We start from the raw sequence: 57,671 nt of genomic DNA, 5'->3' as shown, positions 1-57,671 counted from the left end.
GCTTATATATTTGCGTATAAAATATAATAGAAGTCCATACTACAATAAAAGCAATTCCTATTCGCTCCGAGATTTAAGAGAAAACGGCAAAAAGATATTACGGGTATCGATCCCAATCGCTATTGGAGCTTTATCAATGCCACTTTTAAATTTAGTAGACTCGCTTACAATACCGCATGTATTACAAGGATCATCAACAGAAATTCAAGAACAATTTGGAATATACAGTCGCGGTTTTGCATTCACGCAAATAATTGTTATTTTTGCAAGTGCAATTGTATTTCCGTTAATACCACTCTTAACTTCCGCATTGGCCAAAAGAGATATAAATTTGGCGAAAATAACAATTCAAAATACCAATCGACTAGCGCATGTTTTGACAGCACCGTTAACAATATGGTTGATGGCATTAACAGTACCGTTAAATGTCGGATTGTTCACAGATGTAAAAGGCAGTAGTATGTTAACAGTTATGATTGGCAGTTCGTATTTTACTGCGGTTATGGTATTATCAATAGGTGTTTTACAGGGCATTAACCGTTCTGCACAAGCTGCATGGATTGTTATTGGTGCGAGTTGTGTGAAAGTCGTGTTAAACATAATGTTCGTGCAGAAGTTTGGCATAGATGGAGCGGCGTATAGTACATTCATTACTTACGTATTGGTTTGTATTGTAAATCATTTGTATATTCGAAGCTATATTGCCTATTCTATTCATTTAAAAAGTTTTTTTGGTGTGCTAGCAATAGCATGTATTTTGGGACTAGGATTGTATGAACTATGTAATGTGATAAATATTACATCTTCAAGAATTATGACGTTATTATTCAGTGGTATAGCATTAAGTATTACAACCATTTTGTATGGTGTATGTGCTTTGAAATTAAAATGGATATCAATAAACAAAATACCATTTTTGAAAAGATAAATATAGAAATTTAATTTTTTATTATAATTTATATGAACTGATAAAGAGGAAACTATGTAGGGTATCAAGTGTTTAGGTAAGGAATGGGTACTAGTTTATGTTAGATGAAATAAACGGTTACCTAGTTTTGGAGGAGATTTAGGGTGCGTTTAGTCTTATCAGGATATTATGGTTTTTATAATGTTGGAGACGAGGCGATTCTACAATCAATTATTGAATCGTTAAGTAAAGAGAACCCGGATATAGAACTAGTAGTACTATCAAATGATTCTAAATATACAAAGGAAATGTATGGTGTAGAATCGGTAGATCGCTGGGATATAAAAGCTGTTTATCATGCAATCAAAAACAGTGATGGAGTTATTAGCGGTGGCGGGAGCCTTCTTCAAGATCAGACAAGTACGAAGAGTATTCTATATTATACGGGTATTATGGGACTCGCTCGATTATTAAAAAAGCCGTATTATATTTATTCACAAGGAATAGGTCCAATTACAAAAGGATATAATCGTCTATTAGTAAAATGGAACTTGTCAAAAGCTTCCTATGTATCAGTTCGAGATGAGGATTCGTTTTTATATTTAAAAGAACTTGGCATAAAAAACGATATTGAAATTGTTCCAGACCCTGTTTTAACATGGAAACGGACAAAACAATCGGATTGGTTGCAAAAGCATTCGATACATGGAAAAGTAATTGCGGTTAGTGTGCGTTATTGGAATGCAAAAGAAGATTATATAAAAAAATTAGCTGCGGCATTAAAAAAATTAAAGCAAGAAGGATACCAAATTCTATTTGTTCCAATGCATGAGCCATTTGATCAAAAAGCTTCGCGTGAAGTAGTAGACTTAATGGGAGAAGAGACGTATATGCTTCCATATAAAATGGATATCGACGAGAAAATATTCATTTTATCACAATGTTCATTACTAATTGGTATGCGTCTTCATGCACTAGTTTTTTCTGCTGTAGCCAAAACTCCAATGGTCGGGATTTCATACGATCCAAAAATTGATTCGTTTTTAAGTCAAGTGAATCAGCCAGTTATAGGAAGTGTGGATGGCGAATGGAGTGCTGAATATTTATATGAAATTGCGAAAAAGCAATTAATGCAACAAGGAACTGTGCAGCAAGAGTTACAATTGACAATAGATGAGCTTCGGTTGCAAGGCAAACAGGCAACAAAGAAACTCATTGATCATATGGAAAAAGGCACTTTATTAAAAAAGTAAAGTGTCTTTTGTTTTGTTTTGAATGTAATGAAAATTCAAATTAAAAAACGTTTTATTTTAATTCCTATTTATTATGCTAAAATGATTGTGATTATTATATAATCAAATTTGTGATAATAAATTCGTAGATTACGAGGAGGATAACCTTGAAGACTTTTTCAAAAGGTATAACAGCAGTGGCATTAACGGGATCATTACTTTTAACTCCTATTTCAAGTTATGCGGCAAATGATGATATTACAGGACATATGTTTGAGACGAATATGCGCTCACTTATTACTAAAGGAGTTTTAATGGGGTATGGAGACAATGTATATGCGCCTGATAAATTAGTAACAAGAGCAGAGTTTGCTACATTCATAGCGAGGGCTTTAAATTTACCGAAAGCTGATTCGAATTTCGAGGATGTGCCGAAGACTTACGGTTTATATGATGGTGTAAGTAGAGCATATGGAGCGAAAATTATTAATGGTCGTACGAACGAGACGTTCTCACCAAATGATGTGATTACACGTGAAGAAATGTCGATCATGGTAAAGCGAGCGTTAGACTATAAAAATATTAAAGTAGCTGTAAGTCCGCTTACCTTTACTGATAAAGATAGTATTAACTATAAAGAGCATGTGCAAGTTATGGTGGCTACTCAAATTATTAAAGGGTATCCAGAAGATAATACATTTAGACCACATTTATCAGCTACAAGAGGGATGGCTTCAGCTATGTTGGATCGCATGCTTCAGACGATTGAAAAAAACGGAAATACCAATCCTGTAGAAACTAAGAAATATGTTGTGACAAATGTAAGAGAAAACGGAACAGAGCAAGAAGTAGAGCGCTATAATACGTATAAAGAAGCGGTTACGGCTGCTCAAAATAAAGGTATGAATGCGGTAAAATATGAGAACGAATTTTTATGGATTAAAGATGGTTTTGCAAGTGCGAAAAGAATAACTGGGCAAAACATCATTAATATTTATGATGAGAATTTAGCAACAGTATATACGTATATTCAGTATGGAACAGAATTGAAAGTGTTAGAAGTTGGCGAAGATCGTGTGAAAGTTCAACTTTCTGGTTTGACAGGTTATGTGAAGAAGAATGAAATCACTTTAATTCCTACAAATGAAATGAAACAGTCGTCTTATTATGTGAAATCAGATGGATATTTATACCATAAATATTATACATATAATACAAGTTCACCTGGATATACAGAATTTAGATATGGTGTGGCACCTTCTTTCATGAAGCAAGGACAGCAAATGTATAGTGTAGATGGAAAGATATTCGGAGATGAAACTTTCTATCAATATTTCAATTATTTATCATTACGTTCGAAAACAGATTATACAGCTGAACAACTAGATAGTTATGTGAAATCGATTAAGCCAGACTCTCCATTAATTGGTTTAGGAAAGAAATTTAAAGAAGTAGAAAGCAAGTATAATGTAAATGCATTATTCTTATATTCATTAGCAATTCATGAAAGTTATTATGGAACAAGCGCTCTTGCAAAAGACAAAAATAATTTATTTGGTTTAAAAGCAACAGACGATAGCCCATATGGTAACGGGGAAGCATTTAATTCAAAAGAAGATTGTATTGAACATGCAGCAAAATTATACATGAATGAAGGATATTTAAATCCAGGACATTGGCGTTATACAGCAACATATACAGGTGATAAAGCTGCTGGTTTAAATGCGAAATATGCATCTGATGCGAACTGGGGTAAAAAAGTAGCGGGGCATATGAACCGTTTTGATTCTTATTTAGGTAAAAAAGAATACAACAAGTACAAACTTGCACGTGTGATGAATAACGTGGAAGTGAAAAAGAATCCTAGTATATCAAATGAGCGACTGTATCGTTTAAATACAAATGTAGTTGTCACAGTTACTGGTGAAGAAATAATAAATGGAAAAGCGTGGGTTAAAGTTATTTCAGATAATCCTACTGTAACAGAAGCGTATATTGCAAAAGAAAGCTTAGAGTACGTAAAACATTAATTAAATAAAAAAGAAGGTGCTACTAATATTTCGTAGCACCTTCTTTTTATTCAATTTCAAAATCAACAATGATATAAGCGAGTATAACAACGAAGAAAATGCTAACGGCTGGCGCTGTTAATACGTGGCCAGACATAAAGCCAATGCCAAGTGATAGAATGAGTGTGCTCGCTAATAGCATATACTTTACGGTCATGATTTTCTTAAAGTTTGTGATCATGCGGATGAATAATGTAATACCAAAGTATAAAAGTGGTATTAAGTAAATAAGGAAACCGACAATTCCAAATGCGAAAAATAGGTCATGGAAGTCCATTTCAATTAATTTAATTTTATCTGTGTAGTTACCAGCGTAACCCATTCCGAATAGTTTTTGTGAAAGCGGTGCGTCTTTATAGTACTGTTTGTATGTTTTTAAGAATTTGTCGCGATCGCTGTAAATTAAACTTTTTACTTCAGAATCTGTAAGTTCACCTTTTGCATGTTTTTTTGCATCTTCTGGATCTTCTTTAATTACTTTTCCTTCTTTTCGATCTTTCTCTTCTTGTACTGATTTTTTGTATTCGTATATTTGCATGTGAATGCCCATATTTTTTGCGATAGGAGTATGCGGTGTAAGAGCAATTAAACCTCCTAGTATAACTGCGGCAACAACGGTATTTACAATATGTGTGAATCCTTTTCCTTCTTTTTTACGATTTATCATATATTCAATGAATGAGAAGAAAAGTGCTACGCCTAATGTAATAACAATTGCGCCATATCCGACTTTCGTTCCGACCATAATACTTGCATACATCGCAAGTATTGTTGGAATCCAGTAATATATTTTCGAGAAAGAAGTTGTTTTATGAATCGAATATAAGACAATGATTGGGAACATAATGGCGAAAAGAGAACTTAAATCATTTCCAGCGAAGAACCAACCTCTTGAACCGATTTTTGAATGAGGATAGCTTGGGAAATCCGTTCCAGTTTGCATTGCGACAATCATTGTGATGCTTAAAATTAAAGTTGCATATAAGAAATATGTAATGATTTTATGAAATACATACTCTTTATTTTTTAGCTCTTTAAAGGCGATAATATATCCAAACAGTAGCACAATTGGATATGTGCTCTTTAAAATGAATTTAACTTCTTCTCCAAATGAAACTGGAGATTTAACCATCATATTATTTACAAGACCGATTGCGAGTGCGATTCCGAGTAAACATAAATAGAGGATGTACTTTTTCGCATCTTGTTGTTTGTGATGAAGAAGTAGGTATCCTAATGCAAGAAGCATAAAGGCGAAACGGACTACAACTCCAACTGTTGCGCTCATGTGTAATATATAGATTGAAAAAGATGTTAATAAATCTAAAATTGGTTGAAACACAATGAATAGCAATAGGAAATGTGGGAAGTAGTTATCCGTTTGTTTCAACTTATTAACCATATGTTCCTCCAGTTCTTCATTCCTTTATTACAACACCCAAAAGATGGGTATAAAGCCTTTTTTATATAGTAAGGCGAATGAATTTCAATATTTGTTTTTTTATCAAACTTAAGAATACACCATTTCATTGTAATGGTAAATAGATGAAAAGCATGGATAAACCGACTTTAATTTCTATATTTTTCAACGGAATTGTATGTTTTATACGGTATATGTACAAATTGTGAGATTATTAGACAGAAAATTGAGAAAAAAGAAGGATTTTTCAATGGTTCTCTATAATTATATAAGTATAATCTTTATGGAGAAAAGAGGGGTATATATAATGGAAATAACAAGTAAAACAGAATCTGTCGTTGTGAAATATGAAGGCCACGTTGCAACGGTTATGGTCAATCGCCCAGAGGTGTTAAATGCGTTAGATGAGCCGACCTTAAAAGAGTTATTACAAAAGTTGAAAGAAGTAGCGGAAAGTTCTGCGCATATCGTTGTGTTATGCGGGAACGGCCGTGGTTTTTCTGCGGGTGGGGATATTAAATCGATGCTTTCAAGTAATGATGAAAGTAAGTTTGATGGTATTATGAATACTATTTCTGAAGTTGTCGTGACGTTATATACGATGCCAAAGCTTGTTATTAGTGCAATTCATGGACCAACTGCAGGTCTTGGATTAAGTATTGCGTTAACAGCTGATTATGTAATGGCGGATATATCATCTGTTATTGCGATGAACTTTATTGGAATCGCTTTAATTCCAGATGGAGGCGGTCATTTCTTCCTTCAAAAGCGCGTCGGTGAAAATATGACGAAGCAAATTATTTGGGAAGGTAAGAAATTATCAGCGACAGAAGCGCTTGATATCGGCTTAATTGATGAAGTAATCGGCGAAGATTTCCAAACGGCTGTGAAGCAGAAGATTAATGAATGGTCACAAAAACCGATTAAAGCAATGATTCAAACGAAGCAAATTTTATGTGAAGTAAATCGCTCTAATTTAGAGCAAACATTGCAATTAGAAAAGCGTGGTCAATATGCAATGAGACAAACAGCGGATCATAAAGAAGGTATTGCTGCGTTTTTAGAGAAACGTTTACCAGCATTTAAAGGGGAATAAAGTTTGTCCATTCCTCACTGATTATTAGCTCGTTAATTCGGGATAAAGGGGAGAAAGTGCTAACACATTTTAGTATAATTGTGTTAGCACTTTTTTTTAGGAGTAATACATGAAGAGAATGATTGGTGTTATCACTATTATTTTGCTTACATATTCTGCTTTGCATAGTACACCATCTTTGGCAGTTCGGACTGCGTTATTTTTTGAGGGACATCCAAGTGTTGCATTTTCTGACGGGGTGACGAAAGAAAAAGATGTGAAAAAAGAAGCGATTCCAGATGAGTATCAAACTCTATATGGTAAGGACGAAGACTTAGAGCACTATTTCTTTCCACATGTAAGAGCACATGGATCAGGAATTGATATGTTAAGTGCGTGCGTGAAGAAAAAATGGTTTTTCTATAAAGCAGAGCTCGGATGTTATTAAATATAGGAGGATGAATGATGTCAGCATATAACAAGTTAGTAAGAGATCGTGTTCCAGAGAAAATTTTAATGTCTGGAAAAACGTATACAGCACAAAAATTAACAGGTCAAGCATACATACAAGCTTTAGCGAAAATTGGAACAGAAGAAATTCGTGAATTTGCTTCTATGAAAGAACGCGAACATGCGCTAGATTCTCTTGCGGATGCGCTAGAAGTTATCATTTCATTAGCACGTGCAGAAGGTGCATCGATTGAAGATGTGGAACGCCTTCGTAAGCAAAAAGAGATAGAACGCGGTGGATTTGAAAGAGGGATTTATTTATTAGATGTTTCAGAAGAATAGTTTTATAGGAAAAGCATAGCGTTACTGAGTAACGCTATGCTTTCTTGTTGCAATGAAGCTAATAATGAAGAAGATAGCTGTTAATATCCAGCCGATTGTAATAGAAGTTGTAGTATGAATGGCATAAGAGATTTGTAAACAAAATAATGATGCTAAAAACCAAATGAGTGCAATGTGTATATATTTTTTTGATATATTCATATTTCAGGACTCCTTTTGTATACTAAAAAGAATTTTACTACAATTTAGAAAATTAAGCTATATAAGTAGAGGTTTTCTGGCGAATTTTGTATACTGAATAGTAGAGAAAATGAGGAGGAAACGACAATGGCACATCATACGAAAGAAACGATGGAACTGATTAAGGAGCTTGTCTCTATTCCGAGTCCATCTGGAAATACAGCAAAAATTATTAATTTCATTGAAAACTATGTCAGTGAGTGGAACGTAGAAACGAAACGTAATAATAAGGGAGCTCTTATTTTAACGGTAAAAGGGAAGAATGATGCGCAGCACCGCTTATTAACGGCACACGTTGATACGTTAGGTGCGATGGTGAAAGAAATTAAGCCTGATGGTCGCCTGAGTCTTTCTATGATTGGTGGATTTCGCTGGAACTCTGTAGAAGGGGAATATTGCGAAATTGAAACATCAAGTGGCAAGACGTATACAGGAACGATTTTAATGCATCAAACATCTGTACATGTATATAAAGATGCAGGTGAAGCAAAACGCGATGAGAAAAATATTGAAGTTCGTATTGATGAGCGCGTATTTTCAGCTGATGAAGTACGCGAATTAGGAATTGAAGTAGGAGACTTCGTTTCATTTGATCCGCGCGTTCAAATTACAGAGAGTGGATACATAAAATCACGTCATTTAGATGACAAAGTAAGTGTTGCGATTTTATTAAAATTAATTAAAAGATTACAAGATGAAAACGTAACATTACCATATACAACGCATTTCTTAATTTCTAATAATGAAGAGATTGGATACGGTGGTAATTCTAATATTCCAGAAGAAACTGTTGAATACTTAGCAGTTGATATGGGAGCGTTAGGTGATGGACAAACATCTGATGAATATACAGTATCTATTTGTGCAAAAGACTCTAGCGGCCCGTATCATTACGCACTGCGTAAACATTTAGTAGAGCTTGCGAAAACGAATCATATTGAATATAAAGTAGATATCTATCCATATTATGGATCGGATGCATCAGCTGCGATTCGCGCTGGATTTGATGTGAAACATGCATTAATTGGAGCAGGTATTGATTCTTCTCATGCATTTGAGCGTACGCATGAAAGTTCGATTGCGCATACAGAAGCATTAGTGTATGCATATGTAATGTCTAATTTAATTGAAGAATAATTTCATAGATAATAGAGAGCTGATTAAAGATATTATTTTTAATCAGCTTTTTATTTGGCAAAGCGATTAGGAGACATGTCCTAATCGCTTTTTTATCCCGCTATTTGCCGGGCAGTAAGACTCCTACCTCAAAATTCAGCGAAAGCAAAAAAGTTAGATGGGGGCGGGCTGCCCGTAAAAGCCCGATTGGTGAGGGCTGATTAAAGTTTTTTATATACATTCATTATAAGTTATATATATGCGATTTTTGTTATACGGCCGGAAACGTATTTACTATAGATATATAATGTTATACACTATGAAAGGAATTAATTAATAGTTAATATTTTTTAGTTAGCTTGATTAAAAAAATGAATGAATATGAAGTTTTGAGAGGAGATTTATTTTTCATGAAGTACAAAGCAATAGCCGCAGGTTTATTAGCAGCAAATTTACTAGCACATCCAATTAGTAGTTTAGCAGAAACGAAGAAATTTCCTGATGTTTCAGATAGTGCGTGGTCGAAAGACGCAATTTATTATTTAGTAGAGAGAAATGTAATTAACGGTATGCCAGATGGTAACTTTATGCCATACGGAAATTTAACACGCGCTCAGGCAGCAAAGATTATCGCAACAGCAATTGGTGCTAAAGTAGATCCAAATGCAAAGCCGTCTTATAATGATGCAAAAAATAGTTGGGCAGCTTCATTTATTGCAGCCATGGAAAAAGAGAATATTATTAAAGGGCGAGAACCAGGAGTATTTGATCCTGAAGGAAAAGTAACTCGTGCTGAAATGGCAGCTATGCTTGTAAGAGCATATAATCTGAAAAGCAAAGTAACAGGACCAGTTCCTACAAAATTCGCTGATTTAGAGAATCATTGGGGTAAAGAAGAAGTTAATATTTTAGTAGAATTAAAACTTTCTTTAGGTACAGAGAATGGCTGGAAACCGAATGATTCTATTACGCGTGAACAAGCAGCTCAGCTTACTGCGCAAACAGATAAATTTAGCAAGAATAGTGATCGTCCAGTAGAAACAAAGAAAATGTACATAGATAGAAAATTCATTACATATCACGCACCATCATTAAGTTCTGGGATTAGTGCGAATCAGCATAATCCACAAACGGTAGAAATTAAAGAAGAACGAGATGGATGGATCAAAATTGCAACAAGTAACGGTGATAAATGGACACCTTTAGTAGAGAAAACAGAAGTTATTAATGAAGGATTCACTACTTATGCAGAAGCTTCTTCTTCGTCAAAAGTAATGGGAACACATAACGCACAGCAAGTAACTGTTATTGAAGAGAACGGCAGCTGGATTCGTATCCGCATGGGCGCTGGTTTCCAATGGGTTAATAAAAATCAATTAAATCCAGTGAAGCAAGGTAATTTCTTAGAAGGCAAAGCGATTATCATTGATCCAGGTCATGGTGGAGTTGATCCAGGGCATTCTGGTGTGAAAATGGATGAAAGTGCTATTGTATTAGATACATCTTTACGTGTACAAAAACTATTTGAACAAAAGACACCATTTACTGTTTTATTAACACGTAATGATGATACGCGTCCGGGAAATACCCCTGGTGAATCTTTGAAAAAACGTGTAGAATTTGCACAAGAAAATAAAGGTGATATTTTCGTAAGTATTCATGCAAACGGGTTTAATGAACAAGTAGAAGGAACAGAAACGTTCTACTACAGATCGGCAACAAATCCAAACTCAGAAGAAAGCCGTGTACTAGCAGAAAAAGTACAAAAACGTTTAGTACAAGCACTTCAATCAAATGATAGAGGTGTAAAGACAGAAAACTTCTATGTAGTGAAATACAATACAATGCCTGCTATTTTAGCTGAACTAGGTTTCATCGATGCTAAAGGTGAAGGTGAAAAACTAGCTACTGAAGAATGGAGACAACGTGCAGCGGAAGCGATTTATCAAGGCATTTTAGATTACTATGAAGAAATGGGTAACAACGTGTCTTCTTTCCGTTAATAAATAATAAGAGATTGCCATTGGCAGTCTCTTTTATTTATTAACGTTTCTCTTTATTTCCGGCATATGATATCATTTAATTTTATATACAAAAGTATTTGAGTAATTGTAATTAGAACAATTTTAAACGATAGAGGATGATAATAGATTGAATAATCATAGTAAAACACCTGCCTGTATATATACGTATGCATTTCGTGAGGAGGAGCGTGCTTTATGTTACTTGGAAATGCGCTCGTTCTTTGGAATGGAGTCCCACGTTAATATTTTAAAAAGTGATGTCAAAATTGACCCGAGTAGAAGTGCGTTTATGAAAGAGCGAATTGAAGTTATGTATGAAGGAGACGACTTAGAAAGCATTTTAAAACAAGTGGAACAAATTGATTTGGCGGGAGCGACATTTAAAGTTATCTTCGTTAAAATCAATGACCTCGTTGGGGAGAATAAAATTGAATATGGAGAAAGACGTCTTATTGAACGAGACCTTGGCATGCATATTGAAGGAGAAGCGGATGTTCGTAATCCAGAGCGTGTATTCGGGATTGTTCCTCTTGGAGGACGCTGGTACTTCGGGCACTATGTAGAAAGCGAACCAGTTTGGTATCATCACATAAAAAAACCGCATAGTTATTCGACATCTCTTAGCACACGTGTTGCGAGATCAGTTGCAAATATCGCTGTACCAAATCCAGAGGGAGTAAGAGCAATTGACCCGTGCTGCGGTATTGGAACAGTAGTAGTAGAAGCACTTTCTATGGGGATTAACATCGTTGGTAGAGATATAAATCCACTTGTAGTTCTTGGAACGAGAAAAAACATCGCACATTTCGGATTTGAAGGAACAGTAACAAAAGGTCCAATTGAGGAAATTACTGAGAACTATGACGTTGCCATTATCGATATGCCGTACGATTTATTTACGCATGCCACACCAGAAGACCAGCTCTCCATTCTTTCAAGTGCGCGCCGCATCGCTAAAAAGGTAGTCGTTGTAACGATGGAGACAATGGACGACATGATCCATGAAGCAGGATTTGAAATTACAGATCGCTGTATTACAAGAAAAGGGTCATTTACTAGACAAATTCTTGTTTGTGAATAGAAAAAGGTCACCCGTTTGGGTGACCTTTTTCTATTGTAGTTTGATGTGTGATTGGTTGGTGGTGTAGATAGATGAATTAGCGGAATTTGTCGGTAAGTCGATATTCCATGGCGAATCGCCGATATCGTTACATTAGAATGTTACTGTTCTTTTAATTTTTCTTGTTGTGCGATTAATAAATTGCGTAATATGTGTCCGCGGTAACTTTCTAGTTTTCTTCCTTCATGATAGCGCACACCTAATTTTTTTAGTTCAGCTACGTACCAGCCCTTTGTTCCGTAATACATGGGATCACTTCCTTTTTGCTTTTGAACAGTATATGTTGGGGGACGAAATAACTTTACATTGAAAATAATAAGACTGGTTGTATCAAGGGGGCCCCCATAACATAGCCTCTGGACAGTGTATAAAAAAATAGACAGTAGTGTATGTTTTTCTAAACAATGCATACAAATTTATACCCTATGCGTTGGCATGATATTTGCAATGAAAAGAGTATCAACGTATAGGGGAGAGATCGAAATGAAGGTTAGTAAAATATATACAACGATTGATGCACACGTAGCTGGGGAACCACTTCGAATTATTACGGGCGGCGTGCCAGAAATAAAAGGGGAAACGCAGCTGGAAAGACGCGCGTACTGTATGGAACATTTGGACCATCTTCGTGAAGTTCTGATGTATGAACCGAGAGGGCATCACGGAATGTACGGTTGTATCATTACACCGCCAGCAAGTGCTCACGCTGATTTTGGCGTATTATTTATGCACAATGAAGGCTGGAGTACGATGTGTGGTCACGGTATTATCGCTGTTATTACAGTCGGAATTGAAACAGGCATGTTTGAAGTAAAGGGGGAAAAACAAAAGTTCATTATTGATAGCCCGGCTGGGGAAGTCATTGCGTATGCAACATATAACGGGAGTGAAGTAGAATCTGTATCATTTGAAAATGTTCCTTCATTTGTATACAAAAAAGACGTTCCTATTAAAATAGATAACTATGAATTTCAAGTAGATATCGCGTTTGGCGGAGCTTTTTATGCGGTAGTAGACTGTAAAGAATTTGGTTTGAAAGTTGATTTTAAAGACTTGCCCGCTATTCAAGCGTGGGGCGGTAAAATTAAGCACTACATCGAGAGCAAAATGGAAGTGAAGCATCCACTTGAAGAAGGATTAAAAGGGATATACGGCGTTATTTTCTCAGATGAACCGAAAGGAGAAGACGCAACTTTACGAAATGTAACAATCTTTGCTGATGGGCAAGTAGATCGTTCTCCTTGCGGTACAGGAACTTCCGCAAGAATCGCAACTCTTTTTGGAAAAGATGCTTTACAAAAGGGAGAAATTTTCGTCCATGAATGCATTACTGACGGGAAATTCGAGGGGGAAGTATTGTCGGTAACCGCAGTAGATACATATGAAGCTGTCGTTCCAAAAGTAACGGGGAATGCCTTTATTACAGGATTTCATCAGTTCGTTGTAGACCCGAGAGATGATTTGAATCGAGGATTTTTGTTAGGATAAGAGGAGGGGGTGGAAAGATATGCTAGTCATAAGCGCGAACGAACAAAGAAACTTAGTAAATATGAATGAAGTTATTGAATACGCGGCGCTTGCTTTAAAAGAATTTTCCGCAGAAAGAACGATTACACCAATAAGAGGCTCATTACCATTTGCGAACGAGCAAAATACGGCATTAATTATGCCTTCAGTAGCGGAAGGACTTGAGGCACTTGGAGTAAAAATAGTAACGGTAGTCCCGCAAAATAAACAGATAGGAAAGAAAACGATCAATGGGATTGTGATGCTATCAGACTTTCAAACGGGAGAACCGCTCGCACTTCTAGAAGGATCGTACTTAACGATGATCCGAACGGGCGCCTTATCAGGAGTAGCGACAAAATATTTAGCTCGTCATAACGCAAAAACCTTATGCATTATCGGCACGGGTGAACAAGCGAAAGGAATTGCCGAAGCAATATTTGCGGTTAGAGATATCGAAAAAGTCATCTTATACAATCGCACAGAAGAAAAAGCGTATGCATTTGCACAACATATACAAGAGAAATTTGGTAAACCTGCTTACGTTTACAAGGATCCAAATGAAGCAATACGTGAAGCAGACATCATCGTCACAACTACGAACGCAACCACACCAGTCTTCTCAGAAATCTTGCAAAAAGGCGTCCACGTAAACGCCGTCGGCTCATTCAGACCGAGCATGCAAGAACTACCCTCACACGCCATCACAAGCGCAAACAAAGTAGTAGTCGAATCAAAAGAAGCAGCACTAGACGAAACAGGAGACCTTCAAGTTCCGATAAAAGAAGGTCTATTCAAAGTAAACGCCATTCACGCTGAACTTGGTCAAATTATAAGTGGAGAAAAAGCTGGACGCGAAAATGATGAAGAGATTACTGTTTTTAAATCGGTTGGTTTGGCAGTAGTAGATATTATTGTTGCAAAGTATTTGTATGAGAAAGCGGTGGAGCAAGGAGTAGGGAATAAGATTGAGTTTTGAGACTGCCTTTTGGTGGTCTTTTTTTCAATTCATCAAATGTCATGATAACCTCCTAAATGTGTTTTTTGTCTTTAATCCCATTCTACATTTTCGATCATATATAACAATCATTTCAGAGTTTTTTTTGGAAGCTACTAGTTTTTTAACTCATTTTATGAGGTAACCTATGCGTGGTCTTTTTATTTTATCTTCCGCATAAATATATTTTATCGCAAGAATGCATTAATAGATTACAAACTTTCTACCTTTGCGAAAAAGTTTGACAATACATACGGGTAGTGGTAATTTAAAACCTATAAGAAAACTCGGTATTAATTCCGAGTTTTCTTATAGGTGTAAATAGTCGAGAGGGGTCGAAATATGAAGAAGAAGTTGTTTGTATTACCATTTGTCCTACTATTATTTATCGCATTAGCTGCTTGTTCAGGGGAAAAAGATTCGAAGCAAGCAGGAACTAGTAAATCAGGGACTCCGAAAGACGGAGGGGCGTTAACGATTGGTGTTAGCGATAATCCAGATACGATGAATCCGCTTTATGCGAATGATCGTGTGTCATTAACTGTGCAGCAGGCTTTATATGCGCCGCTATATCATATGGAAAATGGTAAGAAAAAGTTTGTTCTTGCTGAGAGCTTTATGCCTTCAGAAGATCAATTAACTTGGACACTGAAGTTAAAAGATAATTTGAAATGGCATGATGGTAAGAAAATTACATCAGACGATATAGCATTTACATTCCAATCTATTTTGGATGAAAAGCAAAATAGCTCAAGTCGTGAAAACTTTATTTTTAAAGGAAAGCCGCTTGAGGTGAAAAAGGTAGATGAGTTAACAACTCAATTCGTTTTACCACAAGTAAGCGCATCTTTTGAAGGTGTGATGAATGATTTCTTCCCAATTCCGAAACATGTATTTGAAGGGGAAGCAGATTTAGCGAAGAGTAAGAAAAACTTACAGCCTGTAGGTTCAGGACCGTTTAAGTTTAAAGAGTATAAATCAGATGAGTACGTTGCATTAGATCGATTTGATGATTATGTAGGTGGGAAAGCTAAATTAGACTCTATCGTATACCGCGTTGTAAAAGACCGTAATACAGCAAATGTTTCACTGCAAAATGGTCAAATCAACATGAAGATGATTGAGCCGCAAGACTTTAAGAAATTGGATAGCACTGGGAACTTCTCAATGGTGACATTCCCTGAAGGTAGATTATTCTACTTATCTTATAACATGAATACAGATTTGATGAAGAAAAAAGAAGTGCGCCAAGCAATTGCGCATGCGTTAGATAAAAAAGAAATGATTAACTCAGCATTCGTTTCAGGTGAATTTGCAGAACCAGCAAATTCAATCTTAACGCCAGACGCTATGTATTATGCGAAAGATATTAAAGACTATAAGTATGATAAAAAAGAAGCGAAAGATTTATTAGCAAAAGCTGGCGTGAAAGATAACGAAAAAGTACGTGTGATGTATGTAACGAATAATAAAATCATGGAAAGCTTAGCGCTTTATACACAACAAAAATTAAAAGAAGTTGGCTTAGAAGTTGAACTAAATGCATTAGATGCTAGTGCAGCAAGTGAAAAAGGCTTAGATAAAGAAAATAAAGAATATGACATTACATTTGGTGGTTACATAATGGGACCTGAGCCAGATTCATATAAGAGCTTATTCTTAAGTAATGCTGAATACAATTATGCGCGATATAAAAACGCTGATTTCGATAAGTTATGGGAAGAAGCTGCAGTTGAAACAGATAAAACAAAACGCGCAGAGCTATACCATAGAATTCAAGAGACAGCGAGAGAAGACGTACCTTATCTACCAATCGCGTATCCGAAAGCAGTTATTGCAGTAGATAAAAAGTTTGATGGATTAAAAGAAGCAAAAGCAATTCCTGTCACAATGTTTGAAGATTTATCTAAGATTTATGAAGTGAAATAAGAAACAATAAAGAAGCTGGTGGAAATCAGCTTCTTTAGCTTGAGGGGGGAAGTTTGTGTATAAAGTAATTGCGAAGAGGCTTTTAAATGCAATTCCGCTTTTATTTGTTATTTCTATTATTTCTTTTCTATTAATAAAACTAGCACCGGGGGATCCGGTTCGAAACTTTGTAACGCCAAACATGAGTCCAATTGATGTGGAGCGTATTCGTAAAAGTTTAGGACTAGATCAACCAATTTACGTGCAGTATTTTTTATGGTTAAAAAATATTTTAACAGGAAACTTTGGTTACTCACTTCAAAATCATCGTCCTGTTTTGGAACTTATCACAGAAAGATTACCTGCAACAATTGGATTAATGGGATCATCTTTACTCGTCTCATTCGTAATCGCAATACCACTTGGACTATTTACAGGTGTGAAAAAGAATTCATTCTTTGACCGCATTGTAAACTTTATTTCATACGTTGGTATTTCTATGCCGGTTTTCTGGTTTGCACTACTATTAGTCTACTTATTCTCTTTAAAATTGAACCTACTTCCGAGTATGGGTATGCGCACCGTAGGTAAAGATTCTGTTTGGGATATTGTGCAACACGGCATTTTACCTTGTATGGTGCTAGCGTTCCAAAACGTATCTGTTTATATGAGATATATTCGTTCAAGTACGATTCAGCAATTAGAAGAAGAATATGTACAAATTCAATATGCGTACGGTGCTTCAAAGAAAACGGTTTTATTTAATCACGTACTTCGAAATGTATTAATACCAATCATTACAATTTTCGGCTTATCGATTCCAAGTTTAGTAGGCGGAGCGTTCATTACGGAAACAGTATTCTCATGGCCGGGTCTTGGTTCACTTGGGGTAAATGCTATTTTTAGATTTGATTATCCGATTATCATGGCAATTACATTACTATCATCATTCATGTTAATTCTCGGTAACTTAATTGCTGATATTTTATATGGCGTAGTAGATCCGCGCATTCGAATGAGGGGGTGATTTGGAATGAATAATAGGAGATTTCAAACGATAAAACATAGCTTTACGAAAAATAAGTTTGTTGCAATGGGAGTTATTATACTTGCGGTTTTAACGGTCGCATCAATTTTCGCATTCGTGTCGCCGTACGATCCTAGCAAAATGTCGATTCCAGATCGCTTACAAGAACCGAGTATGAGTCATCCTTTCGGAACGGATGATTACGGAAGGGATTACTTAACGAGAGCGTTATATGGCGGACGAGTTTCACTTGCGGTCGGTTTCCTTGCGATGGTTGTTTCTATTACAATCGGTACTGCAGTTGGAACAATTAGCGGGTATTTTGGCGGAAAGTTAGACAACTTTTTAATGCGAGTTGTTGAAGTGCTTATGTCAATTCCATCATTCTTTTTAATGCTACTATTAAATGCGTATTTAAAACCAGGAATTACGACGTTAGTTCTTATTATCGGATTACTAACATGGATGGACACCGCGCGCATTGTAAGGGCAGAAACGTTATCTGTAAAAGAGCGTGAGTACGTTTTATACGCAAAAGTATCAGGACAAAAATCACTTATGATTATTGTAAGACATATCATTCCTAACATTTTATCAACCATTATTATCGCCGCGACATTAACAATTGCGACATCGATTTTAATGGAATCATCACTTAGTTTCCTAGGTTTAGGGATTAGAGAACCAGATTCTTCTTGGGGCAGTATGCTAAACAATGCGCAAGGATATATTGGTGAAGCTTGGTATTTAACACTCTTCCCAGGATTCCTTATCCTTTTAACGGTACTTAGTTTTAACGTAATTGGTGAAGCATTGAAGAAAGCTTTCGCACCAAAAGGAGCCGGACATGAAAACTAAAGTGTTAAGTGAAAGGAGTGAGAAGCGTGTCTGAAAAACTACTAGAAGTGAAAAATTTAAAGACTTCTTTTTTCATAGAAAGTGGCGAAGTTGAAGCGGTTCGCGGCGTTACATTTCGCTTACATAAAGGAGAAGTAGTTGGTATCGTTGGGGAATCTGGAAGCGGGAAGAGTGTAATGGCGAAGTCTGTTATGTCTCTCGTTACGTCACCAGGAAAAGTGAAAGAAGGGGAAATCCTTTTTCATAATGAAAACATACTTTCTAAATCTGAAAAAGAATTACGTTCTATTAGAGGAAATCAAATTTCACTTATCTCTCAAGACCCAATGTCAGCGCTAAATCCGGTCGTGAAAATTGGGAAACAAATGATGGAAGTAATTATACGTCATCAAAAAGTGAAAAAGAAAGAAGCAGAGCAGATCGCGATTAACTTGTTAAAGCAAGTCGGCCTTTCGTCACCAGAAGAAAGGGTAAAACAATATCCGCATGAACTAAGCGGTGGTATGAAGCAGCGGGTTATGATCGCAATGGCGATGTCTTGTAACCCTGACCTTCTTATTGCTGACGAACCGACGACTGCACTTGATGTAACGATACAGGCGCAAATACTAGATTTAATGAAAAACTTAAAGAACGAAACGAATATGGCGTTACTTCTTATTACGCATGACTTAGGAATTGTCGCGCAAAACTGTACGCGCGTCATCGTTATGTACGGCGGGCTTATTATGGAAGAAGGACCTGTACTTGATATTTTCCAATCGCCGAATCATCCATATACGAAAGGGTTATTAAACTCTTTGCCAAAAATCGCAAACGGCGTAAAAGAAAGACTTGCTCCCATTCAAGGTGTAACGCCAAACTTATTAAACCCACCACAAGGTTGCCCGTTCGCAGAGCGTTGCCCGCATGCGATGGACATTTGTGAAAAAGAACGTCCACCATATTTTGAAATCGGAAACGAAAGACGTTCCATGTGCTGGCTAAACGATAGGGCGGTAGGTGATTTTCATGCATGAAGAAAACTTAATTGAAGTTCGGAACTTAAAAAAGTATTTTCCTATTAAAAAAAGACTATTCGGCAGAAAAACAGAGCAATTAAAAGCAGTCGATGACTTAAGCTTCACCATTAAAAAAGGTGAAACATTCGGGTTAGTAGGAGAATCTGGCTGCGGAAAATCAACGACAGGAAGAAGCATCATTCGTTTACACGACGTCACTTCAGGTAACGTTTTATTCGACGGAAAAGATATCGCAAGTTTAAAGGAAAGTGAACTAAAAGAATATCGAAAAAGAATGCAAATCATTTTCCAAGATCCATACGCATCATTAAACCCGGCAATGAACGTATTCCAAATTATTAGTGAGCCAATGAACATTCATGGATCTTATGAAAAAGAAGAACAAAAAGAAATCATATTAGACCTGCTTAAAAAGGTAGGCTTAAAAGAAGAACATTTATATCGCTACCCGCACGAATTTAGCGGGGGCCAGCGCCAGCGCATTAGCATCGCGCGCGCACTATCTGTAAAACCAGACTTTATCCTATGTGACGAACCAATCTCAGCACTAGATGTCTCAGTCCAAGCGCAAGTCGTAAACATGCTGCAAGACATTCAAGAAGAAACAGGCGTCACATATTTATTCATCGCACATGACCTATCGATGGTAAGACACATATCAGACCGAATCGGAGTCATGTACTTAGGAAACATAGTAGAAATTGCCGATAGTGAAGACCTATACGCAAAACCGGCACATCCATACACACAAGCACTACTCTCATCCATGCCAGAACCAGATCCAACAAACACCGGCAAAGAACGGATCATCCTAGAGGGGGAAGTTCCAAGCCCGCTCAACTCACCGTCCGGCTGCAAATTTAGAACGCGCTGCAAATTCGCCACTGAAAAATGCGCACAGGAAGTACCGAAGATGGTTGAGATTGCGAAAGGGCATGAGGTGGCTTGTCATTTGTTTTAGAGGGAGAGCACTAGGGGGACCTGGTGCTTTTTTTCTTTGTAGGTGAACGTGATGTGGGATTGGTTGGTGGTTTTGGTGATAGTTTTCACGAAATTTGTCGGTAAATCGATATGTTGTGTCGAAACGTTGATATATTCGGAGTTACGATCGATATAATTGAATAATCGTTGATATATTTTTGTAAAGAGTGGGATTAGTTGTAGATTAATGTAGAAATTTAATGTTTTCGAAAAAAAAGAATTGACTTCTATATTAGTTGTAACTAAAATAGTTACATAAAGATGTAATCAATTTAGTTACAACTAATATCTACTAAAAATATGATTTATATATTTAATTAAGGATGGTGGTCCATACGTTGCCACCCGGTGTAGAAAGTTACTAACACATTCAAATCGATGCATATTCTAAGCTTTAGTATTTTCTGTTACGGGGCAATAAGGTGAAACGTTATCTTTTGTTAAAAACCTTGGTGGATCTTTCTTTGGAAATATTAGTTTTGGGGAAATATAGTAAGGTATCTAAAAAAGAATAAGGTATAAAAAGATGTACTTATATAAACCAAAAATTTAGTTGAGCTGGATAATAAAAAAAAGGTAGGAGATTTAAATGGAGACGAAACAAGATAATCTTATTTACGTATGGGATGCATATTGTGGATGGTGCTATGGTTTTTCAGAAAGTATTAAAGGATTTTACAAAAACCACACTGAAGTGCCATTAACGGTTTTATGTGGAGGGTTATTTTTAGATGATTTACCAATGAAAAACTTCTCATATATAGAAGAAGGAAATAAAAGAATTAATCAACTTACAGGTGCTGAATTTGGTCCTTCCTATCAAAAATTGGTGGAGGAAGGGACTTTTAAAATGAATTCGAAAGATGCTGCAATTGGTTTTTCAGCTTTACGCTCATTAGCGCCAGACCGTTTATTAGAATTCACTTCGGCTATGCAAAAAGCGTTTTATTATGAGGGCCAAAGTCTGAGTGATCCAGAAACATATCGCAAAATTGCAATCGAGCATGGTTTGGACCCTGAACAAGTATTAGAACGTTTAAACGCTCAAGAAACAATAATAGATGTCCAAAATGATTTCAATAAAGTTCGACAGCTTGGTGTTAATAGCTATCCTTCCTTACTTTTACAAAAGGATAATCAAATTATTCCTATTGGTGGTGGCGTAATGACGCCGGATAAAATTGAAGCGCGTTTTAAAAATTTATATTAAGAAAATTTAGGATATAGTAGCAAACATGTTATCTTAAGCCACCTGACATTTATCTCCGGAATATTCGCCAGTACTATTACACTTTCAGATAAATGGGAGTGGGAGATTTTATCCCGCTTTAACGGGCAGTAAGACCCCCACCTCAAAATTCAGTGGAAGCAAAGAAGTTAGGTGGGGGATCAACTGTCCGTAAAAGTCCGATTGGTGTGGGCTAATAATCAGTGGGGGATGAACAAAACCCCCACTGATTAAAGTTTCACTTTATCGGAACAAGATAAAAATATGATAATTAGTTCATAACTTTAACAAAAGGAGAATAACATACTATGTTTAAAACAATCGATACAAATCAAAAAGATGTGAAATTAACGGTGTTTAGTTCGGACGAAAAAAGCTTTATGGTCACAGCAACATTAGTTGAGAAAGCAGGACATGCATTTTTAATAAACTCAAAATTTACTCAATCTGATTCGAAAGAAATTGTGGAGTATCTGAAAAAAAATAACTTATCTTTAGATAAAATCTTTATTATTCATGGGGATCCAGACTACTACTTTGGATTAGAGAGCATTAAAGCCGTTTACCCAGAAGCTATAGCGTATGCAACAGAGTCTACTGTTGAACATATCGTTCATTCTGTCTTAGGGAAATTAAAAGTTTGGAAAGACGCCCTTGGAGAAAATGCACCAAGTAACGTGGTATTACCTCAAGTGTTTAAAGAAAAAGTGATTGATTTTCAGGGGTTAACATTTGAACTAGTAGGCTTAGATCATTACAGAACTAGCCTATTTAATAAAGAACTAAAAGTATTAATTGGTGGTATTGATGTCTTTAACGAAATACATGTATTCTTAGCGGATACTAGCTCAAAAGCGACTATGGAGGCGTGGATTGAGAACTTGAAAGTATTACAAGCGTTACATGCTGACATAATTGTACCTAGCCATGGATCAATTGAAAAATCCCTAAATAATCAAGCACTTACTGCGACAATGGATTATCTAAGAACTGCGGTTCAAGCTTCTGAGGAAAGTGGAACTTCAAAAGATTTTGTGGCAAAACTTGAAGCAGCATATCCAGGCTATGCAAATAAAGGTGTATTAGAATTAAGTGCAAAAGTTGTAACAAAAGAAATGCCTTGGGGTTAATGATATGAATAAATATCAAAAACTATTACATGAAACGTATGTGTTAACTGGCGAAGGGAAATTGGATACGTTCAAAACGTATTTAAGTGAAAATGTATCTTGGACAGAAGCTGCTGGGTTTCCATATGCAGGTACTTATATAGGTCCAGATGAAGTAGTGAAAAACGTACATGAACGTCTTGGCACAGAATGGGATGACTATAGCGCTAAAGATGAAATTTATGCTTTTAATAACAATACTGTTATCGTGTATGGAAAATATAGTGGGACATATAAAACTACAGGGAAATCGTTCATAGCAGATTTTTGTCACCTTTATAAGTTTGATGAGAACGATAAGGTTAAGAAGTTTATTCAAATTGTGGACAGTGCAACTGTTAATGAGGTATTAAGTTAGAGTTAATCGTTTCTAATATGCCTTGTATAGGGGGAGGTTAGGATAAATGAAATTCCTAACATTACCCCTGACATTACATTTTTGGGAAGGTTTCTCCTTCTTCAAACTTTTTATAGAAGAAAACTTATTTAAGTAGAAGAGGTAGGTATATATGAAATTAGAGAAAAGTTTAATCATAACAATTATTTCTGTATTTATTTTAGGAGTAGTTTCGACTTTGGTATATCAAGCTTCCACCGGTAATAACAAAGGAAACTCAATAAAGAGCGAGAATGTTGCTTCTGTATCAAAAGAAGTGAAAGAAAATGAAAAGAATAAAAAGATGGTAGTTGATTTCTATAATGAAGTTTTTAACAAACATAATATCGATATTATCCCTAAATATGTTAGCGAAGATTATAAGCAACATAATCCTTTTGTTGCTGATGGACGAAAAGCCTTCATGGATTTCTTTAAGGATGATTTTGTTAAAAATCCTAATTCCTCTGCAGAGATTAAACGTGTAGTAGCTGAAGGGGATACAGTTGCTCTTCATGTACATTCTCGTACTAATTCTCAAGATAAGGGAGTTGCTATAGTGGATATATTTCGTATCAAGGATGGAAAGATTGTTGAACACTGGGATGTAATTCAAGAGATTCCAAGTGAAGCAGCTAATGATAATACGATGTTTTAGATAGAAGATATATTTAATAATTGTTTAATTGATAGTGCTTTGTAGAATTTAGATAAGTAAAGGAGATGTCCTAGTACCATGCCTGGGACATCTCCTTTTTGTTTTAACGATATTTAATTTATTGTTATTTGTATTTTTTATGTACTACTATTCAAGTACATATCATTTCAGGCGGTTTTCTTTTATCCCGCATTAACGGGCAGTAAGATCCCCACCTCAAAATTCAGCGAAAGCAAAGAAATTAGGTGGGGGCTGATTAAAGTTTCAATTTATGCTTCTATATCTTTTCCCTCTTCTACACCAGCAAAAGCAAATCAGATAAAAATGTAGGGCTTAAGTAACTAAAATAAAGAAAAAGCCATACAAGTAGTATGACTTTCTTTGCGGAACAATTAAGCTTGTGGTGCAGGCGGTCTTCCATGATCGTAAGTAGGTGCACCAGTATTACCATCAGCTATACCCCAAGGCTCCCCGTGTGTGTAAGATGAAGACCACCCTTCTCCATGTGTATATTCTGGAGAAGTACCGATATGCCCATCACTAAATGCTAAATCAGGTCTTTGTGGTGCAGGTGTGTCACCTTTGTTTAATGCCGAAAATTCTAAGTTGTTACTTATACCAAAAGTCATAATTCCAGCTAACGTTAAACCTGCTATTGTTAATCCAAACTTTTTCATTACTTTAACGCCCCTTTAGCTAATAGTTTTTTCTTTGCTTCATTACTCATATAAAAATATTTACTAGCCTTCACATGATGTTCCTCTGCATAAAATTTATTCGCTAATCGTTCTGCATATTCTTCAATGCAATCCCATAACTCTTCTTTTTTAAAGTATGAAACTCCTGCTAATACAACAGCTTCTAATTCTGTAGTGTTAGACGTGTTGTTCAATTTTTCTAAGATTTTAAAGCGATATTGATATTCTTTATTTGCTAATTCATTGCAAATGTTTAAGCCCTTTTCGATGAGTTGAGATGCTACTGTCGTTTCGCCTAATTTTAAATTTTCATCTGCTTGTAAATATAGGGCTTTAAAGTGATTTGGTATATTTTCTGTAACCTCTGATAAGTGACGAATTGCTAAAGAGGATAGATTTTGATTTGCATATAATAGTCCAATGTTATTTCTAACACGTAGTAACAATGTTCTTTCATTTTTACTTTTTAGAATATCTATGGCAGTGTTAAAACTTTCTTCGGCTTGTTCAAATTGCCTTAAATCTATACAAGCTAATCCAAAAACATTGTCACATAATGCTACATTAATTTTATAGCCTGTTTGTTTAGAGAAAATATCTTTAGCTATTCGTATGTAATCAATAGCTAAAAGCGGTTTATAGATTTGATAATAAAATGAAGCTAAACGGTAATTAAATTCAGCTTCTTCTACTTCATTCATTGCGTACATTAAAAGTTTTTTCGCCTTCTCAAAATATTCTTTTGCTTCATTATAGTCTGCAAGAATTGTGCTGTGAATAGCTTTGAAGAAGTGATAATAATAGGATAAAAAACTACTATCAGGTATATCAAAGGAGTTAATTTCATTAAAGCTATCTTTTGTAATGTTAAGTCCATCGGTTAGTACTTTATATCTAAAGTCTAATAATGAATAGTATAATAATAAATTTTTATCTTCTTTTATACTGGAAAGCTTATCTTCAACTTCTTGTTTTAAGTTTGTTGCTTGTACATTTTGATGTTGTAGTATAGCTTGATACCAGTCATTAAATAATTTTGAAATCTGTTCATTCCCCTTCACTGGAACACGCATATAATCCCTTCCTTTTCTGAATAGTCTTACATTAAATAATAGCAAGTATAGAATATAATGGAAATTGAAATTTGTTATTTCTCAACATTTGTTTAACAATTTTATTTTCAATTATATAACTAATCGTATTCATTCTAACTGTTTAGTAAATTCAAATATTTGGTACAGTGAAATAATTCTACACGGTACAATTTTTTTATAAATGCTATGAATGCCGTTAAAGAAAAAGCAAAGAAAGACTTCCAAGATGATTACATGACACAGAATTACGTAGCAGATGAACAATCTAAGGTATTTGATTATATAAATGGTATTGAACTCAAATCTCAGGAAGAACTAAACGTTATGAAGAAAGTGATCAACGACTTCCCTAATGACTTCATGACTACTGAATATGTTTATAACAGATAAAAGCTATGAACAAGCAGTAATAAGATATTATGCTTTTCATTTTTTCGCAAACAAAATATGGATAAATACGTTAAAACAATATTCGGATGGGAGTCCAATACATATTATTAAAATTAAAGTGGTTCAAGTCGGAGAAAGGCCCCTTTTGGTGTCTTTCTTTTGTATTTATAACTTTTTTTAGAAATTATTTGAAATATTATACAGTTAATTATATTATTATGTGTGTATGATTTCTGGTTTTAAAAATTACAAAAATTAATAGGGGGGAAACAATAATGAAGTTAGGAAAATTAGCATTAATTGGGGCGTTAACTTTTAGCGGTTTTACTGCAATAGAAATGAGTAAGCCTACCTCACAAGCAGCTGCAGCTTACTCAGATCCACTTAATGATGATTGGGGATTTAAAACCATTGTGGATTTACAAAATTCAGAGGAAAGTACATATCAACCAGATTGGAAGATTGGGAATTTAATAACTGGTGATACATTTTACTTAGCACAGCACTTTGGTAGAGAACATTTTGGTGCGCAAATGAAAATTTTTAAAATCCACACAAATGGTACCCTAGAACGATTCCAAACAATAGAACCAGAATTTATTCCTGGAACAGAAATTTGGCAAACCCCTATCACAGATAGCTATACAAGCGGTACTTATGTCGCTGCAATTAAATATCGTGGTGAATTCACGTATTCAAATCAATTTACAATCAATTAGGGATGTAATAAATTGAAAAAAGACTCACTTGGGTTTCTTTTCTTCTGTACATTATATCTATTACGTGCTCATTGATTTTTTATGTACGTTTGATATAATTACTGTAGTAGTATTACAGTAATAGCTTGTGTATATAATAAAAGAAGAGATGCGCTAACATCTCTTCTAATAACTGCTACCGTCAGGGTGGTGGTTATATCATTTATTTTTTACGGAACCCACCCTTTTGCTTCCGACGGCGACGAGGAGTGGGTTTTTTGTTATCTTTTTCTAAAATTTGTTTCCTAAAAACATACGCAGACACTTCACGTACAATGGCTTTCACAAATTCTTTTAGAAGCTCAAACAAAAACTCCATAGGTATATCACCCCCTTTCCTTCCAAATGGAAAGAAGGGATAACCAATCACCCTCACAATATACAGTTAATCCTATTCTATCATACTAGTACAATCTCACCAATATAAAAAAGGACCACCATTACTGGCAGTCCTTTTTTGGTAGTTTTAGAAATTAAATTATAACATATTAATATACAAATTTTAAATATACTTTTCCAAAAGATACTATAAGTTTTTTATAATTCTTGATTTCTCAATTTTCATTGCATAATGAATTTTTCTATGGGTATTAACAACTAACATTAAAATTATCAATCGATTAGATTATTAGAAAAATTGGTTATCCGTATAAACATTTGGTAAAATATAGATATAATTTAAAAGGGTAAAGTTAATATAGATCAACTAAGTAATGCAAAAAAATGTTTTATTGCATAAAAAAGGCTCCATTGCTGGAGCACTCAAAATAAACAAACGAATTAAAACAAGAAACAGACAATTTAACTATATAGATAAAACATAAATAAATCTATATATATGCAAAAATGCATATAAAAACTCTATTTATTGATGCTATAATAGGTTTACTCGATGATTGTTATATTTTTTTATGGTTTTTAAGCAATAAATACCTTCTTAACACCAATTGTACAAGTAAAAGAAGACATCTTAAGCGATGTCTTCTTTTCTTATATAATAACAACACAATAAAATTAAGATGGTTCAAGTGGGAGGAAGGCACCTTTGGGTGTTTTTTCTTTGTCGAATTTGCCTAATAGGGGCAGCACCACATTGCTATCAAGTTAAAAAATTTTTTCACCCAAAACAAAAAAACGAGCTGAATTCACATAAATAACTATGGAAGAAAACAAAAACTTGGGATTAAAGAACTTGTGATGTATGACTATATTGGCTGTTTTTATTCAAAAGGATATATTAATCCTGAGTATACATTTGTATTTAATCATGAGGATATCGAAGAAATTATATTTGTAGGTTTTATAGATGAGGAAGAAGAGGCATTTGTAGGATTGCTTAATTGAATATGATCTAGAAACAGGTAATCTTCAAATTCCGATAAAACTAGCAATCTCCACGCCGAACTTGGACAAATCCTAAGCGGGGGAAAAACGGACGCGAAAATGATGAAGAGATTACTATTTTCAAATCAGTTAGTTTGGCTGTAGTAGATATTATCATTGCGAATTATTTGTATGAGAAAGTAGTGGAGCGCGGGATGGGATTGAGCTTTGAGGGACTGCCTTTTGGTGGTCTTTTTTGCATAAAATCTTGTAAAGTTAGAAAAAGTAGGATATTTAATGATTAGAATTGAATATTCATATTCTAATATTCAATAGAAAGATAAAACGTTTAAAAGTTCAGAATAATAGATTATAATATGTTTAGTAAAATTAACCAATAAATATTTTGCTCATTATGTATTAAAGGGGAAATGAAAATGGCTGGACAAATTCGTATGTCACCAGAGGAGCTTAAATCGAAAGCGGCTCGATATGGACAAGGTGCAAATCAAATTGAGGACATTTTAAGTCAACTACAAAACTTACAAAATGAATTAAGAGGAGAATGGGAAGGTCGTGCTTTCGAAGGTTTTGATCAACAGTTCAATCAATTAAAGCCAAAAGTACAAAACTTCGCACAGCTATTACAAGAAATTAATATGCAGCTTAATAAAACTGCAGAAGCTGTTGCTTCTCATGATGAAGAATTATCACGTAATTTCGGTTTGAAATAAAAATTGTCATACTCTATATAACAGGCATTTCAAATGAGCCATACAGCTTATAGTGTATGGCTCATTTGATTGCATGCCCAACTTAGCTGGACACACGTTTAAAAAGAGTGATATCAATAGGGAATTTTCATATATTTATTGGGATTTTTTTGGCATCTTCTGAAAATTAGAGAAAGGATTTGAGTGATGGGACAATTTCAAAGTAATTTTCAAACGGCACAACAAATTGCTACGCAGATGAGAACAGCTTCGAATATAATCCAAAGTGCAACAAATCGTTCTATAACAAAGGCGACGCGTACAACACTATCTGTTAATTCCAAAGCACAAGAAGCGAATCAACAAATGTTAGATTTTACGAAACAATTTTCCACTGCCTTTCAACAAGCGGTCGATAATATTCATTCAGTAGCCCAAGAGTTTGAGAGAATGGATAACGAACTTCACAACACTTTTCGCTAATGTGAAAACCTACGTAAAGGTAAAATAGTAGGAGGAATATAATGAGTCAAGATATTGAAAAACAAATCAATCAAGTAAATCAAAAGTTAAGAAGTGTATTTGAAGAACAAGACCGAAATCAATCCGCGATTCACATTCAGGAGCAAGCGGAAGCAGATTTTTATGAATGGAGAGGTCGAAACCATCGTTTGTTTGATCGAATTTTAGGAACTTGGCATGGTGATAGAGAAATGTCTCAATTTTTTATGAATACATATCAAGAGGCACAACATATTGAACGAAAAGTCACATTTGAATTAGAAAACCAAAAAGAAACGTTGCTTAAAGAAAGACGAAACCTTAGTGATTTAGAAAACGACCTTTCCTATCAACAACAACAATTAGCGAGGGAGGTCAATGCATGAGCTTAAATATGTATTTAGGAGAAGTACAAGGCCAAACTCAAAGTATGAATGCTGTATGTAACGCTACTATTCAAGGTATGGAACAAGTCATTCAGTCAATTGATGCCTTTGCAATTGATACTGTTCTACAAGGACAAACTTATAGCAGTGCAAAATCATTTTTTGTACAAACCTTTCGTCCTTTAGCGCAAGGAATCATTTATCTGTGTGAAGAGTTAATTCGCCAGAACGATGCTTTTCCAAGTCAATTTCAATCACAAGTCGCTTCCACAGATGTAATTGAACAAGAAATATTAGAACAAATTCGAGAAATTGACCGAATGAAAGCAAGTATGGAAGCTATCAGTCAAGCTATGCCAATCCCAGGTATGGACGCTATGGCGAATCTTTTTACTGTGATGAGGAAAAAACTGCAAGAAAAGCTGGATCATTTGTATCAATTCAATCAGACCTCTAGTAATAATTATAGTACAGCACTTCAATTAGCAGCTAGTATTGCTGCAGGTCTTGCGGAAGTTCAAAGTGGAAAAGGCTTTAGTCCTGCAAGTGGTACATTTAGTACGCAAGGGTTGAATATGGATTGGACGGGGCCTATTCAAAAAATTACAGCAGATAAAGCTCGTGAAGTTGATAATTTGATTAAAGAAAGAACAAAGCATGAAAGGTTGAATAAGGATTCTGAAAAAGTAGATAATAAATTTGCTACTAAATTAAATAGTATTGTCAATAAAACTAGTAGTTCGGATAATCATATTGTGTTTAAAAATTCTGGTGGATTAGGTGTAGAACCAGATAAAAAAAGTGGTGCTTTTGCTCAAGCTTTTAAATATGAAACGGATATACAGCTTCCTAAAGATATGGATACTTTTTCTAATGATTTAACATCTTTTAATAAAATTGGTGGAGAGGTTAAAGGAGCTGTTGTAGATGCTGGATTTAAAGTTGAAGATTTTACTATACATGAGCAATTGCTTAGAGCTGAAGTTAAAGCTCAGTTTGGTGGGGGAATTGGTGGAGAAGCCAAGGCTGGGGTAACTTTTAATGATCTTGGTGTAGATCATGATTTTGGAAAGGCTCATATAAAAGTAGGAAATGCTGAAGCTGGTTTTGAGGCTAAAGATGGTCATATTGGTATTGGTGCGAAAGCAGATTTAGTTAAAGGTGAAGCAGAACTTAAAGTTCCTATTCCTTTTATTGATTGGAAAGTAGTTGTTGGTGGAGAGGCAGCTTATGGTAGTATTGGTGGAGAGGCTAAATTTGGATTAATGAATGAAATTGATGTTGGTCTTGGAATAGGTCTAGGGGTAAAGTTTGGAGTAGAAAAGGATTAAATAGTTTTATTTAATTAATGTTAGGAGGATAAAGTTTGTTTTCTTTAGATGTATTTAAGAAGATTTTATTGATTTTTTGTGCTATTGCTGTTCCATCTAGTTTGTTAGCTATATGGTTTGGAGCAGATGCTACGTTTAATGAAAAAATTGTTTTATCTGTTGTATTTTGTTTAGTAATGCCAGTATCTATTTTTATATTTTATAAGATTGTTTCATTTTTTTTTAAGAAATCTCATTCTTCAAAGAAATATTAATTTTTTATAATTTAGTTAGGAGGAACTTTTAATTATGGAAGATAGATATATGCCAAATTTATTTATTGGAGAAGATTTATTACCAATTGGTTCTGTGGTTCTTGTTGAAGGAATTAATCAACCTCTTATGATTTACGGTAGAAAACAGGGACAAGTGAATGAAAATAAAATGTGGGATTACGTGTCTTGTCCATATCCTCATGGGAATTTGTCTAAAGAATACAATGTATTTTTTAATCATAATCAAATTGCTAGTTTATTTTTTAAAGGTTTTGAAACAGTCGAAGAGTTAGAGTTAAGAAATAAACTAGCAAAATTTTAGTGAAAAGGTAGATTAATTATATGTTTTCAGGATTTCAATGGTTTCCTAAAAGATGGGGAAAAAGAAAAGTTTCAGAACAGTTTCATCAATCAAAGTTTGCTGATGAAGGTAAAGGTATTTTGATTACTATTTATGCTATAGATTTGTATTTTATATCTATTCCTTTAAAGGTAAAAAAATATAATTAGTTTTAATCATAAATATATTTTTTATTTGAAGGTTAGAGGATTACCCCTAAAATGTGAATTTACAATATTAATTTGTTGCTAGTCTTAAAAATGAATAACTTTAACATCAATAAAGATTTTGAGATAAGTCATACGAGATACTTGTAAACCTTAGCTGAAGTGTAAAATTAATTAAATATCTATCAATAGAATAAATCATATTGATAGATATTTAATATTGTAAATCTGCAAGTTCTTGATGTTATTTCAGTTTTTTATTAATTTCAATATATTTTAGGTTCATGAATACTTACTGGGGATATTATTAGAAATGTGTATTGAATTAAATACAAAGTGTATCTAGTATATTGTCTTTTTCTTCCTTGTTGATACCAATATATTTCAGTGTAATTTATAGGGTGCTATAATTGAGTATTTCGTGTAACATAGTGACACCTTTTATTTATAGAACCAATAGCCGAAGGTTTTGCGCATGGTGTGAGTCCCAATAGATTCGATACCAGCAAAATCTTTGGCTTTTTGAAATTTTTGATAAGCCTAGATTTTATTAATGGGTTGATCTTCTTTTCGAGAAGGGAATAATATTTCACAGAAGGTGTAAAATGGGATGTTGATTTAGATGGTGATGGTGAAGATAATAGTATTAAGGATAGGGTGAAAACGGGTTCGAAAAAAGCTTGGTCAACAGTAGCGGGGTGGTTTAATTAACATGAAAAAAAATACAGATTTTAATAAAAAAGTTTTTGAATATTATATGGCTCTTTATGCTGTAAATGATATAAGATCGACTATAATTACTCTTGTGATTGGGATAGCAGATATATTTGTGCTTTTACCTGCTTTTGCGAATCCTGTTCAACCGATATATATGTACATAATAGTTCCACCAGTTGCTTTTTTAAATGTATGGGCAATATGGATTGTTATAAATCCTAGGAAGCGGCAATTACAATACACTCTATTTCGTGGGGTATTTGGCATCGTATGTTCAGTAGGATTATTAGTTATAACCCAAAAGTTTGCATATGGAATGTTAGGATTACAAACTCCTATCTATTTTATTTTTTCGGTTGGTTTGTATATTTTTGCTTTGTATTATTATTATAAAAATCATATTAAAAAACTTCAGGAATCAATCAAAAAATCAAAATCATCGAAAAAAAACTCTAGTTTCGGAGTAGTGGCTTTTGTAGGATTGGGTCAACTCATTGCTAATATCAGTCTTGGTTTTGCAACACAAAAGATGGTAGCAATTGTATTAATGTGTGTATACTCCATGCTTTCGTTTATGTTGTTTCATTTCATTATGGAACTCCATAGGTACTATTATTTAAGGAAGCATATAGAAGATGGGGGTAGAACACATGAAACCTTTTAAAGAGGTTTATTGAATTTTAAGTATTGTGATTTATGGAAGGAAACAAAAACTTATGGTTAAAGAACCTGTGATGTATGACTATATTGGCTGTTTTTATCCAGAAGGAGGAAAGCTGATATGCAAGCATTTAAAGTTGGGAAATTAGTCACATTCGTTGCAATTATAATACTTCTTGTAGTTGCTATTTTATCTCCTTACAACTTATTTAAAAAGATTTATTTTATTATTGGTGTTCTTATTATTGGCGCAATTTCACTTGGTGCAAATAAATTCTTTGAACTGATACACAGTAAATTTAATAAGAAATGATATTACTGGATTACGTGGAACTAAATTAGTCCATCACCATATTGTTGGTGTTCCGCTGCCACTACATCCTGGTTTTGGAGGGATTCATAACGCAGAAAAATCGATTGGAGCATGGGGGAAAAGATGCAGGGGTTGAACCACCCCCATATTCTAATGCAGCACATCACCTAACACCTTGGAATGATAAAAGAGCTATTGAAGCACAAGAATTATTAAAAGAATTTGGAATACACCATGATTCTGCTGCTAATGGAGTATTTTTACCGTATAAAGTAAATGAATATGTGACTACTGAAGTGTTACATATAGGTAACCATGGTACGGATTATATGAAAGAGGTAACTAAGATACTAAAAGAAGTTAAAGAATATGGTGGTACTCAAGCAGACGCTGTTGCAGCTTTACATGACATAAGAATACGTTTATTAGATGGCAGCTTAAAATTAAATAGCCCGAAATAATTTATGAATAGATTAAATATAAGGGAGAAGGAAAATGAAAATTTGGGAATTGAAGAGCTCATCTAATAACTATGAGTCTTTCCAACTATTAAATTATAAAAAGGATAAGAAATATTTTGAAGGAAAATTCAACTCCACTACAATTTTACTAGATTCATGGGGAGAAATATTTATAAAATGTATAGTTAGTTAAAAGTCTTTGACCAAGAGAAATAGTATGTTTTATTTTTATGATTTTCTCCCAAAAATATATGTTCATAAAACAAGTATAAGAGTATTTTAAAAAGTGTATATCATATAGATGTAAAGTGCAAAATAGTAACTTAAATTAAATACGGCAAGCATAACGCGTTGGTAAGTTTTACTGGCTCCAGCTGAAAATAAAACGCCTATAAGTGGTGCAAATAAACCAATTTTCCAAAAGATATTCGCTGATCCACCTATTTCTAATGTATGTTCATTTACTATAGTTAAAAGAGCATAAGGTACACATATTAAAGATAATATAGCCCATTTGTTCAAAGTGCCACCTCTTTTCGATGTTTTAATAGAAATAATATGAAAAGATTTTTATGATTTTGGAGGTGTATCCTACATATTTGGAATTAGGCTATAGTAAGTTATTATTTGTACTATTAATATATCCACCTATTGTTCCAGTTTCGAAATCATATTCCAATGTTTTCGTTTCATATTCAAATTTCATTACTATTACAACTTTAGTATTATCTTTCCATGAAATTTCATAGAGGTCTGAACTATTAATTATATTAAAATTAGCTACCCTTACTTTTGTTTTCTCTACAAGTTTGTTTTTTTCTTTAAAGTACATTTTTATGTATTTATCATCGGAGAGATGTCCATAAGAAATTCCCGTAATTTCTATTTGATTTGCTTGGTTGGATGACGTATTTTTTACAAGAGGTTTTTCGTTTTCTTGAAAAAACAGCCAATAAATAGGGTATAGAATAAGTATAAAAATGATACTCATACCTAGTAAAAATTTTAATATGCAACCACCAAAATCATGGTCTGCTATTTTATCATTACTTAGCCATTGGCTCATATTAGTTTCACCACTCAACTTTAGTATAATTAGATAGAAAACTTCTAAATGATTTAAATTATCACCTTGTTTAACTTTTTACTAAGAATAGAACGTTAACTACATTTATAAATTATTATCTTCATTTTGGAAATGATTTTTATGTTTCAATTGGTTTAATTTACCACGAAGTGAAACGAACCGCTAGTGTTTTCGAATGATAGCTTTACTTACTATATGTAGAAATATGTGTAAATGGTAGACAGGCTTCAAGTTTTAGTGTAAAAAAATGGCTCAAGTATTATACCGCATTTCAAGGCTTGAAATGAGAGAATACTTGAACTTGGTGTATCTTATAAAGTAGGTATATATTTTTCTTAAGTTGATAGACATGAGATGTTACCCCTATAATCTTCTTTTTTCGTTTCATAATGATTTATTACAAATAATACATGTCATAATCAAAAAAGAAGAGAAGTAGATTTGGATATCTTTTTTGTTATAAAGTTTAAAAACCTCTACATATAAGTAGAGGTTTTTAAATTGCATATTAGTGAATTATGCTTTTTCAAATAAACGAAGATACTAGAATACATAATTTTAACTAGACTTATTATTAACTAATTTATCCCCACCACCAAGCTCCGCCTCAATCTGCGAAGTTTTCGATGACTCATCCATACGCCAATACGTAATAAAGCTGATCGCGATACATCCAGCTACGTAGAAGTAGAAGAGTGATTCCATTCCGATACTTTTTAGCCATAATGCGATGAACTCTGCAGTTCCGCCGAATATCGCAACTGTTAGAGCATATGGTAAACCTACGCCTAGTGCGCGAATTTCAGTTGGGAAGAGTTCTGCTTTTACAATTGCGTTAATTGATGTGTAGCCAGTAACGATAATGAGGCCGACCATCATCAGTAAGAACGCTACGATTGGTTCTGTCGTTTTTTCCATGAAGAAGAAGATTGGTGCTGTTAGTAACGTTCCGAGAATACCGAATGCCATTAATAGTGGGCGGCGTCCAATTTTATCGGATAGTAGCCCTGCAATTGGCTGAAGTACGACGAATATAAGTAGTGCGACAAAGTTAATCCAGCTTACAACTTCTTTCGGAAGGCCGACTGTGTTTACCATGAACTTTTGTAAATATGTTGTGTACGTATAAAATGCAACAGTGCCTCCTAATGTTAGGCCGACTACTGTTAATACTGCTTTCGGGTGTTTCATAAGTGCACGAACGGTTCCTGCGCTTTCGCGTTTTTGTGATTTTATGTTTGAGAACTGCTCCGACTCATCCATCGTGCGGCGAAGCCATAATACAGCTACTGCGCCCATCGCTCCAATAATGAATGGAATACGCCATCCCCAAGCTTTCATATCTGGTTCGCTTAGTAATTGCTGAAGAACAATTTGAACACCTAACGCAACCATCTGTCCAGCAACGAGCGTTACATATTGGAAGCTTGAATAAAAACCACGGCGTCCACTACTAGCCATTTCAGATAAATACGTTGCGGAAGTTCCATACTCTCCGCCAAGTGATAATCCTTGTAGTAAACGGGCAAGAACTAAAATAATTGGCGCCATAATACCGATACTTTCGTAACTCGGTGTACAGGCAATAATTAAAGAACCACCGGCCATAACCGTAATGGAAAGCGTTAATGCTGCCCGGCGTCCGTGCCGATCCGCATAGCGTCCCATTAATAAACTTCCGATAGGGCGCATTAAAAATCCAACTGCGAAAATAGCTGCTGTGTTCAGTAACTGACTCGTTGGATCTCCTTTAGGAAAGAACTCTGCTGAAAAATAAACAGCGAAAGCAGAGTAAACGTACCAGTCATACCATTCAATTAAATTGCCGACTGAACCTTTGAAAATATTGCCCGCGACTCGTTTTGAGTTTGCTTGAGCCATAATCATTCCTCCTCTTGCTTAGTAATAAAATGATAATTATGAAAGCGTGTTCAATGTAAAAGAATTGTACTGTTCTTTGAATGAAATCTCAATATTATGACAATTTTATTCTTTTTGTACTTTATGAACATGGATATTTTTAATAGTTGCTTCATTTTCAGTTTTGTCATAATAATAGAAAAAGGAGATTGATAGTTTTGAATATTTTATCAAAGGATATGAAGCATGAAAAAATCACGCAAAGTGTCATTACAAACGAAAATAGTAAGCTTAATTATCGCGTTAATTTTATTTGTCGTTCTCCTATTAGCGGGAATATTTGTTTACATTCAGTCCGTTGATACGAAGCGCCAAGTAGAACAGTTAGCGCTGCAAACAGCTAAATCTCTTTCTTTTATGCCAGCTATAAAAGAGGCTTTTCAAAATAACGAGCATAAAAGTAACATTCAATCTATTGCGGAACAAGTTCGTGAGCAAGCTGGTGCGGATTATGTAATTGTGGAAGATCGCTATGGGGTTATGTATTCCCATTCTAATTCTGAGTTGATTGGAACAAAGAGTAACAACCCGTATAACTATGAAGCACTCACTTTTGGTGGTTATTATACGCTCGAAGGAAATGGTACAAGCGGTCCAGCTTTAATGGCGAAAGCACCTATTATTGTTCATAACGGAGATTACGATCAAGTAGTAGGCGTTGTGACAGTAGAGTTTTTAATAAAAGGCATTGAATCTAACATATTGAGTAGAACGAAAGAAATTATCCTCTTTTCCTTAGGTGTATTACTAGCCGGCATTGTTGGTGGAATCCTTTTAGCGCGTAGTATTCGTAAAGATACACTCGGTTTAGAGCCGAATGAAATCGCAGCGTTATACCGGGAGCGAAGCGCAATACTACTATCTATAAAAGAAGGAATTATCGCCATTGATCAAAACGGTTTTATTACGATGATGAACACCTCGGCAGAAGAAATGCTGCATGTACATGATGATTATATGCAGCGGCACATTTCAAAAGTTTTACCAGAATTTCATATGGAGAGAGTACTAGAAAACGATCAAGAAATCGCATTTCAAGATAAAGTGTTTATTTTAAACATGACACCAATAATCGAAAATAATAATACAGTAGGCGTTGTATGTAGTTTTAGAGATAAAACAGAACTGCAAAACCTTGTGAACACAATATCTGAGGTAAGAAAGTATTCAGAGGACTTACGTGCTCAAACGCATGAATTTACAAATAAACTTTTTGTTTTATCAGGATTACTTCAGTTAGGACATTACAAAGAAGCGATTGAATTTATCCAACAAGAATCTAACATTCATCAAAGCCAAAACCATATTTTATTTCATCAAATTCACGATGCGAAAGTACAAGCTATTTTATTAGGGAAAATCGGAACAGCGTCTGAAAAGAAAATTGATTTTCATATTGAAGGAGATAGTGCGCTTCATCCGTTACCAGACCATATAAAGGTGTCACATCTTATTACGATCCTTGGAAACATAATCGATAATGCATTTGATGCGGTAAATGAACGAGAGGAAAAGAATGTTTCCTTCTTTCTTACGGATATTGGGCACGATATTGTGTTTGAAGTGATAGATAGCGGGATAGGGATACCGGCAGAAAAAATAACGACCATTTTTCAAAAAGGATTTTCAACGAAAGGAACTGATCGTGGTTACGGGCTAGCAAACGTGAAAGAAATGGTAGATCTACTAGAGGGAACAATTGAAATTCAAAACGAGAAAAATGGGGGAGCTATTTTTACAATTTACCTTCCGAAAACATTGAAAGAAAGTACATGACAAACAGGGGGATGGACATATGTTGAAGGTTGCAATTGCAGAAGATGATTTCCGCGTCGCGCAAATTCAGGAAGAGTTTTTATCAAAAATAAAGGGCGTAAAAGTGATTGGAAAAGCATTGAACGCAAAAGAAACGATGGAACTACTACAAAGGGAAGAAATCGATTTACTTCTATTAGATAATTATTTACCAGACGGAATCGGAACCGACTTATTACCGAAAATTCATGCTGACTTTCCAGACGTTGACGTCATTATGGTTACTGCGGCAAATGAAAAACATATGCTAGAAAAAGCAATTCGAAACGGAGTAAGCAACTATCTTATAAAACCGGTCACGTTAGAAAAATTCGTTCGCACAATTGAAGACTATAAAAGAAAGAAGCAATTATTACATAGTAACAATGAAGTGAATCAAGCGCTTATCGATAACTTCTTCGGCATTTCGCAAACACAAGACATAAAAAATTTACCGACAGGTGTGGATCCGTTAACACTGCAAAAAGTGAAAGGGATTATAAAAGGATTTGAAGAGGGAATTACAATAGAAGAAATGGGAGAGCAAATGGGTGCCTCCAGAACAACCGCAAGAAGATACTTAGAATTCTTAGTAGCGACAAACGAATGCACAGTAGAGTACACATACGGCATTATCGGACGACCAGAACGAAAGTACCGAATAGGACGAGGACTATGAAAAAGCGATTATTACTATGTATATGGATCATGACAGGAGTAATAGCTGGTTGTTCTTCGGAAAAATCCCATACGAATAAAGTAAACATAGACAAAGTAGAAATTGTTGCGCCAAACGTTCAAGGAGCAGGATGGGACTTAACAGCGCGAGCGATGCAAAAAACGCTAACAGAAGAAAAAATCTTCACAAAACCAATCACTGTCACAAACACAGTAGGTGGCAGTGGTGACGTCGGATGGAAATATACGAAACAAAAAGGCGGTCACGTACTGGCGATTAACTCAAGCTTACTCATAACGAACAACCTACTAGGCCACAGTAAACTAACATATAAAGACTTCACGCCGCTCGCAACACTCGCATCGGACTGGGAAGTCGTCGTCGTATCAAAAGACTCAAACATAGAAAACGCAAAACAACTAATGGAACAACTAAAACAAAACAAGAAAAACTTCAAAATCGGCGTTGCCCCAGGCCTAGGAAACGACGATCACTTATCCTTCGTACAAGTAAGCAAAGCATTCGGCATAAACCCTGCCGAACTACAATTCTTCGTCTACGAAAACAAAGAAAAAATCATAAATGCCCTAACGAACAAACAAATAAACGCCGCAACCATGACCCTATCCGAAGCCGAAAAACAATACAAAGCCGGCAAAATAAAAATACTAGCCGTATCCGCATCAAAACGACTAGACCGACTACCAGAAATCCCAACATGGAAAGAACAAGGAATCAACGTTACATTCCAGCACTGGAAAGGAATTATGGGCCCGAAAGATATGACGGAGGAAGAGATTGCTTATTGGGATGGTGTTATTAAGAAGATGGTGGAGAGTGATAGTTGGAAGGGGATTTTGAGGGAGCGGGGTTGGGAGGATTTTTATAAGGGGAGTGGGGAGACGAAGGGGTTTTTGGAGGAGAGTAGTGGGTGGTATGGGGGGATGGTTGGTGGAGCTAAGGTTGATAAGTAATCTTAGCAACCACAACTCATAAAATATTGATATCATTCTTAGTATGTTTATTTAGAATTTTAAATAGAGAGTATTTAGTTCAATAAGTTTTTATATATAATTTTCCTTTTATGATAATAATTAATTATCATGGTTTTATAGTTTAAGATAGAAAGGGAAATCTAAAGAGGAGTATAATTGAACTGAGTGATAAAACATTAAAGGTGTAGGACGGGGGAATTGTGATGATGCATACTTTAGTAAGGGGACAAAAGATAGATGTTACAAAAAATCATCCAGGGATGAAAGGATTATTGGTAGATTTAACTTGGAATGCCCCGATGAATATGGATGTAGATGCATCAGCTTTTTTAGTAGGTGTTAATGGGAAAATTACTAAAGAAGAGGATTTCGTTTTTTATGGACAACCTTATTCTAGTTGTCAATCTGTTCAATTAAATCAAAATATCGCAAATGGAAGTAAACAAAGATTTTCGATAGATTTTACTCATATAAAAGATGAGGTACAAAAGGTTGTATTTTCGATTACAATTCATAATGCTGAAGAGAAGAAACAGGCGCTACGAGATGTTTCCCATATTCAATTGAAAATAAACAACGCACAATCAGGATTAGAAATTATTCATTTTCCTATCACGTATCCATTTACAGATGAAAGTGCCATTATTGTTGGAGAGCTATATCGACATGGAGGAGGATGGAAGTTCAATCCTATTGGAGCTGGCTATTTTGGTGGGTTAGCTGCATTGTGTACAAATTTTAGAATAGAAATTGCAGAGGATGAAAAACAATTTGCTCCTCCTGTAGAGAAGAAAATAGTTCCTACTCCGCCTCCAGTACAAAAAACTATTAATGCAGTGAAGGTTGAATTGAAGAAAAAACAATCTATAAATATACAAAAATCTAAAATGGTAACAGCTACTTTAGAATGGGAAACAAATAAAGATTTAGACTTATACTGTTTTTACGTAACAACGAATGGAGAAATAGGAAAGATTTATTATAAAAATCTGGGTTCGTCTAAAGTGTCGCCGTATATTGTGTTGGATGGTGATTCGCAAGAGCCAGGAAAAGAAACAATTCGTATTTACCGACCAGAAGCTTTAAAATATGTTTTATTTGCTGCGTATAGTGCTGTCGGCAATGGGGTAGGTAGTTTTTATTCTATGAGGGCAAAAGCTGTTGTCGATAATCATATGGGAAGTGTTGTAACAGCACCGTTATTAGAAATAAATGACCATGCTTATTGGGTGTGTATTGCTCATATTGATTTCACGAATTCAAATGAGATGAAAATTTCACATGTAGAAAGTTACTCAAAAGACCATTCAGAAGCTTCACCACTATTGTACGAGAATGGAAAATTCCGAATGGATGTAGGGCCGATTGAATTTAAAAATGAAGAGGATTATCAGAAGTATTTTAAGTAAAAATGAAGAAATAACTAATTTTGCATAGATGGAATTATTGTTAAAAATTGTATTATAGTATGTGTTAATTTTAATGAAATATATTAAATGGATTATAGCTAGGTAAGTTTTTATATACTATCTAGATATAATCCATTTTTGTTAATAAGAAAGATAATTATTTATTCGTTTTGCTAATGATTTGGGCGATATAAGAATTATTCAACCAATAACACTGCTTTGTAATATGTTGGCCATCAGGTAAAATTACTTTATCGGCACCGTTGCGGGCTTTTGGTCTAATGTGCGCGACACCGTTGAAGTTTATTTTTGGTAGGTTATTTGCTTCGACGACTTTGTCACCGCGTTTTTTATATTCAATTTGAATACCCTCATGTATTACTTTATTAACTTCTTCCCATAGTTCACGTATTTCTTTTTCTATTGTAGGAGCAGGCATGTTCCAAAGTTTAATACCTTTAAAGAAGAGTTTACGATTTGGATTTTCTTTTTTTGTTTGGTTAAATTCAAAAATTACGAATAAAAACTTGGTTTGATAGAAGCGTTCTCTAATTTCGCTTTCTTCCCAGGATTCATTTGTCCATTGATGAAAATCGATTGTTTCAAATGACATGCTTTGTTCGGGTTTACCGTTGGGCTCTAAACGAACTGTTTTAAATTCTATATTAGCTTTCGCAAATTCTTCAATTTTATCGAGTCGAGTTCCTTTGATACCAAGTAAAGAGCTTACTAATAGTGGAACAAAGCTTTTGGTTGTAGGTTTGTAATCAATAGATAATTTTTGAGCGATTTCTTGATCAGTTAAGCCTATGTAATTTTCAAATTTTGAATAAAGGATTTCTTCTAAAGATTTTCCTTTTAGTTCATTTGTTGTTGTAAAACTTACTAGTTCTTCGTTTAGGTGATACCTGCGAACTAGTGCTGTCATATAAGAAGGCTTTAACGAAAAAGCTCTTTGCATTGCTGGAATTTCAGAATACGGTTGTGAGCGAAGTGAATTTTTATTGGAACCCTTAGTGCAAGCTCCTAAATAGTTTGTATCACCTTCAGATAATTCATGTGCTTTGCCGGCACGAATTTTATTTACGATGGTTTCCCAGTCTTGTCTAATTATTTCTAAATCAGCTTCGGGATAGGTGAATAAAAGGCTTTTTGTAATGTGAAAATCTTTACGGTCTACACCAGGTACCCATTCATAGAACATTAATAGTAGTTTTTCGTTTTTCTTCCAAAAGCTTGAGGTTTCAAAGTGTGTATGAACTTCTTCCATATAGTTGATAATATTTAAGACTAGCCGCTCTTTGGCAGATAATGAACCGTTTTTATTTTGTTTAAATGCAGTTACTTTAAGTTCAATACCAAGATGTTTAAAGTCAGCTTCTGCGTTTGAATTGACTTCATATCCAAAAAAGCTTTCTTCGATTACTTGCCCTAGTCCACCTTTCGATTTAGCATTTGCAAGTCGGTTAGTGGAATCAATTTCACCAAATGTTTTTCCTTCAGCTTCATGTGCTTTTTTCATTAGTTCTTCTATTGTAGTATAGTCCATAATAAACTCCTTTCTGTATCCAGTGCTGCGTTGTATGATTTTAAACAATACATATTAAATCTATGCTATAATAAAAAGCTGTTTCAATTTTATACAAGTAAAATTTATAAGAAGGAAAAGTCAGTTTGTTCTATTAAAGAACAGTTATATTGGATCTATTCAAGGCGATTTGTTTCGTTTATACTATTGATATAGTAACGAATTATTTTCTTAACGGTTACAAGTCAAAAAAGGAACTGTAAAAAAATATGATTCCTAAAATGTTATAGTTGATCTTTTCCTCACTTTTTATTATAATGAAGCATAGATAAATAAAATACCGAAAGGATGTTCGTGTATTTATGGTGAAAGTAGTAGAACTTTTCGCGGGAGTAGGAGGTTTTAGATTAGGACTAGAAGCAAACGAAAACTTTGAAGTTCTTTGGGGAAACCAGTGGGAGCCCTCAACTAAAGCACAACATGCATTTAATTGTTATGCAACTCGCTTTGAAAATAAAGGAATACATGTAAATAGAGATATAGCAGAAGCTTGGCCGGAAATACCTGAGCATGATTTATTAGTAGGTGGATTCCCTTGTCAAGACTATTCTGTAGCACGTACTTTATCAAATGAAAAAGGAATACAAGGAAAAAAAGGTGTTCTTTTTTGGGAGATAATGAACATAGTTAATTCTCGCAAGCCAAGATTTGTTTTGTTAGAGAATGTAGATAGATTATTGAAATCACCAGCAAAACAAAGAGGTCGTGATTTTTCTATTATGCTGGCGAGCTTTAGAGACGCAGGATATGTAGTGGAATGGAGAGTTATTAACGCTGCGGATTATGGAAATTCTCAAAGAAGACGAAGAGTATTTATTTTTGCGTATTTAAAAGAATCTCATTTCACATCTGTTCAAAGTAAAATGAAGCCTTTAGAGATATTGTGTGAAAATGGATTCTTCGCTCCAATTTTTAATGTGCATGAAGCACCTGAAGAAAACAAAAAAAGAGGGCAATTTGAGTTGCCAGTCGATATTATTGAGGTTTCTGATACATTTAAAGCTGAATACTATAATTCTGGCGTAATGATGGATGGACAAGTATATACGGAAGAATTAGTTCCAGTAACTGAAAATCCAGAGACTTTAGGTGAAGTTGTTCAAAAGGTATATGATAAATTTGGCCCTGCAGATGAATCGTATTATTTGAAAATGGATAAGGTTAACAAAAAGGGAAGAACGGAATTTGAGGAACTTAAGTATCTTAAAGGTCCTAAAAAAGAAGAAAGAGTATCAAAGGCGACAGGTCATAAATATTTCTACTCTGAGGGAGGAATGGCTTTCCCTGATGATTTAGATAAGCCTGGGCGTACAATGTTAACAAGTGAAGGAACATGTAATAGAAGTTCACATGTCATTGAGGATCCTTATACAAAAAGACTAAGATATTTAACACCAGTTGAATGTGAATTGTTAAATGGTTTCCCAATGGACTGGACAAATACAGGTATGCCACAAAGAAATAGGTACTTTTGTATGGGAAATGCTTTAGTGGTTGATTTGGTGGAGCGAATGGGTCAAAGGATTTTAGAGATTAATCAGGAAGAAGAAAAGATGAAGGACTTTGTGCAGTTGAGTTGGTTTTAAAGAATAGAGAAGGGATAGAGTGTATAGGTTACTCTGTTCCTTCTCTATTTATTGTTAAGAGTATGAAAGTACATGAAAAAAATTGTTTATATTATGTCAGCCGTAGAGTCGGAAATAATGTTTAGGTATTTTATGAGCTGACACATTTTGTATAGCAATAAGGATGCTTTGTTTTGTGGGGAGTAATGCAGACAAAAATAATTGTGGAAGTAAAATCGGTTTCTAAACTATGAATAAATCTCTCTAGCTGCTAATAACACTAAATTAAGTATATCTTTATAGAGAAATTTGGAAAGGAAATAGAATTAAATGGATTAGTATAAATAAGCCTTATAGTAGGTTAACTCCTCTTTATGAAAGTGATACAATATAATTATATTTTCATAGGAGGTTCCAAATGGATTTTATAGTGTACTCACATCGCCATGGTAAAAGTAACCTTGAAACGGATCCAGAATTTACAAAGACTTGGCTAGAAATTCAGCAGGCTCTTTCCAATATTACAGATGAAATGATTTTAGAAGTACATAGAAAAAAATATATTGAATCAAACAAAAGTTTATCAAAGGCACTTAATCAATTAATTAAAGAACAATTAGCTGCATTTAGATGGAAAAGTGAAAGTTATATTTTTAAGGATAATAGGTATAAAAATAAAGCGTGGCGTTTAGACTTTGCTAAAGATAGTATTTCTGTAGAAGTCGCTTTCAATCATAGTGGAACAATTGCCTGGAATTTAATGAAACCAGTTATTGCGAGCGAATTAAATCATGTTGAAAAAGCTGTACAAACTAAAATAGGGATTATCATTTCTGCAACCAATGAATTAAGAGATTCAGGAGGATTTGACTCTGCAATTGGAACGTATGAAAAGTATGTTGAGCACTTAATGCCCTTAAACACTCAATTGACGGTACCTTTGGTGATTGTAGGTTTGAAGAAGCCCGAAACATTTTATATTGAAACATATAAGATTAGTAAAGATAAAACAAGAGGAAGAATTAAACACTATGATGATACAGAATTACTAATTTAGATTATAATGAGTTTAGGTTTAATTACATTTTATACTATGATATCAAGTGTATAACGGTTAGATTTTTGGCATTTTGGAGACATAGGTTCTTTAAAGTAATCTATCTCTTTTTCATCATATGGATGATTGCCACTATCCGAATTCTCAACCCTCTTCAAAATCAAAGAAGAAAACTATATAAAAGAAGCAATGCAGCAGTTTAACAACTAGTTAAACTGCTTTTCCATTATGATAGAAGAAAAAACTGACGGTGGGAATCTCATGCCAACCTACAACAAACTAATCCGAGACAAAATCCCACAAATAATAAAAAGCAACGGAACAGCACCTATAACAAGAATTCTATCTGAAGATGAATACATAAAAGAACTATCCGACCTACTAGAACTAATAAGCGCCCTAGCCCGAATACGAATTCATGACACTAGAAGAAATCAATGCAAACGTAAAATAACCCCCAAATATATGTAAGCGACTAGATGCTTTTTCAAGTGCCTGGATACGTTATAAATTACATGATGGCGTGAAAAATGAAGCATGTGTTACTTCTTTATGGGAAATGCTATTGTTACAGACATAATCAAATAAATTGGTGATAAACTCCAAAATATTATTGTATTAGAACAAATGAGAAAGAATTAAGTAGAGTAGCAATGTGAAAATATGAAACGTTTATAAAAGGAAGATTGAGTATGTCTCTAATCATCCTTTATGGTGGAATGTTTTTATTACTAATACTGGATTATTTAAATGAAGATAGCTGACTATTTTATAGTGGTTAGCTTCATTTTATTTTTTTACTCATTTTTGGAATTACTATGTATTTCATCTCCTAATTTAAAGAGTAAATTAATAAAAGAGATTGTTGATGTTATAATTAAAAAAGATTGTTCATTAATAACTTAGGGAGAATACTAGTATGAATCAATATAATGAGCTAATTCTTTCTGCTCAAAAAGAGTTAGATGAAAAACTGTCTAACTATAAAGGAAAGAAGGTTTCTGAAATTAAAGAGGAATTGGGATTATTTGAAAGAGATAGTAAAGCCTCTTTTGTAAATTTAGCTAGGAAGATGTTGAAAATAAGCAACAATCAATTTGGTTTATGTGATAACAAAGTACAAGCGGTTTTAAAAACGGTGCGTTTAACCGGAATGGAAACCCCAGCTGAAGCTATGTCTTTCATGTCGATTAATTTTGATGAATGGATGGCAGCAGATTTTTGGAAGAGTAGTTCTTTGTATGAATATTTTAAAAGCAAGACATTAATTCTCTTTATCTTTCAACAATATCCTACTGGTAAGCGTGTGGATGATAGTGAAATGACTTTCTTGGATGCCAAGGTTTGGAAGATGTCAGAATATGATATGAATCATGGTTTGAAAGAAGTGTGGGATCAAGTCCGCTACTTGATTAATGAAAGAAAACTCGAAATCACACCTGTAAAACAAAAGGGTGGAAAAATTATCAATAAAAACAATCTACCATCTGGTAAATTTAATTCACTCGGTCACTTAAGACCAGGCGGAAAAAATGGCGATGATAAAGTGGAGTTGCCGACAGGGCAGAGTATAGTAAAACAGCGCTTTTGGTTCAATATCGACTATGTAAAAGAAATTATAGATTTATAGGGGATGAGGAAATAATGGAAAACATTAATCTGTTTGATTTGTATAATGAGGGATTTGTTAAGGAGGGGGGACATGAGATTAATGTTCCTATCAAAAAAGCGAGTGGAGAAAAATATAGTGGTAAAACCTATGCCATCCCTTTAAAATATCTTTATTATAATGAGCAGAATGGTCGAATCGGTGTTGCACTGTCGGATTATGAAAGCGCTAATGGGAAATTGCATTCAGGGCATAACGAAGAATACAACATGATTGTTCAAAATATATTGACAAACGATAACGATAAGACCAAGAAAGACATGAAAGCCTTGAAGAGGGATATTGCAATGAAAGGCCAGAGTGAACCGGGCTATGTTTTAAGCGATGGGCGTGTCATTGATGGAAATCGCCGTTTTACAGCAAGACGATTACTTGATCAAGATCCTGCAATAACAGAACAACAATATTTCGAAGCAGTTATATTAGATGATTTATTTGTAGAAAACATTGATGACCGAAAGAAGATTAAGTCGCTGGAATTACAGATCCAATTTGGAAAATTGGGTAAAGTAGATTATGACCCGGTTGATAGAGCAATCGATGCTTACAAAACCGTTTCAGTGAATACTATTATGACTTCGATGGAATATTCTAAATTCGCCGGATTAAAACCTGATGAGGTTGGAAAATTATTGTATGAAGCAGAATTAACCGTGAAATTTTTAGAGTTCTTGAATACCAATCCAGATAATTATGCATTGGCCAAACAATTAGATTTAAATGGACCACTTCAAGACATGATTCCTCAGTATAAAAAATTCAAGAACACAGTAAACGCAGACCAATTATTGAACAGTTTGTTTGCAAAAATTATTCAGGTGCGTTCTGCCAAAGAGGATTATAAACAAGAATTCAGACAAATAATCAAACATGTTGTTGGTACAAAGAATGAAGTGAAATTCATTGAAGAAATGGAAGAGTCAACTGATATAATTGTAGAGGCCTTAGATAATAATGAGCCAATTAAGAACAATGTCGAATTGTTTACTCTTTTGAATCATAATCAAGAGGTTGTTCAAGCAATTGCAGAAGTTCAAAAGATTTCAAACAAGTACTCTGAAAAGGCAAAAAATCGTAAAGCACAAAACGAGCCAGTAAAACTTGCGGATAAGGCAATCACTGCAATTGAATCAATCGATAAAAGAATTGTCCAAGAATTGCCTAAAGCTGAAAGGCAGAAGTTAAATGAAAGTTTAGAGGAGCTAATGAAACAAATTGATGTGCTTCTTTCTATGGAGGGGTAAATTTGTTAAAGAATCTGCAAGGTCATCTTAAATCTAGTTATAACTCGATGATTCATAGTGTTTCAGATGAATTTTATAATCCAATATTGGGTGAATCTATTAGCTATAAACGAGTAAGTGGCTATTTTTCTTGTAAAGCACTTTCTATATATGCTGAAGGGCTAGATAAAATTGCTGAAAATGATGGCTATGTTCAATTCATCATTTCTCAAAATATTTTAGAAAAGGATTTTGAAGAAATTAAGAAAGGTTATTATGAACGCTCAAAAGGGGAAATCTTAACCCAGATTGATAAGCAACGTCTAGGAAATCTAGCCTACTTGATATCACAGGGTAAAGCAGATGTGAAGTTTGGTCTAGTGAAAAACGGTTTGTTCCACACAAAATGGGGATTATTTGAAGATACGCAGGGGGATATCATTTATTTCAATGGTTCACTCAATGAAACAGCAAATGCCATAGAGAATAATTTTGATTCCTTTGATGTGGATTTTTCTTGGGACGTAAGTAGCAATGTGCGTTCTCGCATAAATCAGAAAGCAGAAGAGTTTTCTCTTTTATGGAACGATAATTATCCGGGTGTTCAAGTAATTGATGCCACTGAAATTATTTATCCTCTTCTACAAGAGTTCGATATAGGAAAGATTCAAAGGATACAAAATCCTGTTAATAATTCCGTTATTTTTGATATGAACGATGTGCATTTCTTTTTCGTTGATAAAACTGAAGATGAAATAAGCACAAAAAAAACCTTTAAGAATAAATTCAGCTTTTATGTAGATGAAGACAAGGGGTATCCCTTTTTTAGGGGAGATTTAACTTATCGAGAAATTGAAAGGATAATTGAACTTGCCAATAAGCAAGCAGATAAACATCAGTTCAACTTTATCGTTTCTTCACGTGTAGATAGCTATATTAATGGTCAGAAGTATTCCATAGAAGAATATCGAAAATCAGGCTTGACCTTGAAGAATCAAGATAGCAGGTGGGATGAAGAGTTTGAAGAGTTTAAGGAGGTCGTGGAAGCAGCAGTTGCCAGACCTTTAAAAGCACTACAGCTTCGTTCAGCTATGTATATGTTCACACAAAAAAGAGCAGCCAATTTCTCTGTTCCAGGAGCAGGGAAAACCGCTATGTTACTAGGTGTTTTTGCCTATCTAAATAGCAAGAAAAAAGGAGTTCCCATTAAGCGATTATTAGTTGTTAGTCCAATTAATGCTTTTATGTCTTGGAAGGACGAGTTTCAAGAGGTCTTTCAAGACAAAAAGGATTTAAGGGCGCTCAGTGTTCATGATCAGTCTATTGGTGGGAACAGATATGCTCTAGAAGCTCTGTGGCCTTCTGCAAATTTGATTTTGATTAACTATGAATCACTACCAAAGTTTAAAGAGTCAATCATAAAATGCCTAGCCAATGATTCAGATACCATGCTCGTTTATGACGAGGTTCATCGTGTAAAAGGGGTACAGGCTAAAAGAGCACTTGCTGCTTTGGAAATCGCAGACAAGGCTGATTATCGCTATGTCTTAACAGGAACACCTATTCCTAATGGTTATTTAGATATATATAACATCTTGAATATCTTATTCAAGAAAGAATATAGTGCTTATTTTGGATTTGAGAAAAGTACGCTGAAAAATCCCGATATTAGGAAAATTGATGAAATCAATGAAAAATTGGTTCCTTATTTTTGGAGAACTAGCAAGGAAGATTTAGGTGTTCCATTAGCCGATAAAGACAATATTATAAAAGTACCTCCATCCAAAGAGCAGCTTCGCCTAGCAGAAATACTCTACACAACAACGCAAAATCCACTAGCGACCTGGATAAGAATGATTCAATTATCAACCAATCCTGAAATCGTCAATCAAGCGATAAATTACAGTGATTTAGGTTTTAGTGAAGATGCCAGTATAGATAATGATTCTTATGATCAGGTCAGCTCGAGAGTGAGAAAAGAGCTAGAAGAAAGCATTCATCAAGCGGCCATTGGTGAAGTAAGTGATTGGGATTTAGCAAATGTGGATTCCCCTAAATTCAATGCAGGTATTGAGCTTGTGATGGATATAGTGAAGAAACATGGGAAAGTCGTAGTATGGGGGCTATTCGTAAATACATTGAAGAAAATCACTCGTGTATTAAATGAAAGAGGTATCAATACAAAAGTGATTTACGGTGGTACACCTCGTGATGAACGCGATGATATCATCCGAACATTTAAAGAGAAAACAGATGAAATACAAGTGCTAGTATCTAATCCGAACACGCTTGGAGAATCGGTATCTCTACATCATATCGTCCATGATGCAGTCTACTTTGAATATAATTATAACTTGACCTTTATGCTACAATCACGCGATCGTATTCATCGACTTGGATTGCTTGAAAATCAAAGTACACGATATTACTATTTGATGACGGTGAGTGATGGAGAAATCTATAATTTTATTGACCAAAAGATTTATGAAAAGCTGGCTGAAAAAGAAGCGCGGATGAGGGAAGCCATTGATGGAGGTTACCTTGTTCCTGAGTTTGTTGATGATGAGATTGAGGAAATGAAGCGGATTATTGAATCAGAGCGCCGATTTTAAATCATCATAATGGGTTATACAACTATTTTATTGTTTATTCACTGGTGATTTTAGGGTGTTTTGTTATATTTCGAGTCAAAATTCCCATTGGAAATTAGAATAAATATCCAAAAGGACCGAGGGAACTATTTCTTTGGTCCTTTTTGGTATTTAATTCTGAAATTTTTCTCATTAAATAGTATCTCTGATTAACCTCTATTATCCTTCAATAGAATAGTAGATGTAAAGGAACTCCAAAATATACAATAAAAGCAGATTATGGAGTTGTTTTTTTAGGTGTTCTTATTTGTACTGAACAGGAATCAAATAGCCTAGTGTGCGGATTCTAACATTGCTAAACCAGTTTACCTAGTTATTTAATTCTAAAACCAATTCTTCTAAACTTGCGAAGTGACGATTGCGAACGAATCCTGTTTTAAAGATTTTGTAGGTTGCTTTCGCTACGGCATTCTCTTAAGGACAGCCTTTCACACTTAATGAACGCTGGATTTTGAATGTTTCTAATGTGTCATAGATCAGTTTGTTTTTGAATTTATTTCTCCAATCGGTATGAGATAAGGTAATCCGATTTAAGTTTGTTTTCACCGATGCGAAAGTTTGAGGCATAAACTTCACATCTTTCTTTTGGCCTGCGCTATAATCAATGATTTCTTGATTAAAGAGCTCAACTCATAAAAATAAGCCCATTTTTTCTTCACATGGACGTATTTTCCTTTTGAAGACAAGAGTTCATTACCCTGAAGAAATAAAGTGGAAAGTAAGTGAAATGAAAAAGGATGGTTATTTAAATCGTACCATTTTCGGGGGCATTTCAGTTATTGGTGGTTTTTATTTTTTAGAAAGTTTTTTTGCTATCGATGACAAATATTTTATAGCGATATTTTTGTTGACATTTGGTATAATATGACTGTGGAAAAATTCCATGACTAATAATCTTGTTATAATATATAAAGCGGGTTTAATATTAGCTATTAAAAAAGGAGGAAACTACTGTGAATTTCTTTAAAATCCTATTTCAGCCAAATGATAAGAAAAAACCTTTTTATAAGCAGATATCTTTGAATAATGTCATAGTGGGTGAAAATGGATATTCTTATGGAATTCAATATTCTCCTCAATCTTTTAATGACTGGTTAATGGATGATAATATATATAAAATCTTTTTGGAGAGTACAGTAAAACAACTTATAATGAGTAATCATAAGTTTTTAGATCTTATAACAGCACAAAAAAGGCTCAATTTAACTCTCGTCGATTGTGAATTTAAAAATATTGATATTGAGGATGTATTAGATGGTGAAGAATTTGATTCGGAACTATTAAAATCAGTTATAGAAGACTTTGAATATCCGATCATGAAAGTTTACTTCCGCACAAAAAATCGCCACTTGGTTACTTTAAAATCAAATGGTGTACTAGGAATAGACGATGATCTATCTGAAAATGAACTTGATGATATTAAAAAACTAATAGATTTTCTTGGTTTTGGACCGGTGATGCTTGTATGAAAGATAAAATTATGCAATCATTAAAAACGTTTATAATTACACTGATTGTTGCATTTATAGCCACTGATCAACAGAACTTTGTATATAATATTTTAAAGACATTAGGTTATGAAAATGAAATTTTAAAGAAGACAGCTTTAAGTGCTGTAATTACATTCATTATAGCAATTGTATTAATTTTAACTTCATATGTATGGTCGAAAATAAAAGCTAATATAAAAAGAATGAATGTCTCACTGGTAACAAAACTAGATGGGACAAAAAGAAGTAATTGTAAGTTTATACCAAATGATTGTGAATATGATGAAAAAGATGTTGAGATAGAAATTGTTCTTAATCCAGGAGGATGGCTTTCGAATCTATTGATAAAAAAAATGGGATTAAAACTTAATATATATTTTAATCCTGAAATATTAGATGTTTCTTTTTTTGATAAGTGGGATTCAGATACAGCTGGGGCATTTAGATTATCAGAACGAAATATCTCAATTGATTTACTTGGAGAAATTGAAATTAAAGGAAAGACTTTTCCAGAAAGAAGTCATAGATTAAACGAACAGTTTAAAGTAAAGCCTATTAGAGTGAAAAATGATGTGACTGCTTTGGATTATGTGATAACAACAGAAAAATTCGGATATATTACAAGGATAATCTCAGGGACTTTATTATCAATTGAGTGTGATCCATTGAAAGTAACTTGTAGGGGGGAATAGAATTGGCAGTTTCTAAATTAACTTGTAAATTGTTTAAACTAACAGAGATAACTAGTTTGGCTGATGTAGAAAAAAATATACTAAATAAAAGTTATGCTGAAGCACTTAAAATATCTAAAAAAGATACTAAGCAAGCAGAGACTTTATCTGATGATGAAAAAAACTTTTATTATACATGGGAAGACTTATCTGAACTAAATGAAATTGAATTAACTGAAGCAAATGAAGAATCTGACCAGAATATTGCTCAATTTATGTTTGCTACTGCAAATATTGAATATACAAAGAAAAGAAAGAAGAATTCAATTGGTCAATTTCTTCCTAAAGCAGACAGAGTTAACGATACTCAAGTTATGACGTACTTTTTTTGTATGAATGATTCTGTTTATATAATTATTTGCACATCAAATGAGTTTCATGTAGAGAGGGTAAAAAAACTTATTGGAACCAATTACATAGCTAAGCAGGATTATACTTATGATATTCAATCTGATTTATTTAATTGGCTATTTTTTAAGTTTACTCAGAATAAAGGCTCTCTAGCAGACGGACTTAGGTTAATGAATATAAGTGGTTTTATTGGTAATATCGGTGATGAACAAAACATTTTTAAAGGAACATCAGATCAAACATCGGAACTTATAATAACTAAAGCTTTTATAAGTAACGGAGAAACTCTAAAAACAATTACTGCTAGGTTGAAAAATAAAGACATAGACATTGTTTTTACAGTTGATGATAAGTCTAATACTCAAATTTATACAAATCAATCAGAGGTATTGAAACTCCTTGAATTTCAAAATGATAATACTTTCTTTATTATTTACTTATATAGTAAATTAATACCAGAATTAAAATCATTATATAATGATGCCTCTACTCAGTTTCTTTCTGAAGAAAAAAAACAGTTCTCTGAAAAAATAGGTTTAGAGGTAATAGAATCGATAATAAAACAAAACCGCATAGCATTAGAAGATATTTCAGTTTTATTTGATAGTTCACCAAAAACTACAGCAAGTTGACAAAAGGGATAGATATGTTTTTATCCCCTTTCTTCCTCTTTCTTTTTAGCTTCTTCTCTTCCGTTTCTTTCTTAGCCTGTTCCTTGGCTTTAGCCTTTTCATCTTTTTCAGCTTGAGCCATGGCTTCTGTTTCTTGGGCTATTCTCGCTTTATCTTCTATATTAATCTCGTATATTGTACCGCCAACTATACAAAGAATAACGGCTGTAACTAAAGCTATTGTTAATTTCCTTCTAAGTGGCTTTAACCTCTCCGCGAATAAAGAGATTAAAAGCACCGCTATAAGAGTAAGAGAAGCTCATCCTCCTAATATACTAATTACCATAAATAAATTATTCATTCTATTTTCGATCCTCAAATATCTTTATGGAATTAGTCTAACATAAAAATACCAAAGTATTGGTTTTAGTTTATTTTTTCTACATATTCCCCTTGCACCTCACCCAACGTCACCCCCTAACCTAAAGAAGACAAATCAAAAAGGGGGACCAAACCACTCATGAAAACCACCACAAAAGAAAAAAGAAACACCATCATCATGCTACTACTCTCAGCCGCGATAGGAATCTTTTCACCACTACTCATGTACATCACACTGGCACGTAAAAGTGAGGTGTACAAATACCATTGCCGAAAGGCGTTCAACTTTCATTTGTTAATCTTTCTTCTATTTAATATTAGTTCGCGTATTAGTGATGTTTTGTTTTGGATTGTGTTTGCCTTTGAGGTAGTTCAAGTGATCTTTGTTGCGTGGAAAGTAATACGCGACGAGCCATATCGTTATTTCATTCGAATTCCTTTATTTAAAGAAGATAAGTATGTCGTGGAAGGAGAATAGGTGATGAAACAAGAAGTGGAGATAAAGGGAAAGCGATTTTTCGCTATGATTACAGTGTTGTTTATTGCGATTTATATTGTTTTACGAAAAAGAAAGTATGAGTACTTCTATGATGGTATTAGCGAGTATGAAAATCGTTATAGAGGTAATGTTCCTTTTTTATTACTTGTTGTAGGTTTATTTCAATGTTGTAGGCAGAATGAGATGAGTTTTTCTCATATGCTTCAATATGTGAGAAAGAAGTTAGTGAAGTAGGTGATGATATGGCGTGGATGATTAGTGAGTTTGCAGGTGTTGGGGATGTTACGGTGCGGACGCTTCGTTATTATGACAAGATTAATTTATTAAAGCCAAGCGATTATACTGAGGGTGGGCATCGGTTATATACGAAAGATGATTTGTATGTGCTACAGCAAATTCAATCGTTTAAGCATCTCGGTTTTTCGCTTGGTGAAATTCAAAATATTATATTGCAGCGTGATATAGAGACGAAAGATTTTTTAAGACAGATGCATTTTCAAAGGGAATTGCTTTTGGCGGAGCAAGAAAGAATTGCGAAGGTGCTTTCGCATATGGATGAGATGACGAAGAAGTTTCAAAAGGAAGAACGAGTGGATGTTGCTTTGTTTTCTTCTTTTCTTCAAACTTTTATATGGGAGAAAGAAAATAAAGAATGGTTAGAGGAACATTTTTTAAAAGAGAGTGTTCAAGCTTTTTATAACAATAAGGAATTAAAAGAAAGGTTTGATCGGCGTTTTATGGATGTGATAGGAAAGTTGAAAAAGTATAAGAAAGAGGAGAAGGATCCGAGTCATCATGACGTTCAAGTTACCTTGAAGGAATTTTTCAATGTAATAGAAGAAGTAACGAACTATCTTGATACACCTCAAAGTGATATAGAGGATATAATCAAACAATCAAAAATCCCATTAGCCGAATTCCCCGCTCTTTTTACGGATGAGGAAGAACAGTATATAAAAGAAGCAATCAATAAAATATAGCCTGTAAGTAAACAGTTTCCCTATTAGTAATAAAATGGGGAAGCTGTCTTTCTATTTTATTAAGACTAAAAACTATTTTCGATATGATGCTATATTCTTTTTTTCATTGATTATCACTGTAATACAAATCCTTCCGTTTATTTCCTTTATAAGTATTTTTACAGGTAGTTCATTTGATAAGTGTTAATTCGTATTATCTGACAAATCAATCAAATAATTTTGTATTGAAAAAAATATTAAAATATGGGAATATATAGTTTGAATGAAATTAATCGTAATTAAATAAAAGGATGAGAGGGATAAGCGATTTGAATACTTTATTTGCATTATTATTTTTTGTATGCTTAATAGCATTAATTATTGGGATTATTAAACCTCAATTAGTAGTTAGATGGGGATCAGAAGAAAAAAGAAATAGAAAAAGTGTACTAAAGTTCTATGGAATAGGCGTAGTAGCAATGTTTATTTTATTTGGTGTAACTTCTGAGGGTACGAAAAAGACAGAAGAAGCACAAACTGAGGCTAAGCCAGCTAAAGCTGAACAGAAGAAAGAGTTAACAGCAGAGGAAAAAGCAGCAGCAGAACAAGCGGCGGCAGAGAAAGCAGCGGCAGAGAAAGCGGCAGCAGAGAAAGCAGCAGCGGAGAAGGCAGCAGCAGAACAAGCAGCGGCAGAGAAAGCAGCAGCGGAGAAAGCGGCAAAAGAGGAAGAAGAGCGAATTGGATATGAAACAGGAATTACATATGATCAACTAGCCAGAACACCGGATGAGTTTAAAGGAAAGAAAGCTAAATTTACAGGGAAAGTCCTTCAAGTAATGGAAGGAAAAGGCGAGACGCAATTAAGAGTAGCGGTTAATGGAAATTACGATAAAGTATTATACGTTGTTTATAAAAGTGACATTCTAAATTCAAGAGTGTTAGAAAAAGATAATGTTACTGTTAAGGGGAAATCTGCAGGTATATATACTTATAAATCTACTATGGGTGGCGAAATTAGTATTCCAGCAATGTTAGTAGAAAAAATTGATATTAATTAATAAGAAGCAACAAAGCAGTTTAACAACTAGTTAAACTGCTTTTCCATTATAATAGAAGAAAAACCAAACGGAGGGAAATCCACATGCCAACCTACAACAAACTAATCCGAAACAAAATCCCAC

Annotated in this window: 58 protein-coding genes and 9 pseudogenes (2 of these 67 only partly in view); 55 read left to right on the top strand and 12 right to left on the bottom strand. The window is 34.3% G+C overall.

Features of this window, described 5'->3' with window-relative positions; genetic code table 11:
• The 3 genes from ACTFSL_RS17765 to ACTFSL_RS17755 form a co-directional block, all read left to right on the top strand.
• Nucleotides 1–928, top strand: partial view of a putative polysaccharide biosynthesis protein gene (locus tag ACTFSL_RS17765; RefSeq protein ID WP_440042149.1) — the 3' portion only. The gene continues 593 nt to the left of window position 1, outside the view; only the last 928 of its 1,521 coding nucleotides appear in the window; its start codon lies off the left edge, out of view; it ends in the stop codon at nucleotides 926–928.
• Nucleotides 929–1,071: 143 nt separating this feature from the next.
• Nucleotides 1,072–2,160 (top strand): polysaccharide pyruvyl transferase CsaB, encoded by a 1,089-nt coding sequence (gene csaB / locus ACTFSL_RS17760; protein WP_001241591.1) that lies wholly within the window; start codon nucleotides 1,072–1,074, stop codon nucleotides 2,158–2,160.
• 146 nt (nucleotides 2,161–2,306) lie between these two features.
• Entirely contained in the window at nucleotides 2,307–4,169 is a 1,863-nt protein-coding gene (locus tag ACTFSL_RS17755; RefSeq protein ID WP_440042147.1) for an S-layer homology domain-containing protein, read from the top strand.
• 46 nt (nucleotides 4,170–4,215) lie between these two features.
• Here the strand turns inward: ACTFSL_RS17755 and ACTFSL_RS17750 are convergent, their stop codons facing one another.
• The gene (locus ACTFSL_RS17750) at nucleotides 4,216–5,610 is read right to left on the bottom strand and encodes an O-antigen ligase family protein (RefSeq protein ID WP_440042146.1); all 1,395 of its coding nucleotides are present in this window, start codon (nucleotides 5,608–5,610) and stop codon (nucleotides 4,216–4,218) included.
• A 301-nt stretch (nucleotides 5,611–5,911) separates the two neighbouring features.
• Between ACTFSL_RS17750 and ACTFSL_RS17745 the strand changes: the two genes are divergently transcribed.
• The 3 genes from ACTFSL_RS17745 to ACTFSL_RS17735 all read left to right on the top strand — a co-directional run bounded on the left by ACTFSL_RS17745 (nucleotide 5,912) and on the right by ACTFSL_RS17735 (nucleotide 7,495).
• Nucleotides 5,912–6,724, top strand: coding sequence for an enoyl-CoA hydratase (locus ACTFSL_RS17745; protein WP_001999174.1), 813 nt, complete (start codon nucleotides 5,912–5,914; stop codon nucleotides 6,722–6,724).
• A 109-nt stretch (nucleotides 6,725–6,833) separates the two neighbouring features.
• The gene (locus tag ACTFSL_RS17740; protein ID WP_000827122.1) at nucleotides 6,834–7,151 is read left to right on the top strand and encodes a hypothetical protein; all 318 of its coding nucleotides are present in this window, start codon (nucleotides 6,834–6,836) and stop codon (nucleotides 7,149–7,151) included.
• 17 nt (nucleotides 7,152–7,168) lie between these two features.
• Nucleotides 7,169–7,495 (top strand): nucleoside triphosphate pyrophosphohydrolase, encoded by a 327-nt coding sequence (locus ACTFSL_RS17735; RefSeq protein ID WP_001277350.1) that lies wholly within the window; start codon nucleotides 7,169–7,171, stop codon nucleotides 7,493–7,495.
• A gap of 21 nt (nucleotides 7,496–7,516) precedes the next feature.
• Here the strand turns inward: ACTFSL_RS17735 and ACTFSL_RS17730 are convergent, their stop codons facing one another.
• The gene (locus tag ACTFSL_RS17730; RefSeq protein ID WP_001027085.1) at nucleotides 7,517–7,696 is read right to left on the bottom strand and encodes a hypothetical protein; all 180 of its coding nucleotides are present in this window, start codon (nucleotides 7,694–7,696) and stop codon (nucleotides 7,517–7,519) included.
• A 126-nt stretch (nucleotides 7,697–7,822) separates the two neighbouring features.
• Between ACTFSL_RS17730 and ACTFSL_RS17725 the strand changes: the two genes are divergently transcribed.
• The 3 genes from ACTFSL_RS17725 to ACTFSL_RS17715 all read left to right on the top strand — a co-directional run bounded on the left by ACTFSL_RS17725 (nucleotide 7,823) and on the right by ACTFSL_RS17715 (nucleotide 11,956).
• Nucleotides 7,823–8,872: a M42 family metallopeptidase gene (locus tag ACTFSL_RS17725; protein ID WP_000930086.1), complete on the top strand. Its 1,050-nt coding sequence runs from the start codon at nucleotides 7,823–7,825 to the stop codon at nucleotides 8,870–8,872.
• Between the two features lie 389 nt (nucleotides 8,873–9,261).
• The gene (locus ACTFSL_RS17720; protein ID WP_000875341.1) at nucleotides 9,262–10,854 is read left to right on the top strand and encodes an N-acetylmuramoyl-L-alanine amidase; all 1,593 of its coding nucleotides are present in this window, start codon (nucleotides 9,262–9,264) and stop codon (nucleotides 10,852–10,854) included.
• 148 nt (nucleotides 10,855–11,002) lie between these two features.
• On the top strand, nucleotides 11,003–11,956 hold the full coding sequence (locus ACTFSL_RS17715) for a TRM11 family SAM-dependent methyltransferase (RefSeq protein ID WP_001059319.1): 954 nt from the start codon (nucleotides 11,003–11,005) through the stop codon (nucleotides 11,954–11,956).
• A 140-nt stretch (nucleotides 11,957–12,096) separates the two neighbouring features.
• On the opposite strand, the gene ACTFSL_RS17710 is transcribed toward ACTFSL_RS17715, so the two are convergent.
• Nucleotides 12,097–12,372 carry a YflJ family protein gene (locus tag ACTFSL_RS17710; RefSeq protein ID WP_440042155.1) on the bottom strand — a complete coding sequence of 92 codons (276 nt, stop codon included), beginning with the start codon at nucleotides 12,370–12,372 and terminating at the stop codon, nucleotides 12,097–12,099.
• A gap of 106 nt (nucleotides 12,373–12,478) precedes the next feature.
• On the opposite strand from ACTFSL_RS17710, the gene ACTFSL_RS17705 reads away from it, so the two are divergent.
• From ACTFSL_RS17705 to ACTFSL_RS17655, 11 genes are all read left to right on the top strand, one after another.
• Nucleotides 12,479–13,483: a proline racemase family protein gene (locus ACTFSL_RS17705; RefSeq protein ID WP_416516346.1), complete on the top strand. Its 1,005-nt coding sequence runs from the start codon at nucleotides 12,479–12,481 to the stop codon at nucleotides 13,481–13,483.
• 19 nt (nucleotides 13,484–13,502) lie between these two features.
• Nucleotides 13,503–14,480, top strand: a complete 978-nt coding sequence (locus tag ACTFSL_RS17700; protein ID WP_440042143.1) for an ornithine cyclodeaminase family protein — start codon at nucleotides 13,503–13,505, stop codon at nucleotides 14,478–14,480.
• Nucleotides 14,481–14,840: 360 nt separating this feature from the next.
• Nucleotides 14,841–16,427 carry an ABC transporter substrate-binding protein gene (locus ACTFSL_RS17695; RefSeq protein ID WP_440042142.1) on the top strand — a complete coding sequence of 529 codons (1,587 nt, stop codon included), beginning with the start codon at nucleotides 14,841–14,843 and terminating at the stop codon, nucleotides 16,425–16,427.
• Between the two features lie 55 nt (nucleotides 16,428–16,482).
• On the top strand, nucleotides 16,483–17,433 hold the full coding sequence (locus tag ACTFSL_RS17690) for an ABC transporter permease (RefSeq protein ID WP_000278778.1): 951 nt from the start codon (nucleotides 16,483–16,485) through the stop codon (nucleotides 17,431–17,433).
• 6 nt (nucleotides 17,434–17,439) lie between these two features.
• Nucleotides 17,440–18,291, top strand: coding sequence for an ABC transporter permease (locus ACTFSL_RS17685; RefSeq protein WP_001065285.1), 852 nt, complete (start codon nucleotides 17,440–17,442; stop codon nucleotides 18,289–18,291).
• Between the two features lie 26 nt (nucleotides 18,292–18,317).
• Nucleotides 18,318–19,310 carry an ABC transporter ATP-binding protein gene (locus ACTFSL_RS17680; protein WP_440042141.1) on the top strand — a complete coding sequence of 331 codons (993 nt, stop codon included), beginning with the start codon at nucleotides 18,318–18,320 and terminating at the stop codon, nucleotides 19,308–19,310.
• Entirely contained in the window at nucleotides 19,303–20,274 is a 972-nt protein-coding gene (locus tag ACTFSL_RS17675; protein ID WP_440042140.1) for an ABC transporter ATP-binding protein, read from the top strand. The genes ACTFSL_RS17680 and ACTFSL_RS17675 overlap by 8 nt, the downstream gene beginning before the upstream one ends.
• Before the next feature lie 609 nt (nucleotides 20,275–20,883).
• Entirely contained in the window at nucleotides 20,884–21,504 is a 621-nt protein-coding gene (locus ACTFSL_RS17670) for a DsbA family protein (RefSeq protein WP_000448612.1), read from the top strand.
• A 326-nt stretch (nucleotides 21,505–21,830) separates the two neighbouring features.
• A complete protein-coding gene (locus tag ACTFSL_RS17665) occupies nucleotides 21,831–22,652 on the top strand; it encodes a hypothetical protein (RefSeq protein WP_025686887.1) in 822 nt (273 codons plus the stop codon).
• Between the two features lie 4 nt (nucleotides 22,653–22,656).
• Complete coding sequence (locus ACTFSL_RS17660; RefSeq protein WP_440042139.1) at nucleotides 22,657–23,049, top strand: nuclear transport factor 2 family protein; 393 nt, start codon at nucleotides 22,657–22,659, stop codon at nucleotides 23,047–23,049.
• 151 nt (nucleotides 23,050–23,200) lie between these two features.
• On the top strand, nucleotides 23,201–23,725 hold the full coding sequence (locus ACTFSL_RS17655; protein ID WP_000764211.1) for a nuclear transport factor 2 family protein: 525 nt from the start codon (nucleotides 23,201–23,203) through the stop codon (nucleotides 23,723–23,725).
• Nucleotides 23,726–24,117: 392 nt separating this feature from the next.
• Here ACTFSL_RS17655 and ACTFSL_RS17650 read toward each other — a convergent pair whose 3' ends face one another.
• Together ACTFSL_RS17650 and ACTFSL_RS17645 are read right to left on the bottom strand one after the other, a co-directional pair.
• Nucleotides 24,118–24,402 carry a hypothetical protein gene (locus ACTFSL_RS17650; RefSeq protein ID WP_071740888.1) on the bottom strand — a complete coding sequence of 95 codons (285 nt, stop codon included), beginning with the start codon at nucleotides 24,400–24,402 and terminating at the stop codon, nucleotides 24,118–24,120.
• The gene (locus ACTFSL_RS17645; RefSeq protein ID WP_100651331.1) at nucleotides 24,402–25,496 is read right to left on the bottom strand and encodes a RapH N-terminal domain-containing protein; all 1,095 of its coding nucleotides are present in this window, start codon (nucleotides 25,494–25,496) and stop codon (nucleotides 24,402–24,404) included. The genes ACTFSL_RS17650 and ACTFSL_RS17645 overlap by 1 nt, the downstream gene beginning before the upstream one ends.
• A 204-nt stretch (nucleotides 25,497–25,700) precedes the next feature.
• On the opposite strand from ACTFSL_RS17645, the pseudogene ACTFSL_RS17640 reads away from it, so the two are divergent.
• Both ACTFSL_RS17640 and ACTFSL_RS17635 read left to right on the top strand, forming a co-directional pair.
• Nucleotides 25,701–25,927: pseudogene (locus tag ACTFSL_RS17640) on the top strand (hypothetical protein); the annotation flags it as partial.
• A 255-nt stretch (nucleotides 25,928–26,182) separates the two neighbouring features.
• Complete coding sequence (locus tag ACTFSL_RS17635; protein ID WP_440042137.1) at nucleotides 26,183–26,626, top strand: DUF5065 family protein; 444 nt, start codon at nucleotides 26,183–26,185, stop codon at nucleotides 26,624–26,626.
• Between the two features lie 202 nt (nucleotides 26,627–26,828).
• Here ACTFSL_RS17635 and ACTFSL_RS17630 read toward each other — a convergent pair whose 3' ends face one another.
• Complete coding sequence (locus ACTFSL_RS17630; RefSeq protein ID WP_165362282.1) at nucleotides 26,829–26,984, bottom strand: hypothetical protein; 156 nt, start codon at nucleotides 26,982–26,984, stop codon at nucleotides 26,829–26,831.
• An 839-nt stretch (nucleotides 26,985–27,823) separates the two neighbouring features.
• Between ACTFSL_RS17630 and ACTFSL_RS17625 the strand changes: the two are divergent.
• From ACTFSL_RS17625 to ACTFSL_RS17585, 9 genes and pseudogenes are all read left to right on the top strand, one after another.
• Nucleotides 27,824–28,009, top strand: a pseudogene (locus ACTFSL_RS17625) (DUF4176 domain-containing protein); the annotation flags it as partial.
• Between the two features lie 116 nt (nucleotides 28,010–28,125).
• Nucleotides 28,126–28,293, top strand: a complete 168-nt coding sequence (locus ACTFSL_RS17620) for an ornithine cyclodeaminase (protein ID WP_333780023.1) — start codon at nucleotides 28,126–28,128, stop codon at nucleotides 28,291–28,293.
• A gap of 132 nt (nucleotides 28,294–28,425) precedes the next feature.
• Nucleotides 28,426–28,722, top strand: a complete 297-nt coding sequence (locus ACTFSL_RS17615) for a WXG100 family type VII secretion target (protein WP_000918591.1) — start codon at nucleotides 28,426–28,428, stop codon at nucleotides 28,720–28,722.
• 186 nt (nucleotides 28,723–28,908) lie between these two features.
• A complete protein-coding gene (locus ACTFSL_RS17610; RefSeq protein ID WP_000529655.1) occupies nucleotides 28,909–29,184 on the top strand; it encodes a TIGR04197 family type VII secretion effector in 276 nt (91 codons plus the stop codon).
• Nucleotides 29,185–29,225: 41 nt separating this feature from the next.
• Nucleotides 29,226–29,588, top strand: a complete 363-nt coding sequence (locus tag ACTFSL_RS17605) for a DUF3958 family protein (RefSeq protein ID WP_000076120.1) — start codon at nucleotides 29,226–29,228, stop codon at nucleotides 29,586–29,588.
• Nucleotides 29,585–30,235: pseudogene (locus ACTFSL_RS17600) on the top strand (T7SS effector LXG polymorphic toxin); the annotation flags it as partial. The gene ACTFSL_RS17605 and the pseudogene ACTFSL_RS17600, both read left to right, overlap by 4 nt.
• Nucleotides 30,236–30,954: 719 nt before the next feature.
• Nucleotides 30,955–31,173: a hypothetical protein gene (locus ACTFSL_RS17595; RefSeq protein WP_440042136.1), complete on the top strand. Its 219-nt coding sequence runs from the start codon at nucleotides 30,955–30,957 to the stop codon at nucleotides 31,171–31,173.
• Between the two features lie 34 nt (nucleotides 31,174–31,207).
• Nucleotides 31,208–31,495: a DUF4176 domain-containing protein gene (locus ACTFSL_RS17590; RefSeq protein WP_076876523.1), complete on the top strand. Its 288-nt coding sequence runs from the start codon at nucleotides 31,208–31,210 to the stop codon at nucleotides 31,493–31,495.
• 20 nt (nucleotides 31,496–31,515) lie between these two features.
• Nucleotides 31,516–31,683 carry a hypothetical protein gene (locus tag ACTFSL_RS17585; RefSeq protein WP_000490954.1) on the top strand — a complete coding sequence of 56 codons (168 nt, stop codon included), beginning with the start codon at nucleotides 31,516–31,518 and terminating at the stop codon, nucleotides 31,681–31,683.
• A 322-nt stretch (nucleotides 31,684–32,005) separates the two neighbouring features.
• Here the strand turns inward: ACTFSL_RS17585 and ACTFSL_RS17580 are convergent.
• A pseudogene (locus ACTFSL_RS17580) lies at nucleotides 32,006–32,265 on the bottom strand (tyrosine-type recombinase/integrase); the annotation flags it as partial.
• A gap of 127 nt (nucleotides 32,266–32,392) precedes the next feature.
• Here ACTFSL_RS17580 and ACTFSL_RS17575 point away from each other — a divergent pair.
• The 5 genes and pseudogenes from ACTFSL_RS17575 to ACTFSL_RS17555 all read left to right on the top strand — a co-directional run.
• Entirely contained in the window at nucleotides 32,393–33,061 is a 669-nt protein-coding gene (locus ACTFSL_RS17575; protein WP_074594978.1) for a hypothetical protein, read from the top strand.
• A 13-nt stretch (nucleotides 33,062–33,074) separates the two neighbouring features.
• A pseudogene (locus ACTFSL_RS17570) lies at nucleotides 33,075–33,167 on the top strand (DUF4176 domain-containing protein); the annotation flags it as partial.
• Nucleotides 33,168–33,178: 11 nt separating this feature from the next.
• Entirely contained in the window at nucleotides 33,179–33,370 is a 192-nt protein-coding gene (locus tag ACTFSL_RS17565; RefSeq protein ID WP_001147552.1) for a hypothetical protein, read from the top strand.
• Between the two features lie 104 nt (nucleotides 33,371–33,474).
• On the top strand, nucleotides 33,475–33,831 hold the full coding sequence (locus ACTFSL_RS17560) for an AHH domain-containing protein (protein WP_440042135.1): 357 nt from the start codon (nucleotides 33,475–33,477) through the stop codon (nucleotides 33,829–33,831).
• 34 nt (nucleotides 33,832–33,865) lie between these two features.
• Nucleotides 33,866–34,015 (top strand): annotated as a pseudogene (locus ACTFSL_RS17555) (imm11 family protein); the annotation flags it as partial.
• A gap of 95 nt (nucleotides 34,016–34,110) precedes the next feature.
• Here ACTFSL_RS17555 and ACTFSL_RS17550 read toward each other — a convergent pair.
• The 3 genes from ACTFSL_RS17550 to ACTFSL_RS17540 form a co-directional block, all read right to left on the bottom strand.
• Nucleotides 34,111–34,353 (bottom strand): hypothetical protein, encoded by a 243-nt coding sequence (locus ACTFSL_RS17550; RefSeq protein WP_001045662.1) that lies wholly within the window; start codon nucleotides 34,351–34,353, stop codon nucleotides 34,111–34,113.
• A gap of 88 nt (nucleotides 34,354–34,441) precedes the next feature.
• Nucleotides 34,442–34,897: a hypothetical protein gene (locus ACTFSL_RS17545; protein WP_000084806.1), complete on the bottom strand. Its 456-nt coding sequence runs from the start codon at nucleotides 34,895–34,897 to the stop codon at nucleotides 34,442–34,444.
• A gap of 579 nt (nucleotides 34,898–35,476) precedes the next feature.
• Entirely contained in the window at nucleotides 35,477–36,799 is a 1,323-nt protein-coding gene (locus ACTFSL_RS17540) for an MFS transporter (protein WP_440042133.1), read from the bottom strand.
• Nucleotides 36,800–37,024: 225 nt separating this feature from the next.
• Here ACTFSL_RS17540 and ACTFSL_RS17535 point away from each other — a divergent pair, with 225 nt between their 5' ends.
• The 4 genes from ACTFSL_RS17535 (at nucleotide 37,025) to ACTFSL_RS17520 (ending at nucleotide 41,715) form a co-directional block, all read left to right on the top strand.
• Complete coding sequence (locus tag ACTFSL_RS17535; protein ID WP_440042131.1) at nucleotides 37,025–38,614, top strand: ATP-binding protein; 1,590 nt, start codon at nucleotides 37,025–37,027, stop codon at nucleotides 38,612–38,614.
• Between the two features lie 19 nt (nucleotides 38,615–38,633).
• Complete coding sequence (locus tag ACTFSL_RS17530; protein ID WP_098662167.1) at nucleotides 38,634–39,311, top strand: response regulator; 678 nt, start codon at nucleotides 38,634–38,636, stop codon at nucleotides 39,309–39,311.
• Nucleotides 39,308–40,285: a tripartite tricarboxylate transporter substrate binding protein gene (locus ACTFSL_RS17525; RefSeq protein WP_440042129.1), complete on the top strand. Its 978-nt coding sequence runs from the start codon at nucleotides 39,308–39,310 to the stop codon at nucleotides 40,283–40,285. Before ACTFSL_RS17530 ends, ACTFSL_RS17525 begins: the two co-directional genes overlap by 4 nt.
• A gap of 224 nt (nucleotides 40,286–40,509) precedes the next feature.
• The gene (locus ACTFSL_RS17520) at nucleotides 40,510–41,715 is read left to right on the top strand and encodes a TerD family protein (protein WP_098564691.1); all 1,206 of its coding nucleotides are present in this window, start codon (nucleotides 40,510–40,512) and stop codon (nucleotides 41,713–41,715) included.
• Between the two features lie 157 nt (nucleotides 41,716–41,872).
• Here the strand turns inward: ACTFSL_RS17520 and ACTFSL_RS17515 are convergent, their stop codons facing one another.
• Nucleotides 41,873–43,264, bottom strand: a complete 1,392-nt coding sequence (locus ACTFSL_RS17515) for a Sau3AI family type II restriction endonuclease (protein WP_098131199.1) — start codon at nucleotides 43,262–43,264, stop codon at nucleotides 41,873–41,875.
• 341 nt (nucleotides 43,265–43,605) lie between these two features.
• On the opposite strand from ACTFSL_RS17515, the gene dcm reads away from it, so the two are divergent.
• From dcm to ACTFSL_RS17465, 10 genes and pseudogenes are all read left to right on the top strand, one after another.
• Nucleotides 43,606–44,889, top strand: coding sequence for a DNA (cytosine-5-)-methyltransferase (gene dcm / locus ACTFSL_RS17510; protein ID WP_098564690.1), 1,284 nt, complete (start codon nucleotides 43,606–43,608; stop codon nucleotides 44,887–44,889).
• 397 nt (nucleotides 44,890–45,286) lie between these two features.
• Nucleotides 45,287–45,925 (top strand): BglII/BstYI family type II restriction endonuclease, encoded by a 639-nt coding sequence (locus tag ACTFSL_RS17505; RefSeq protein ID WP_098564689.1) that lies wholly within the window; start codon nucleotides 45,287–45,289, stop codon nucleotides 45,923–45,925.
• Between the two features lie 126 nt (nucleotides 45,926–46,051).
• A pseudogene (locus tag ACTFSL_RS17500) lies at nucleotides 46,052–46,135 on the top strand (MerR family transcriptional regulator); the annotation flags it as partial.
• A gap of 51 nt (nucleotides 46,136–46,186) precedes the next feature.
• Nucleotides 46,187–46,364: pseudogene (locus ACTFSL_RS17495) on the top strand (nucleoside triphosphate pyrophosphohydrolase); the annotation flags it as partial.
• 480 nt (nucleotides 46,365–46,844) lie between these two features.
• Nucleotides 46,845–47,555: a DNA mismatch repair protein MutH gene (locus ACTFSL_RS17490; RefSeq protein WP_098564688.1), complete on the top strand. Its 711-nt coding sequence runs from the start codon at nucleotides 46,845–46,847 to the stop codon at nucleotides 47,553–47,555.
• 14 nt (nucleotides 47,556–47,569) lie between these two features.
• On the top strand, nucleotides 47,570–48,838 hold the full coding sequence (locus tag ACTFSL_RS17485) for an RNA polymerase subunit sigma-70 (protein ID WP_098564687.1): 1,269 nt from the start codon (nucleotides 47,570–47,572) through the stop codon (nucleotides 48,836–48,838).
• Between the two features lie 2 nt (nucleotides 48,839–48,840).
• A complete protein-coding gene (locus ACTFSL_RS17480; protein WP_098564686.1) occupies nucleotides 48,841–51,429 on the top strand; it encodes an SNF2-related protein in 2,589 nt (862 codons plus the stop codon).
• 992 nt (nucleotides 51,430–52,421) lie between these two features.
• Nucleotides 52,422–52,937 (top strand): TetR family transcriptional regulator, encoded by a 516-nt coding sequence (locus ACTFSL_RS17475; RefSeq protein WP_176528378.1) that lies wholly within the window; start codon nucleotides 52,422–52,424, stop codon nucleotides 52,935–52,937.
• Nucleotides 52,934–53,650, top strand: a complete 717-nt coding sequence (locus ACTFSL_RS17470) for a hypothetical protein (RefSeq protein WP_098564684.1) — start codon at nucleotides 52,934–52,936, stop codon at nucleotides 53,648–53,650. The genes ACTFSL_RS17475 and ACTFSL_RS17470 overlap by 4 nt, the downstream gene beginning before the upstream one ends.
• A gap of 2 nt (nucleotides 53,651–53,652) precedes the next feature.
• Nucleotides 53,653–54,672 carry a hypothetical protein gene (locus ACTFSL_RS17465; protein ID WP_098854756.1) on the top strand — a complete coding sequence of 340 codons (1,020 nt, stop codon included), beginning with the start codon at nucleotides 53,653–53,655 and terminating at the stop codon, nucleotides 54,670–54,672.
• Here the strand turns inward: ACTFSL_RS17465 and ACTFSL_RS17460 are convergent.
• Nucleotides 54,659–54,793, bottom strand: coding sequence for a hypothetical protein (locus tag ACTFSL_RS17460; protein WP_257154949.1), 135 nt, complete (start codon nucleotides 54,791–54,793; stop codon nucleotides 54,659–54,661). The genes ACTFSL_RS17465 and ACTFSL_RS17460 overlap by 14 nt on opposite strands.
• 378 nt (nucleotides 54,794–55,171) lie before the next feature.
• Between ACTFSL_RS17460 and ACTFSL_RS17455 the strand changes: the two genes are divergently transcribed.
• The 5 genes and pseudogenes from ACTFSL_RS17455 to ACTFSL_RS17435 all read left to right on the top strand — a co-directional run.
• Entirely contained in the window at nucleotides 55,172–55,510 is a 339-nt protein-coding gene (locus ACTFSL_RS17455) for a DUF4870 domain-containing protein (protein WP_090975674.1), read from the top strand.
• 3 nt (nucleotides 55,511–55,513) lie between these two features.
• Entirely contained in the window at nucleotides 55,514–55,765 is a 252-nt protein-coding gene (locus ACTFSL_RS17450; protein WP_000808313.1) for a hypothetical protein, read from the top strand.
• An 8-nt stretch (nucleotides 55,766–55,773) separates the two neighbouring features.
• Nucleotides 55,774–56,511: a MerR family transcriptional regulator gene (locus tag ACTFSL_RS17445; RefSeq protein WP_000312416.1), complete on the top strand. Its 738-nt coding sequence runs from the start codon at nucleotides 55,774–55,776 to the stop codon at nucleotides 56,509–56,511.
• Nucleotides 56,512–56,819: 308 nt separating this feature from the next.
• The gene (locus ACTFSL_RS17440; protein WP_141484272.1) at nucleotides 56,820–57,548 is read left to right on the top strand and encodes a hypothetical protein; all 729 of its coding nucleotides are present in this window, start codon (nucleotides 56,820–56,822) and stop codon (nucleotides 57,546–57,548) included.
• Nucleotides 57,549–57,631: 83 nt separating this feature from the next.
• Nucleotides 57,632–57,671 (top strand): annotated as a pseudogene (locus ACTFSL_RS17435) (nucleoside triphosphate pyrophosphohydrolase); it runs 286 nt beyond the window's last position.

The organism is Bacillus cereus group sp. MYBK108-1, from assembly GCF_051917185.1.
GTDB lineage: Bacteria > Bacillota > Bacilli > Bacillales > Bacillaceae_G > Bacillus_A > Bacillus_A cereus.
Note: the sequence above shows the minus strand (reverse complement) of the source record. Positions and strands in the feature narration are given on the sequence as shown.

Bases quoted from the DNA above. Each gene is read 5' to 3' on its own strand.
- ACTFSL_RS17750 (WP_440042146.1), bottom strand. From the start codon at position 5,610: ATGGTTAATAAGTTGAAACAAACGGATAACTACTTCCCACATTTCCTA.
- ACTFSL_RS17745 (WP_001999174.1), top strand. From the start codon at position 5,912: ATGGAGAAAAGAGGGGTATATATAATGGAAATAACAAGTAAAACAGAA.
- ACTFSL_RS17740 (WP_000827122.1), top strand. From the start codon at position 6,834: ATGAAGAGAATGATTGGTGTTATCACTATTATTTTGCTTACATATTCT.
- ACTFSL_RS17735 (WP_001277350.1), top strand. From the start codon at position 7,169: ATGTCAGCATATAACAAGTTAGTAAGAGATCGTGTTCCAGAGAAAATT.
- ACTFSL_RS17730 (WP_001027085.1), bottom strand. From the start codon at position 7,696: ATGAATATATCAAAAAAATATATACACATTGCACTCATTTGGTTTTTA.
- ACTFSL_RS17725 (WP_000930086.1), top strand. From the start codon at position 7,823: ATGGCACATCATACGAAAGAAACGATGGAACTGATTAAGGAGCTTGTC.
- ACTFSL_RS17720 (WP_000875341.1), top strand. From the start codon at position 9,262: ATGAAGTACAAAGCAATAGCCGCAGGTTTATTAGCAGCAAATTTACTA.
- ACTFSL_RS17705 (WP_416516346.1), top strand. From the start codon at position 12,479: ATGAAGGTTAGTAAAATATATACAACGATTGATGCACACGTAGCTGGG.
- ACTFSL_RS17700 (WP_440042143.1), top strand. From the start codon at position 13,503: ATGCTAGTCATAAGCGCGAACGAACAAAGAAACTTAGTAAATATGAAT.
- ACTFSL_RS17695 (WP_440042142.1), top strand. From the start codon at position 14,841: ATGAAGAAGAAGTTGTTTGTATTACCATTTGTCCTACTATTATTTATC.
- ACTFSL_RS17685 (WP_001065285.1), top strand. From the start codon at position 17,440: ATGAATAATAGGAGATTTCAAACGATAAAACATAGCTTTACGAAAAAT.
- ACTFSL_RS17675 (WP_440042140.1), top strand. From the start codon at position 19,303: ATGCATGAAGAAAACTTAATTGAAGTTCGGAACTTAAAAAAGTATTTT.
- ACTFSL_RS17670 (WP_000448612.1), top strand. From the start codon at position 20,884: ATGGAGACGAAACAAGATAATCTTATTTACGTATGGGATGCATATTGT.
- ACTFSL_RS17665 (WP_025686887.1), top strand. From the start codon at position 21,831: ATGTTTAAAACAATCGATACAAATCAAAAAGATGTGAAATTAACGGTG.
- ACTFSL_RS17660 (WP_440042139.1), top strand. From the start codon at position 22,657: ATGAATAAATATCAAAAACTATTACATGAAACGTATGTGTTAACTGGC.
- ACTFSL_RS17655 (WP_000764211.1), top strand. From the start codon at position 23,201: ATGAAATTAGAGAAAAGTTTAATCATAACAATTATTTCTGTATTTATT.
- ACTFSL_RS17650 (WP_071740888.1), bottom strand. From the start codon at position 24,402: ATGAAAAAGTTTGGATTAACAATAGCAGGTTTAACGTTAGCTGGAATT.
- ACTFSL_RS17645 (WP_100651331.1), bottom strand. From the start codon at position 25,496: ATGCGTGTTCCAGTGAAGGGGAATGAACAGATTTCAAAATTATTTAAT.
- ACTFSL_RS17635 (WP_440042137.1), top strand. From the start codon at position 26,183: ATGAAGTTAGGAAAATTAGCATTAATTGGGGCGTTAACTTTTAGCGGT.
- ACTFSL_RS17630 (WP_165362282.1), bottom strand. From the start codon at position 26,984: ATGGAGTTTTTGTTTGAGCTTCTAAAAGAATTTGTGAAAGCCATTGTA.
- ACTFSL_RS17615 (WP_000918591.1), top strand. From the start codon at position 28,426: ATGGCTGGACAAATTCGTATGTCACCAGAGGAGCTTAAATCGAAAGCG.
- ACTFSL_RS17610 (WP_000529655.1), top strand. From the start codon at position 28,909: ATGGGACAATTTCAAAGTAATTTTCAAACGGCACAACAAATTGCTACG.
- ACTFSL_RS17605 (WP_000076120.1), top strand. From the start codon at position 29,226: ATGAGTCAAGATATTGAAAAACAAATCAATCAAGTAAATCAAAAGTTA.
- ACTFSL_RS17590 (WP_076876523.1), top strand. From the start codon at position 31,208: ATGGAAGATAGATATATGCCAAATTTATTTATTGGAGAAGATTTATTA.
- ACTFSL_RS17585 (WP_000490954.1), top strand. From the start codon at position 31,516: ATGTTTTCAGGATTTCAATGGTTTCCTAAAAGATGGGGAAAAAGAAAA.
- ACTFSL_RS17575 (WP_074594978.1), top strand. From the start codon at position 32,393: ATGAAAAAAAATACAGATTTTAATAAAAAAGTTTTTGAATATTATATG.
- ACTFSL_RS17565 (WP_001147552.1), top strand. From the start codon at position 33,179: ATGCAAGCATTTAAAGTTGGGAAATTAGTCACATTCGTTGCAATTATA.
- ACTFSL_RS17545 (WP_000084806.1), bottom strand. From the start codon at position 34,897: ATGAGCCAATGGCTAAGTAATGATAAAATAGCAGACCATGATTTTGGT.
- ACTFSL_RS17540 (WP_440042133.1), bottom strand. From the start codon at position 36,799: ATGGCTCAAGCAAACTCAAAACGAGTCGCGGGCAATATTTTCAAAGGT.
- ACTFSL_RS17535 (WP_440042131.1), top strand. From the start codon at position 37,025: ATGAAAAAATCACGCAAAGTGTCATTACAAACGAAAATAGTAAGCTTA.
- ACTFSL_RS17530 (WP_098662167.1), top strand. From the start codon at position 38,634: ATGTTGAAGGTTGCAATTGCAGAAGATGATTTCCGCGTCGCGCAAATT.
- ACTFSL_RS17525 (WP_440042129.1), top strand. From the start codon at position 39,308: ATGAAAAAGCGATTATTACTATGTATATGGATCATGACAGGAGTAATA.
- ACTFSL_RS17520 (WP_098564691.1), top strand. From the start codon at position 40,510: ATGATGCATACTTTAGTAAGGGGACAAAAGATAGATGTTACAAAAAAT.
- ACTFSL_RS17515 (WP_098131199.1), bottom strand. From the start codon at position 43,264: ATGGACTATACTACAATAGAAGAACTAATGAAAAAAGCACATGAAGCT.
- dcm (WP_098564690.1), top strand. From the start codon at position 43,606: ATGGTGAAAGTAGTAGAACTTTTCGCGGGAGTAGGAGGTTTTAGATTA.
- ACTFSL_RS17505 (WP_098564689.1), top strand. From the start codon at position 45,287: ATGGATTTTATAGTGTACTCACATCGCCATGGTAAAAGTAACCTTGAA.
- ACTFSL_RS17490 (WP_098564688.1), top strand. From the start codon at position 46,845: ATGAATCAATATAATGAGCTAATTCTTTCTGCTCAAAAAGAGTTAGAT.
- ACTFSL_RS17485 (WP_098564687.1), top strand. From the start codon at position 47,570: ATGGAAAACATTAATCTGTTTGATTTGTATAATGAGGGATTTGTTAAG.
- ACTFSL_RS17470 (WP_098564684.1), top strand. From the start codon at position 52,934: ATGAAAGATAAAATTATGCAATCATTAAAAACGTTTATAATTACACTG.
- ACTFSL_RS17460 (WP_257154949.1), bottom strand. From the start codon at position 54,793: ATGGCTCAAGCTGAAAAAGATGAAAAGGCTAAAGCCAAGGAACAGGCT.
- ACTFSL_RS17455 (WP_090975674.1), top strand. From the start codon at position 55,172: ATGAAAACCACCACAAAAGAAAAAAGAAACACCATCATCATGCTACTA.
- ACTFSL_RS17450 (WP_000808313.1), top strand. From the start codon at position 55,514: ATGAAACAAGAAGTGGAGATAAAGGGAAAGCGATTTTTCGCTATGATT.
- ACTFSL_RS17445 (WP_000312416.1), top strand. From the start codon at position 55,774: ATGGCGTGGATGATTAGTGAGTTTGCAGGTGTTGGGGATGTTACGGTG.